The sequence below is a fragment of the Pseudobutyrivibrio ruminis DSM 9787 genome (assembly GCF_900218035.1).
Lineage (GTDB): Bacteria > Bacillota > Clostridia > Lachnospirales > Lachnospiraceae > Pseudobutyrivibrio > Pseudobutyrivibrio ruminis.
This window is the reverse complement of sequence record NZ_OBMR01000002.1, coordinates 173014-230684: the sequence shown is the minus strand read 5'-3', so window position 1 is coordinate 230684 and position 57671 is coordinate 173014. Positions and strand designations below refer to the sequence as shown.

Annotated in this window: 54 protein-coding genes and 1 other RNA gene (2 of these 55 only partly in view); 47 read left to right on the top strand and 8 right to left on the bottom strand. The window is 37.8% G+C overall.

Features of this window, described 5'->3' with window-relative positions:
• The 3 genes from aroC to yajC form a co-directional block, all read left to right on the top strand.
• A protein-coding gene (gene aroC / locus CRN97_RS01140) for a chorismate synthase (RefSeq protein WP_097075536.1) crosses the window boundary here: on the top strand, positions 1-622 show its 3' portion. The gene continues 473 nt to the left of window position 1, outside the view; 622 of the gene's 1095 nt are visible here — the last part of the coding sequence; the start codon falls outside the window, past its left edge; its stop codon occupies positions 620-622.
• On the top strand, positions 619-1755 hold the full coding sequence (tgt, locus tag CRN97_RS01135) for a tRNA guanosine(34) transglycosylase Tgt (RefSeq protein ID WP_097075535.1): 1137 nt from the start codon (positions 619-621) through the stop codon (positions 1753-1755). Before aroC ends, tgt begins: the two co-directional genes overlap by 4 nt.
• A 110-nt stretch (positions 1756-1865) precedes the next feature.
• A complete protein-coding gene (gene yajC / locus CRN97_RS01130; protein ID WP_097075534.1) occupies positions 1866-2222 on the top strand; it encodes a preprotein translocase subunit YajC in 357 nt (118 codons plus the stop codon).
• A 46-nt stretch (positions 2223-2268) separates the two neighbouring features.
• Here the strand turns inward: yajC and CRN97_RS01125 are convergent, their stop codons facing one another.
• Positions 2269-3123 (bottom strand): putative ABC transporter permease, encoded by an 855-nt coding sequence (locus CRN97_RS01125; protein WP_090393878.1) that lies wholly within the window; start codon positions 3121-3123, stop codon positions 2269-2271.
• 167 nt (positions 3124-3290) lie between these two features.
• On the opposite strand from CRN97_RS01125, the gene secG reads away from it, so the two are divergent.
• The 6 genes from secG (at position 3291) to CRN97_RS01095 (ending at position 8474) form a co-directional block, all read left to right on the top strand.
• Positions 3291-3533 (top strand): preprotein translocase subunit SecG, encoded by a 243-nt coding sequence (gene secG, locus CRN97_RS01120; RefSeq protein WP_097075533.1) that lies wholly within the window; start codon positions 3291-3293, stop codon positions 3531-3533.
• A 54-nt stretch (positions 3534-3587) separates the two neighbouring features.
• Entirely contained in the window at positions 3588-5843 is a 2256-nt protein-coding gene (gene rnr / locus CRN97_RS01115) for a ribonuclease R (RefSeq protein WP_097075532.1), read from the top strand.
• 15 nt (positions 5844-5858) lie between these two features.
• The gene (gene smpB, locus CRN97_RS01110; protein ID WP_044934689.1) at positions 5859-6326 is read left to right on the top strand and encodes an SsrA-binding protein SmpB; all 468 of its coding nucleotides are present in this window, start codon (positions 5859-5861) and stop codon (positions 6324-6326) included.
• Positions 6326-6868, top strand: coding sequence for a Maf family protein (locus CRN97_RS01105; RefSeq protein WP_097075531.1), 543 nt, complete (start codon positions 6326-6328; stop codon positions 6866-6868). The genes smpB and CRN97_RS01105 overlap by 1 nt, the downstream gene beginning before the upstream one ends.
• A 7-nt stretch (positions 6869-6875) precedes the next feature.
• Positions 6876-7217: a transfer-messenger RNA gene (ssrA, locus tag CRN97_RS01100) on the top strand.
• A 123-nt stretch (positions 7218-7340) separates the two neighbouring features.
• Positions 7341-8474 carry a D-alanyl-D-alanine carboxypeptidase family protein gene (locus CRN97_RS01095; RefSeq protein ID WP_097075530.1) on the top strand — a complete coding sequence of 378 codons (1134 nt, stop codon included), beginning with the start codon at positions 7341-7343 and terminating at the stop codon, positions 8472-8474.
• A gap of 11 nt (positions 8475-8485) precedes the next feature.
• Here CRN97_RS01095 and CRN97_RS01090 read toward each other — a convergent pair whose 3' ends face one another.
• Positions 8486-9133, bottom strand: a complete 648-nt coding sequence (locus tag CRN97_RS01090) for an HAD family hydrolase (protein ID WP_097075529.1) — start codon at positions 9131-9133, stop codon at positions 8486-8488.
• A gap of 130 nt (positions 9134-9263) precedes the next feature.
• On the opposite strand from CRN97_RS01090, the gene CRN97_RS01085 reads away from it, so the two are divergent.
• On the top strand, positions 9264-9785 hold the full coding sequence (locus CRN97_RS01085; RefSeq protein ID WP_097075528.1) for a GNAT family N-acetyltransferase: 522 nt from the start codon (positions 9264-9266) through the stop codon (positions 9783-9785).
• 8 nt (positions 9786-9793) lie between these two features.
• Complete coding sequence (locus CRN97_RS01080) at positions 9794-10792, top strand: glycoside hydrolase family 25 protein (protein WP_179670635.1); 999 nt, start codon at positions 9794-9796, stop codon at positions 10790-10792.
• Here CRN97_RS01080 and CRN97_RS01075 read toward each other — a convergent pair.
• A complete protein-coding gene (locus CRN97_RS01075) occupies positions 10781-11869 on the bottom strand; it encodes a pyridoxal phosphate-dependent aminotransferase (protein ID WP_044934680.1) in 1089 nt (362 codons plus the stop codon). The genes CRN97_RS01080 and CRN97_RS01075 overlap by 12 nt on opposite strands.
• Positions 11870-12032: 163 nt before the next feature.
• On the opposite strand from CRN97_RS01075, the gene CRN97_RS01070 reads away from it, so the two are divergent.
• Genes CRN97_RS01070 through CRN97_RS01055 form a run of 4 tightly spaced genes read left to right on the top strand, consistent with a single transcriptional unit; the run spans position 12033 to position 18867 of the window.
• A complete protein-coding gene (locus tag CRN97_RS01070) occupies positions 12033-15542 on the top strand; it encodes a DUF5717 family protein (RefSeq protein WP_097075526.1) in 3510 nt (1169 codons plus the stop codon).
• Positions 15543-15560: 18 nt separating this feature from the next.
• Positions 15561-16796 carry a DUF5716 family protein gene (locus CRN97_RS01065; protein ID WP_097075525.1) on the top strand — a complete coding sequence of 412 codons (1236 nt, stop codon included), beginning with the start codon at positions 15561-15563 and terminating at the stop codon, positions 16794-16796.
• A 7-nt stretch (positions 16797-16803) separates the two neighbouring features.
• On the top strand, positions 16804-17634 hold the full coding sequence (locus CRN97_RS01060) for a hypothetical protein (protein ID WP_074788987.1): 831 nt from the start codon (positions 16804-16806) through the stop codon (positions 17632-17634).
• A 24-nt stretch (positions 17635-17658) separates the two neighbouring features.
• Positions 17659-18867 (top strand): hypothetical protein, encoded by a 1209-nt coding sequence (locus tag CRN97_RS01055; RefSeq protein ID WP_097075524.1) that lies wholly within the window; start codon positions 17659-17661, stop codon positions 18865-18867.
• A 2-nt stretch (positions 18868-18869) separates the two neighbouring features.
• Here the strand turns inward: CRN97_RS01055 and CRN97_RS01050 are convergent, their stop codons facing one another.
• Positions 18870-19952: an endonuclease/exonuclease/phosphatase family protein gene (locus tag CRN97_RS01050; protein WP_097075523.1), complete on the bottom strand. Its 1083-nt coding sequence runs from the start codon at positions 19950-19952 to the stop codon at positions 18870-18872.
• Between the two features lie 106 nt (positions 19953-20058).
• Between CRN97_RS01050 and CRN97_RS01045 the strand changes: the two genes are divergently transcribed.
• From CRN97_RS01045 to CRN97_RS01000, 10 genes are all read left to right on the top strand, one after another.
• A complete protein-coding gene (locus CRN97_RS01045; RefSeq protein WP_097075522.1) occupies positions 20059-21294 on the top strand; it encodes an MFS transporter in 1236 nt (411 codons plus the stop codon).
• Positions 21295-21361: 67 nt separating this feature from the next.
• On the top strand, positions 21362-21976 hold the full coding sequence (locus CRN97_RS01040; protein WP_090478744.1) for a hypothetical protein: 615 nt from the start codon (positions 21362-21364) through the stop codon (positions 21974-21976).
• A 28-nt stretch (positions 21977-22004) separates the two neighbouring features.
• The gene (locus CRN97_RS01035) at positions 22005-22694 is read left to right on the top strand and encodes a response regulator transcription factor (protein WP_033154202.1); all 690 of its coding nucleotides are present in this window, start codon (positions 22005-22007) and stop codon (positions 22692-22694) included.
• Positions 22672-24183: a sensor histidine kinase gene (locus tag CRN97_RS01030; RefSeq protein WP_143483223.1), complete on the top strand. Its 1512-nt coding sequence runs from the start codon at positions 22672-22674 to the stop codon at positions 24181-24183. Before CRN97_RS01035 ends, CRN97_RS01030 begins: the two co-directional genes overlap by 23 nt.
• Before the next feature lie 84 nt (positions 24184-24267).
• Entirely contained in the window at positions 24268-25026 is a 759-nt protein-coding gene (locus CRN97_RS01025; protein WP_097075521.1) for a hypothetical protein, read from the top strand.
• 34 nt (positions 25027-25060) lie between these two features.
• Positions 25061-25984 (top strand): chemotaxis protein, encoded by a 924-nt coding sequence (locus CRN97_RS01020; protein ID WP_074788980.1) that lies wholly within the window; start codon positions 25061-25063, stop codon positions 25982-25984.
• Between the two features lie 64 nt (positions 25985-26048).
• Positions 26049-27968, top strand: coding sequence for a hypothetical protein (locus CRN97_RS01015; RefSeq protein WP_097075520.1), 1920 nt, complete (start codon positions 26049-26051; stop codon positions 27966-27968).
• Positions 27965-28570, top strand: coding sequence for an imidazole glycerol phosphate synthase subunit HisH (hisH, locus tag CRN97_RS01010; RefSeq protein WP_097075519.1), 606 nt, complete (start codon positions 27965-27967; stop codon positions 28568-28570). The genes CRN97_RS01015 and hisH overlap by 4 nt, the downstream gene beginning before the upstream one ends.
• Before the next feature lie 39 nt (positions 28571-28609).
• A complete protein-coding gene (gene hisF, locus CRN97_RS01005) occupies positions 28610-29368 on the top strand; it encodes an imidazole glycerol phosphate synthase subunit HisF (RefSeq protein WP_033154196.1) in 759 nt (252 codons plus the stop codon).
• Between the two features lie 128 nt (positions 29369-29496).
• Positions 29497-30273, top strand: a complete 777-nt coding sequence (locus tag CRN97_RS01000; protein WP_097075518.1) for a hypothetical protein — start codon at positions 29497-29499, stop codon at positions 30271-30273.
• A gap of 44 nt (positions 30274-30317) precedes the next feature.
• Here CRN97_RS01000 and CRN97_RS00995 read toward each other — a convergent pair whose 3' ends face one another.
• Positions 30318-31811 (bottom strand): diguanylate cyclase domain-containing protein, encoded by a 1494-nt coding sequence (locus tag CRN97_RS00995; RefSeq protein WP_097075517.1) that lies wholly within the window; start codon positions 31809-31811, stop codon positions 30318-30320.
• A 149-nt stretch (positions 31812-31960) separates the two neighbouring features.
• Between CRN97_RS00995 and CRN97_RS00990 the strand changes: the two genes are divergently transcribed.
• From CRN97_RS00990 to CRN97_RS00920, 15 genes are all read left to right on the top strand, one after another.
• Complete coding sequence (locus tag CRN97_RS00990; protein ID WP_097075516.1) at positions 31961-32674, top strand: IMP cyclohydrolase; 714 nt, start codon at positions 31961-31963, stop codon at positions 32672-32674.
• Between the two features lie 24 nt (positions 32675-32698).
• A complete protein-coding gene (locus tag CRN97_RS00985; protein WP_074788973.1) occupies positions 32699-33877 on the top strand; it encodes a phosphoribosylaminoimidazolecarboxamide formyltransferase in 1179 nt (392 codons plus the stop codon).
• A gap of 157 nt (positions 33878-34034) precedes the next feature.
• Positions 34035-34505 carry a ribosome maturation factor RimP gene (locus CRN97_RS00980; RefSeq protein WP_074788972.1) on the top strand — a complete coding sequence of 157 codons (471 nt, stop codon included), beginning with the start codon at positions 34035-34037 and terminating at the stop codon, positions 34503-34505.
• Between the two features lie 18 nt (positions 34506-34523).
• Complete coding sequence (gene nusA / locus CRN97_RS00975; RefSeq protein ID WP_074788971.1) at positions 34524-35705, top strand: transcription termination factor NusA; 1182 nt, start codon at positions 34524-34526, stop codon at positions 35703-35705.
• The gene (gene rnpM / locus CRN97_RS00970) at positions 35705-35971 is read left to right on the top strand and encodes an RNase P modulator RnpM (protein ID WP_097075515.1); all 267 of its coding nucleotides are present in this window, start codon (positions 35705-35707) and stop codon (positions 35969-35971) included. Before nusA ends, rnpM begins: the two co-directional genes overlap by 1 nt.
• A complete protein-coding gene (locus CRN97_RS00965; protein WP_102048062.1) occupies positions 35961-36266 on the top strand; it encodes a L7Ae/L30e/S12e/Gadd45 family ribosomal protein in 306 nt (101 codons plus the stop codon). Before rnpM ends, CRN97_RS00965 begins: the two co-directional genes overlap by 11 nt.
• Before the next feature lie 15 nt (positions 36267-36281).
• Positions 36282-38909, top strand: a complete 2628-nt coding sequence (infB, locus tag CRN97_RS00960; protein WP_097075514.1) for a translation initiation factor IF-2 — start codon at positions 36282-36284, stop codon at positions 38907-38909.
• Positions 38909-39295, top strand: coding sequence for a 30S ribosome-binding factor RbfA (rbfA, locus tag CRN97_RS00955; RefSeq protein WP_033154189.1), 387 nt, complete (start codon positions 38909-38911; stop codon positions 39293-39295). Before infB ends, rbfA begins: the two co-directional genes overlap by 1 nt.
• A gap of 25 nt (positions 39296-39320) precedes the next feature.
• Complete coding sequence (locus CRN97_RS00950; RefSeq protein ID WP_097075513.1) at positions 39321-40298, top strand: DHH family phosphoesterase; 978 nt, start codon at positions 39321-39323, stop codon at positions 40296-40298.
• Positions 40299-41213: a tRNA pseudouridine(55) synthase TruB gene (gene truB / locus CRN97_RS00945; RefSeq protein WP_097075512.1), complete on the top strand. Its 915-nt coding sequence runs from the start codon at positions 40299-40301 to the stop codon at positions 41211-41213.
• A gap of 3 nt (positions 41214-41216) precedes the next feature.
• Positions 41217-42134, top strand: coding sequence for a bifunctional riboflavin kinase/FAD synthetase (locus tag CRN97_RS00940; RefSeq protein ID WP_097075511.1), 918 nt, complete (start codon positions 41217-41219; stop codon positions 42132-42134).
• A gap of 92 nt (positions 42135-42226) precedes the next feature.
• Entirely contained in the window at positions 42227-43300 is a 1074-nt protein-coding gene (locus tag CRN97_RS00935) for a C40 family peptidase (protein ID WP_097075510.1), read from the top strand.
• A gap of 108 nt (positions 43301-43408) precedes the next feature.
• Positions 43409-43918 (top strand): SEC-C metal-binding domain-containing protein, encoded by a 510-nt coding sequence (locus tag CRN97_RS00930; protein ID WP_033154184.1) that lies wholly within the window; start codon positions 43409-43411, stop codon positions 43916-43918.
• Between the two features lie 190 nt (positions 43919-44108).
• Positions 44109-45767: a methyl-accepting chemotaxis protein gene (locus tag CRN97_RS00925; RefSeq protein WP_097075509.1), complete on the top strand. Its 1659-nt coding sequence runs from the start codon at positions 44109-44111 to the stop codon at positions 45765-45767.
• Between the two features lie 91 nt (positions 45768-45858).
• On the top strand, positions 45859-46638 hold the full coding sequence (locus CRN97_RS00920) for a ZIP family metal transporter (protein ID WP_097075508.1): 780 nt from the start codon (positions 45859-45861) through the stop codon (positions 46636-46638).
• Between the two features lie 25 nt (positions 46639-46663).
• Here the strand turns inward: CRN97_RS00920 and aroA are convergent, their stop codons facing one another.
• A complete protein-coding gene (gene aroA / locus CRN97_RS00915) occupies positions 46664-47938 on the bottom strand; it encodes a 3-phosphoshikimate 1-carboxyvinyltransferase (RefSeq protein WP_097075507.1) in 1275 nt (424 codons plus the stop codon).
• Positions 47938-49038, bottom strand: a complete 1101-nt coding sequence (locus tag CRN97_RS00910; protein ID WP_044934603.1) for a prephenate dehydrogenase — start codon at positions 49036-49038, stop codon at positions 47938-47940. Before CRN97_RS00910 ends, aroA begins: the two co-directional genes overlap by 1 nt.
• Before the next feature lie 172 nt (positions 49039-49210).
• On the opposite strand from CRN97_RS00910, the gene CRN97_RS00905 reads away from it, so the two are divergent.
• Positions 49211-51307: an elongation factor G gene (locus tag CRN97_RS00905; protein WP_044934600.1), complete on the top strand. Its 2097-nt coding sequence runs from the start codon at positions 49211-49213 to the stop codon at positions 51305-51307.
• Between the two features lie 136 nt (positions 51308-51443).
• Positions 51444-51710: a zinc-ribbon domain-containing protein gene (locus CRN97_RS00900; protein ID WP_049960262.1), complete on the top strand. Its 267-nt coding sequence runs from the start codon at positions 51444-51446 to the stop codon at positions 51708-51710.
• Here the strand turns inward: CRN97_RS00900 and CRN97_RS00895 are convergent.
• Positions 51704-52672, bottom strand: a complete 969-nt coding sequence (locus CRN97_RS00895; protein ID WP_097075506.1) for a tRNA dihydrouridine synthase — start codon at positions 52670-52672, stop codon at positions 51704-51706. The two genes, CRN97_RS00900 and CRN97_RS00895, sit on opposite strands and share 7 nt — an antisense overlap.
• 120 nt (positions 52673-52792) lie before the next feature.
• Between CRN97_RS00895 and CRN97_RS00890 the strand changes: the two genes are divergently transcribed.
• The 5 genes from CRN97_RS00890 to leuS all read left to right on the top strand — a co-directional run.
• Complete coding sequence (locus tag CRN97_RS00890; RefSeq protein WP_097075505.1) at positions 52793-53512, top strand: DUF3592 domain-containing protein; 720 nt, start codon at positions 52793-52795, stop codon at positions 53510-53512.
• Positions 53513-53533: 21 nt separating this feature from the next.
• Complete coding sequence (locus CRN97_RS00885) at positions 53534-54766, top strand: hypothetical protein (RefSeq protein ID WP_097075504.1); 1233 nt, start codon at positions 53534-53536, stop codon at positions 54764-54766.
• Entirely contained in the window at positions 54753-55568 is an 816-nt protein-coding gene (locus CRN97_RS00880) for an endo alpha-1,4 polygalactosaminidase (protein WP_097075503.1), read from the top strand. The genes CRN97_RS00885 and CRN97_RS00880 overlap by 14 nt, the downstream gene beginning before the upstream one ends.
• A 110-nt stretch (positions 55569-55678) precedes the next feature.
• The gene (locus CRN97_RS00875; RefSeq protein ID WP_097075502.1) at positions 55679-56878 is read left to right on the top strand and encodes a helix-turn-helix domain-containing protein; all 1200 of its coding nucleotides are present in this window, start codon (positions 55679-55681) and stop codon (positions 56876-56878) included.
• Positions 56879-56966: 88 nt separating this feature from the next.
• Positions 56967-57671 carry the start of a leucine--tRNA ligase gene (gene leuS, locus CRN97_RS00870; protein WP_097075501.1) on the top strand. 1701 nt of this gene lie beyond the right edge of the window, so only the first 705 of its 2406 coding nucleotides appear in the window; it begins with the start codon at positions 56967-56969; its stop codon lies off the right edge, out of view.

Here is a 57671-nt window from a genome sequence, read left to right as displayed (position 1 = left end):
TATTGGCGACATTAAAATCTATGATTTTGATTTATCTGAAAGAGACAACAATCCGCTTTGCATGCCAGATGCAGTGGCTGCTAAAAAGGCAGAAGAATACCTGGAAGCTTGTATGCTTAACAAGGATAGCGCTGGTGGAGTAATCGAATGTCTTATTACTGGTGTTCCAGCAGGCATAGGAGATCCTGTTTTTGAAAAGCTTGATGCTAAATTAGCTCAGGCTCTTGTATCTGTTGGCTCTGTAAAAGGCGTTGAAATTGGTGATGGCTTTGCTGCTTCAAAGACTCTAGGCAGCATTAATAATGACAATTTCAGAATGGATAACGGGGTTGTGACAAAGGTCACTAATCATAGTGGTGGTATCCTGGGCGGCATCTCAGATGGAGATGATATTATTGTCCGATGCGCTATTAAGCCAACTCCATCTATTGCTCAAGTGCAGGCTACTGTTAATGAAAAACATGAGGATGTAGATATTGAAATCCATGGTAGACATGATCCTGTGATTGTTCCTCGTGCTGTAGTTGTGGTAGAGGCTATGTGTGCTATTACAATTTGTGATGCGTTGCTTTCACATATGACAGATAGAGTAGATTATATTAAGGAGTTTTATAAGAATTGAAATACGAATTGTTAAAAACAGAAGGTCGAGCTAAAAGAGGTCGATTCCATACTGCTCACGGTGTTATCGAAACACCTGTATTCATGAATGTTGGCACAGTTGCTGCAATCAAGGGCGCTGTATCTACAGACGATTTAAGAGATATCAAATGCCAGGTGGAGCTTTCAAACACCTATCATTTGCATGTTCGTACAGGAGATAAGCTTATTAAGGAGCTTGGTGGTCTTCATAAGTTTATGGCATGGGATAGACCAATCCTTACAGATTCAGGCGGATTCCAGGTGTTCTCACTTGCTGGTATTCGTAAAATCAAAGAAGAAGGTGTAACCTTTAATTCCCACATAGATGGCCGCAAGATCTTTATGGGTCCAGAAGAATCAATGCAGATTCAGTCAAACCTTGGTTCTACAATTGCTATGGCCTTTGATGAGTGCCCACCAGCACTTGCAGAACGTAAATACGTAGAAGATTCTGTGGCTCGTACTACACGATGGCTTCATCGTTGTAAGGAAGAGATGGCTCGTCTTAATTCATTGCCAGATACAATTAATAAAGAGCAGTTGCTCTTTGGTATTAATCAGGGAGCAATCTATAATGACATCAGAATCGAGCACGCCAAGGCTATTTCAGAGCTTGATTTACCTGGATATGCAGTAGGTGGTCTTGCTGTTGGCGAGAGTCATGAACAGATGTATGATGTTCTTGATCATGTAGTACCATATCTACCTCAGAATAAGCCTACATACTTAATGGGCGTTGGTACACCTGCTAATATTCTGGAAGCAGTTGACAGAGGTGTAGATTTCTTTGATTGCGTATATCCTAGCCGTAATGGACGTCATGGTCATGTATATACAAATCATGGCAAGCTTAATCTTTTCAATCAGAAGTTTGAAAAGGATATGAGACCTATCGAAGAAGGCTGTGGTTGTCCAGCATGTAAGACTTACTCAAGAGCTTATATTCGTCATTTGCTTAAAGCAAAGGAAATGCTTGGAATGAGACTTTGCGTTCTTCACAATTTATACTTCTATAACACAATGATGGAAGAGATTAGAAACGCTTTAGATGCAGGAGAATTTGCTACTTACAAGAAAAACAAGCTTGCCTCAATGGAAGCAGGAGAACAGTAAATCTTAAAATTATATTAAATGGCATAATTTTCTTGCGATTATAGTATTCTTTATGTAAAATAAATTTCAGTGACTGGTCCATAGGGCCAACGATTAGGAGGAATAGTTTAATGAACAGTTCAGTTTTATTAACTGCAGCTAATAGCTCAATCAGCTTGATTATTTGGGTAGTAGTTCTTTTTGTATTCATGTACTTTTTCATGATTCGTCCACAGCAGAAGGAGCAGAAGGAAAAGACAGCTATGATGTCTACACTTGCTGTAGGTGATACAGTTCTTACTACAAGCGGTTTTTATGGTGTTGTTATTGCAATTCCTGATGACACAACTGTTATCGTAGAGTTCGGAAGCAACAAGAACTGCCGTATTCCAATGCAGAAGGTAGCTATCGCTCAGATTGAAAAGCCTGAGGATGCTGTTAAGGCTACAAAGGAAGACGAGAAAGATAAAAAAGAAAAGACTAAATAATTTATTTAGACTAAAAAAGCCACCCATATGGGTGGCTTTATTTTTGTTATTTTTTTCTATGACGTAAGTATTCGGAACCTTTGTTTAATAGTGATTTTGTGGATGCTACTGGATGGGTGAATTTTGCAATGTGCCTAAACTGACCACGCTGAGTTTCTGTAGCGTTCATAATCCATTGTTTAACAGCTTCACTGGATAACTGTTCTTTTATTTCTTCTAGCTTTTCTGCCGTCATTTCACGTTTTACAAAAGCGGCTTCTTTGCGTTCATTTGCTTTTTCTATTCTAGCAAGCTTTGCATCGGCAAGGTTTGTTGTAAGTGCTTCAACTTTTTCAGCCATTTGATTATTAATCTGATCGTTAATACGTTCAAATTCCTTGGCAAAAGTGGTAAGAGCGGAAACTGTTAATGCCATGTCCATTCCAAATAGGAACATAAAAATCAATGCAAGTAACTCTATGACAATCTGAGGAATGATGACAATAAGGCTTACGATTGGTGGCACTATAAATTGGGTTACGATTATTCCTGCGATTCCGAAACAGCATGTAAAAATAAGGCAAACTCGTCCATTTATATTTAGTGGTAAATCACTGTAATCCCACCATCTTGCGTGAAATCTTTTTTCTAAGATATATGATGTACCATATTCTAGAAAGAAAGAGCCGACGGCACATCCTAAGAATATTGTTAAATATGAAGGACTCTTACTATGTACGAAAGGCAAATCTACAAAAATAATCTGGGCTAGTGTAGCACCGACTCCGTAAAGTGGGATACAAGGACCATATAAAAAGCCTCGATTTTCCCAAGCTTTTTCGTGTATAGTGCAATAACACGTCTCGTAAATCCAGCCGATAAAACTATAAATAATAAATAATACAAAATACCTACTTAACATAACTTATTCTCCTTTGCGTTAAGTAATAGTATAGTTGTTTTGGGGACAAAATAAAAGGACACAGATTTGCTGAATTTGCTTGAAATCAAATATACCCTATGATATACTTCAAATGTTGCGAAAGGTCGCAATTTTAGTTTTTAAATATTAGCTATTCGGGAGGCATTATGCAAACATTAAAGATAGTTCTTATATTTTTATTAATTGCTATTTGTGTGGCACTTACAATTATCATTCTTTTCCAGGAAGGAAAGCAGAACGGACTTGGTTCTTTATCAGGTCAGCAGTTCGATTCATACTGGAGCCGTAATAAGGGACGTTCGCGTGAAGGCTTATTAGTTAAGCTTACAACAGTTTGCGTTATCTTATTCTTCGTGCTTTCAGCAGTATTGAATATTGGTAGCTTTTAAGAAAGATTTTATTTTGCCACCCTTTAAGGGTGGCATTTGTTGTTTAGGAGGTTTATGAGAGAGTTCGATAAACAAAAGCATTTTCTGATGGATGTATTTAAAAGTCAGGCCTATGTTCCAATGAAAAAGAAGGAGCTTGAAATTCTTCTTGATGTTGAGAAGGATAAAAGAAGCGAGTTTGCGCAGGTTCTGCAAGAGCTTGTTGACGAGGGACAGGTAGAAATTACAAAGCGTGGCAAATATCAGATTGCTGAAAACAGACCTAAATTCATAAAGCTAAAAGATCATAAATCAAAGAAACCTTCAAAAGCAGAAGTAGCTGCTAAGAAGCAGTCTCTTAATCAGGTTGCAAAGAATGCTAATCGTCCAAAGAATGAGAATCTGGAGCCTGATATTATTGGCAGATTTATATCTCATAAAGATGGATATGGTTTTATTGAGGTTGAGGGAAGCGACGAAGACTATTTTGTTAGCAGAGATAACACAGCTTTTGCTATGCAGGATGATACAGTAGCAGCTGTTCTTACCTTTGGTGCTCCTGGTAAACGCCAGGAAGCTCGTGTTATTCGTATTATTGCTCACGGTTTTTCAGATGTTGTGGGCACTTATGAAAAAAGCAATGGATTTGGCTTTGTAGTTGCTGATAGCAACAAATTAGATAGAGATATTTTCATTCCTGCTGGCAAGGATATGGGAGCTGTTACAGGTCATAAGGTAGTTTGCCACATTGATGACTATGGCGATGATTCCCATAAGCCAGAGGGGGTCATTACTGAAATCATTGGTCATAAGAATGATCCTGGAGTAGATATTTTATCTATTGTTAGAGGTTTTGGTATCGATCCTGAGTTTCCAGATAAGGTTTTAAAGCAGGCTACTAATGTTGCTAAGCCTGTTTCTGAAGCTGATAGAGCTGGACGAAATGACATTAGAGATTTGACAGTCATCACAATTGACGGTGAGGATACTAAGGATATCGATGATGGTGTTTCCCTTGAAATGGATGGGGAAAATTTCGTTCTTGGAGTTCATATTGCTGATGTTACAAATTATGTGCAGGAATCATCAGCACTTGATGTGGAAGCGCTTAAGCGAGGAACTTCAGTTTATCTTGCTGATAGAGTTATTCCAATGCTTCCACATACCCTTTCAAATGGCATGTGTTCTTTGAATGAGGGAGAGGATAGATTGGCCCTTTCTTGCATCATGACATTCAATCCAAAGGGTGAGCTTATTGATCACAATATTTGCGAATCTGTAATCAACAGCAATCATCGTATGACATATACTGATGTATTTGCTATTATGACTGGTGATGAGGTTAAACGTAGCGAATATGCTGATGTTACTGAGATGATTGATCAAATGTATAAGCTATCCCAGATTCTTCGCGCAAAGCGTAAGAAGAGAGGAGCTATAGATTTTGATTTCCCAGAGACTCATATAGTAATCGATGAGTCAGGAAAGGTTGTAGGTCTGGCACCATATGAGCGCAATGATGCTCACAAACTAATAGAAGATTTTATGTTGGCTGCAAATGAAACTGTTGCAGAGCACTTTAATCTCATGGAATCTCCATTTGTATATCGTGTTCATGGAGCTCCAGACCCAGAGAAAATCCAGTCATTAAGTCGTTTCTTAGGTGCTTGTGGTTATACACTTAAAGGAAATAAGGACAGCATTCATCCAAAGGAAATCCAAAAGATGTTAGAATCTTTGGCTGGTCATGAGGACGAGGCTGTCATTACAAAGATGACTCTCAGAAGTATGCAACAGGCAAGATACGACACAGAGTGCAAGGGACATTTTGGTTTGGCTGCACAGTATTATTGTCACTTTACATCACCAATTCGTAGATATCCTGATTTACAGATTCATCGTATTATAAAGGATCATTTACGAGGAAGGATGAACGATAGAAAGGTTTCTCATTATGAATCACTTCTTCCACAGGTAGCTCTTGAGACAAGCAAGCTTGAGCGTAGAGCTGAGGAATGTGAGAGAGAAGTTGATAAACTGAAAATGGTTCAGTTTATGAAGAATTTTATTGGCCAGGAATTTACTGGAAATATTTCTTCAGTCACAGGATGGGGAATGTACGTTGAGCTTGAAAATACAGTTGAAGGTCTGGTTCACGTATCTACATTGTATGATGATCATTATGATTTTATCGAAGAGAATCTTACACTTGTTGGCGAGCGAACAGGGCGTACCTTTAAATTAGGTCAGCCTGTTACAGTAATACTGGATTCTGTAGATGAGCAAGCTCGTACTATCGATTTTATCCTTACCGAATTTCAGCGTTTTTAATTGGAGCTAAAGATTATGAATAAAGAAGGCAGAAAACTAATTGCAAATAATAAAAAAGCATATCATGAGTACTTTCTCGAGGAAGAGTACGAGGCAGGAATAGAGCTTCACGGAACTGAGGTCAAGTCTATGCGACTTGGTCAATGTTCCATAAAGGAGGCTTTTGTGCGTATTGATAATGGCGAGATGTTTATTTATCAGATGCACGTAAATCCATATGAAAAGGGCAACATTTTCAATAGAGACCCACTTCGTCCTCGTAAGCTTTTGCTTCACAAGTCAGAGATTAATCGCTTGCTTAGCAAAATCAAGGAAAATGGTTATACTATCGTTCCTATTGAGGTTTATCTTAATAATGGCCTTGTAAAGGTAAAGGTTGCCTTGGCTAAAGGTAAGAAGCTATACGATAAGCGTGCTGATATTCAGAAGAAGGATATGAAGCGCGAAGCAGAAAGAGACTTTAAGATAAGGAATTTAGGCTAATGAAGATTATACTTGCATCAAACTCACCACGAAGAAAAGAACTTTTACAGCAGGTCGGTATCGATTTTGAAGTGCAGGCTGCCAATGTAGAAGAAGTTACAGACAAAACTAAGCCAGATGAAGTCGTTATGGACTTAAGTCTGCTTAAGGCAAAGGCTATCGCTGACAAGAATCCTGGCAGGGTTGTTCTGGCTGCAGATACAGTTGTTGCCTACGATGGCAAGATACTTGGAAAGCCCAAAGATGAAAAAGATGCATTTTTAATGCTTTCGCGCTTGTCAGGAAATACTCATCAGGTGTATACTGGAGTGGCTATCGTTGACGAGACAGGAAATATCAATACATTCGCAGAATGTACTGAAGTTGTTATGTATGAGAACAGTCCTGAATTGATTGAAAAATACATCGCTACAGGTGAGCCAATGGATAAGGCTGGTGCCTATGGCATTCAGGGCAAAGGTGCTGTTTTAGTTAAGGAGATTAAAGGTGATTACAATAACGTTGTTGGTTTACCTTTGGCTAAAGTTTATAGGTCACTGTAAACTGTAAGGGCTAGTAATGGTTTCGACAGGGGTCATGCAGCGGAAGAAGCGAGTCCCACGGTAATGGGTTAAATGGCCAAACTTAAAATTAAACGCTGAAGATAATTTAGCATACGCTGCCTAGTTGCGGCAGTCTGACCTAGGGCACCTACACCTTAGGATCCAGACTTCGACTCTGTAGGAAACGACGCTATCAAAGCTTTGCGATAGTGGGCGTATCATGAAGCTACTAAAGCACATATCTTGTTTGTAAGAGCTGTGTGGAGGGAATGTAAAATTACAAACTACACTCGTAGAAGGGCCGGGAATTGGCTTTTGGACACGGGTTCGACTCCCGTCTAGTCCACTTTTCTAAGTCTCATTTCACATTGTGAAATGGGACTTTCGTTATATTTAACAGAAATTCCGTTCTGAATTGTCTGTGTTCCTATAGGATGTTAAAATTAAATCATAAAGGGTGGAGAATAATATTATGGCGAAATCTACACGACACATGACAAACGAGGAGCGTAGAGCTTATCGTAAAAGAAGAAAACTTATACGAAGAATCCAGGTTTATTCTGAGCTTGGAGCAATTTCTTTAGCCATCGTTATTATCGGTGGTCTAATTGTTTCCCATATAAAAGGTACTGATGATACTATGCGAGTTGCTGCAGAGGAAAGTGTTACTGAATCGGCATCTGATGCATCTGAAGAAAAGTCTACTGGGCTTAAGGTAAGTACAGGTGCTTCAGAAAATCCTAATCAGGAAGCAGAGGCAGAGACTGAATCAGAAGAAACAAGTAGTTCTTCTGGCGTATACTCGGCATCAGAAACAGGTTCAACTATTTCTATTGGCGGAGATGTAGTCAGTGAATATGCTATTTTAATTAACAACGATACGAAGGAAATAGTAGGTACTAGAAATTCCTATGAAAAGATTGTTCCAGCATCTATGACAAAGGTTATGACTGTACTTGTGGCAGCAAACAATCTTACGGAAGAGCAGCTAAATGAAACAGTTACCATGTCCCACGAGGCTATTGATTATTCATATGCAGGTGGTGGTTCTACTTCTGGTTTTGTTGAGGATGAAGAGGTTACTGTAAAGGATTTGTTCTATGGAACGATTCTTCCTTCAGGTGGCGATGCTGCGGCTCAGCTGGCTATGTATGTAGCAGGAGATGTAGATAGCTTTGTTACTATGATGAATGAAGAGGTTTCGGCATTAGGACTTACTGGCACTCATTTTACAAACCCTGTAGGATTCCATAGTGATGATCATTATAGTACACCATATGATATGTCTATTATTATGATGGCGGCATTGGACAATGAGTTATGCAAAGAGGTTCTTACCACTAAGGTTTATAATTCTACGGCTACAAATGTTAATCCTGAGGGAATTACAATATCGAATTGGTTCTTGCGTAGAATTGAGGATAAGGATATTGGAGGCACCATTGAGGGCGCCAAGACAGGATATGTAGATGAATCTGGAAACTGTGCTGTTAGCTCAATGATAGCTGATGATGGAACTGAATACATATGCTGTACAGCAAAGTCTTCAAGCTCTTGGAGATGCATTTATGATCACGTAGATATATATAAGGCCTACACTCAGTAGGCCTTTTCTTTTTATAGATATTCTTTGATTTTGTTGATTGAATCGATAAATGCGACAGGTGAGAATTCCTTTAAATCTTCCATATCGCGGAATCCATATGTACATAAGATATAATCGAGCCCTGAGTTAATAGCAGTGGCAGCATCTACATCAGAATCACCAACATATAAAACTGACGATTTATCTTTTATATCTAATGCTTCAAGAGCTAGATTGATAGGCTCTGGATCAGGCTTTCTTTTGTGATTTCCATCATCACCAATGACAATATTAATATATGGCTTAAAGAAATCATCTAGTAATGAGTTGCTGGCTGTTTGCCCCTTGTTGGTAACGATTGCCATTTTGATACCCATTTCAGATAGTTCTTTAGTAGTTTCTAGGATGCCGTCATATGGCTTTGTTTTGATGCGATTGTGATTGTTGTAGAAATCTACAAAGTCAGCGAAAAACTGGTCGAATTTATCGTAATTTTCGCCATCAGGTAATGCTCTTACAACCAACATTCTGAGTCCGTTTCCAACGAATCGTCTGACATTTTCAATTGGGTGAGTTGGCAATCCATATTCTGTAAGTGTATGATTAATGGAATCAGTTAAATCCTCAAGTGTGTACAAAAGTGTACCATCTAAGTCAAATAGTATTGTGTCGTACTTCATAGTATTAACCTTTTCTTTCTATTTTCTTCTAATTGTTATATAGCTATTATAGGTATTTGTAAAGGAAAAATATTGAATTATTAGTATGCCTTTGTTATGATTTTTTTACCGGCTAATTTAGGAGGACATGATGGAATTATATATTAGAGAGGCTGAAATTGCCGATGCCGCTGCCATTTGCGACATCTACGGGTACTATGTTGAAAATACTTTTGTTACTTTTACAGAGGTAAATGGCTCGGTTGAAGACTACGAACAGTCTATTATCGAAACAAAAAAGGATTATCCTTACATTGTTGCTTGTGATTCCGAAGGCAAGGTGATTGGTATGGCTTATGGCGGCAGGGTTCGTCATCATGATGCATATAAATATTCAGTGGAGACTACTATATATACGGCACCAGATGTTCCTAAGCAATCTGGAATAGGAAAGGCCTTATATGGTGAGCTTCAGAAGCGTCTTTCTGATATGGGATATAAATTTATGTACGGAGTTATTACAGATGACAATGAGCCTAGCATCAAGTTCCACCAGGCTTTGGGATTTGAAGAGGTAGGTCATTTTACAGATATTGGTTACAAATTCGGAGAATGGAAAGGGATTGTGTGGTATAGAAAGCAAATCGGAGATTTGAACGACATGCCTCACTAATAATGGTTATGAAAAGAGCGCTTAGATATATATTGGTATCTACATTATCAATATTTTTTACTTTAATTGCAGTCGGCATTATTTACATAGTTGCTGATACACATAGCAGAATACAGGTTCAGGAAGGGGAAACTTACTCTAGTGAGCAGGTTGAGGAGCTTGTAGATGAGGCAAAGGCTGAGGGCCAGAAAAGTGTTCTTGATTCTATCAAAGAATCATTAGAAGAGGGGAACACAATCATTTCGGTTTTGAAGTCTCTTTACCCAGAATATATTGTTGTTGCAGCAAATTCCAAATATAATTTTGTTCCAGTTAATGATTCGCTTCCTAAGAATTCTTTTGATATCAATAATCTTCAAGAGGATGAAAATGGCATTTATTCATATGTAGTGGACGGACAGGTTGTTTCTAGAAAAGGAATAGATGTTTCTTCTCATCAGGGTGATATCGATTGGGAGGCAGTTGCTGCCGATGGAGTTGAGTTTGTATTTGTCAGAGCTGTTTACAGAGGATATGGCACAGGCAAAATCGTCGTAGATGAGAAATGTATCGAAAACATCGAAGGAGCTCAAGCAGCAGGACTTGATGTTGGCGTTTATGTATTTTCACAGGCGATTTCACAGGCTGAGGTTTTAGAAGAGGCATCCACTGTACTTAATCTTTTAGATGGATATACACTTCAGCTTCCAATTGTATTTGACGTTGAAAAGGTAAGCGATAGCGAGGCTAGAACAAATAGCCTTACAGTAGAAGATAGAACAGCACTTACGATTACATTTTTAGAGGCTGTCCAGAATGCAGGATATGATTCTATGATTTATCATAATACTGAAATGGGAGCGATGCTTCTAGATTTTACTCAGCTTACTGATTACAAGAAATGGTTTGCTGGTTATAACAAAGAGTTTTACTGGCCATATGAGTTTGACATATGGCAGTACTCTGAAACTGGTAGTGTAAATGGAATAAATGGAAATGTCGATTTAGATATTTGGCTAGCCCAATAAAAGGCTAGCCAATTTTGTATTATCTTCTGGATTCATAAAGCAAATTCTAATGTATTTTTCGCCAAGATAAGGGAATGTGGAACAATCTCTGATCATGAGACCCTGACGAATACATCTGTCAAATAAATCCCCACTTGTAATGCCGTCTTCTAATATTTTTAAGAGCATAAAATTGCCCTGTGGCTTATATGGCTTGAAACGGCTACTTTCATCAAAAAGCTTGAACAAGCGGTCTCTTTCTGATTTTATTAAATCTCTTGTTTCTTGAATGTAATCCTCATCAGTAAACATTAGAGTGCCGGCTATTACGGCGATTGAATTAATTGACCATGGATCTTTACGCTGGTTCATAATCTGCATTAAATCAGAATTAGAACAAATAGCATAGCCTAATCGAAGACCAGGGGCTGCAAAGAACTTGGAAGTTCCTCTCAGTATTGCGATGTTTGTATAGGTTCTGGTAAGGCTGACTGCAGATATTTCTTTTACATTTTCTGCGAATTCCACGTATGTTTCATCTACCATTACAAAAATATCGCTTTCCTTGCAGGCATCAAGAATAAGACGCATGTCATGGACGTTAATTGCAGTACCTGTAGGGTTGTTTGGATTGCAAATAATAAGCATATCGATATCTTCTGATAGCTTGCTTATAAAATGAGCTGGATCAAGTACGAAATCATTTTCTTCACGAAGAGGATAGTAGATAGTCTTGCCTCCGCATAAAGCGATTTCGCGTTCGTATTCTGAGTATGTTGGTCCCAAAATAAGAGCCTTTTTAGGCTGCTGAATCTGGATGAAAAGGGAAATCAGCTCTGTTGAACCATTTCCTACAATTATGTTTTCAACCTCTGTAGAGCAGTAGTTTGCAATGCACTGACGAAGCTGTACATAATCTCTGTCAGGGTATGTTGTAATGCAATCGATTTGCTCCTTGATTCCTTCTCTTAATTTAGGAGAAATCCCAAGTGGATTAACATTAGCAGAGAAGCTAATGATGTTTTCTTTTTTTATTCCGTAGATTTGTTCAATTTTTTCTAAATCACTTCCATGGAAGTGGTCTTTGTGTTTAATCATGCCTATCACCTCGTTTTTTATATAGTAGCACCACGTTTAACAAATATCCATCTTTTTGTTTCTATTTCGTTTGAAAACACAACATGTTGTGCTATAATTTGAAAAGAATATGCTAGGATTAGTGGGTGTATACCTAATCCTTGGAATGTAGAGGAAGAATGTTTTGAGAAAAAGAATCTATCGAATATCAGAGGATAAATTCGATGACTTAAAACCAAATATAGAATTCGAAAGAGAACAGATAGAAGAGACATGCTATGTGGGCGATACATTTACTGGCAGTTTCTTCTTTAAGAGTCTTAACAATGTTAAAATCAGGGGCGTAGTCTATTGTACAAATCCATACGTGCAACTTAGCGACCCTTGGTTTGACAAGGAAAACGTTCGTATCGAATATAAAGTGGACGATTTCAATTACAAATCAGGAGAGGCTCTTTCAGGTGAGTTCATTATTGTAGCGGTAGGAATTGAAAAGCACATTCCTTTTACCATTACATACGCTACTCGACCTTTAATCACTTCTGTTGGGGAAATTCATGATTTAAAGGCTTTTGCAGAGCTTGCTCAAAATCATTTCAGTGAAGCTGTTTCTGTGTTCTATTCAGACCGATTCGCTGAGTTCATTTCTGATTTAGATAAACGCACCAGATTATTATATCGTGGCTTCAAAGCAGCTCCGATTGCTGCTGTTAATGTAGACGAATTCCTTGTTTCTACAGGACTAAAGCCAAAGATGTCCTTTGATGTGCAGGAGAGATGTGACAAATACTACGAGGTTAATGAAAACATTCGTGGTGAAATAGAAATTGTTCGTTCTACATGGGGCTACATCGATGTAAAAGTTTCATGCGATGCTGATTTTGTGTCAGTTGAAAAAGAACATATTACATCTGACTTTTTCCTTGGCTCTATCTTCAATATGAATTATTACATTCACAAAGATAGAATGCACGAAGGTCTTAATTATGCAAAGATTTCATTTGATTACAGAGGCATTCATAAGGAAATCACTATTATCGCATCATCTTTAAAAGAGGATGCCACTTTAGATTCTGAAAAGCATAAGAAGGATATGCAGATTCTTAAGGCATGTCGTCTCTACGAAGACTTTAGACTTCGCAAAATCACTACAGGCCAGTGGTGTCAGGAGACACTTTCTGTATTAGATTCCATTTCAGAAGAGGATGAAGAAGACAATTTTACTCTTTTGATGAGAGCGTTGGTTTATGTTACAAACAACCAAAAGCAAGAAGCTCTTTGGATTATTCAAGATTTGAAGCGAACTATCGAAGATAAAAGCAGCACACAGTGGGCTTTTCTTCTGTATATTTGCACCCTCATCGAAAGGGAAGAATCATACGTAGATAGGCTTACTGGCAACATAGAGTCTATTTATCTTGAGCATTCTGATGATGTTAGGCTTTTCTGGTTTTTGATGTTCCTGAGAAAGGAATACATAAAGAATCCTACTGCTAAGCTCAGGGATATTTCAGACTGGGTATCAAGAGGATTTGATTCGCCTCTTCTTTACATTGAGGCTTACTATATTTTTGTCCAGGATCCATATTTAATATCATCCTTCGATGAACTTACAATCAAAGTCCTTAATTGGGCGAGAAAGAAAAATGCAATTTCTAAAGATATTGCCATTCAGATGATTCATGTTATTGAATCTGAGAGGACCTACAATCCTAAAGCGCTTCCTATTATCGAAGCCTGCTATGAAATCTATCCTGATTTACAGTTTTTGCTAGCCATTGTTACCTATCTTTTAAAGGCAAACTACATCGAAGAAAAATTCTTCAAGTGGTTTAAAATGGCCATCGAAGCAAACTTGCATGTATCAGGAATTTTTGAGGCATACATGGAAGCTATGCCTACCTATTCTGTAGATAGGTTCCCACAGCTTCTTACAATGTTCTTTAAATACAACAACGATCTTTCTTATGAAAAGAAAGCGCTTCTTTATGCCAATATTATTTTGCACAGGGCAGAAGACAGTGATACCTATGATCATTATGAATCAGCTATAGAAACCTTTGCACTTGAGCAGCTGAAGCTTGGTCGTTTGGATGACAATCTTGCTGTATGTTATCAGCGTCTCATGGAGCTTGGTATTTTTGACAAAGAGGTTGCAAAGCTTGTTTCAGAGCTGGCATTCAAAAAGAAGCTGGCCGTTATCAATCCGGATATACGTAGAATTTTCTTATATCAGGATGAGTTCAAAACACCTGTGATTGCTAATGTTTCAGATCATAAAGCTTATGTTAACTACATAGGCAGCGAAGGTGTTTTCTTCCTTGAGGATAATGATGGTTATCTGTTTGTAGATGATGAAGCATACTTTAAGGAAGACGTTATAGATGCTACTGCATATTTCAATACCCTTAAGGAATTGGCGCCACAGAGCATGGCTTTCGTTCTTATGGATTTAAACAATCTGGAAGATTCAGAAAGCATCAAAATGTTACTGGATTCTAAGCAGATTTCTTTGGATTATTTGCGTAGCATGTATCCAAAGATTATCAAGGTACTTCGTAAAAACGAAGAGGATGCTTTGATAGAGCGTCATTTTATGCATGAGGCAGATCTGAAATCTCTTAGAGCAGAGGTGATTGCCGATGTTCTTGAAGTATTTGTTAGCCGTAGCAAATACGAGGAAGCCTACTACATGCTTCAGCACACAAACGGTTCTCAGCTAAGGCCGGAGGTTGCCACAAAGCTGTGTCAGTTTATGATAAATCAGGATTCTGAAAAAACAGATGATTTCCTTATCCTGATGACTGCTCATTTGTTACAAAAGGGATTTGTACATGGAGATATGATTAAGTATCTCATCAAATTCTATGTTGGCCCAACAGACGTCATGATGCTGATTTACAACAACGCTTATGAGCGTGGTGAAGATGTTGTGGAATTCTCTGAAAGAATTCTTACACAGGTTCTGTATAGGGATTTCCTTTGCGATGGCATAATGGAAGTTTTTGATTCATATGTTGCTAGAAAGAACAACAAAATGATTGTCGAGGCTTTCCTTACATACGAAGCACATAGTTATTTGTCTGAGCACCAGGAAGTGCCAGGAGAGATTTTCTCACATATTTACAATAGATATAAAAAGGGCCTTACAGTTAACGAAAGTATGCGAATAGCTCTTCTTAAGTATCTTTGTCTACAGAAAGACCTGGATGAAGATGATATGAGCATGCTGGATATGCTTTTGGCAGATGCTATTTTGCGTAACCAGTATTTTGGATTCTTTGTTAATTGCAATGAGAAACTAAAAATTAAATATCACTTGTATGACAAGCATTTCATAGAAATTGCTACTGATAAAAGAAAATCTGTCGTTATCACATACTCTATCAACGGTCAGGAGCCTCTTGAGGAGGATATGATTGAAATGTACGACGGATTGTACGTAAAGCAGTTTATCCTGTTTTATGGTGACGAGCTTAGATACGAAATTTATTGTGATGAGCTTTCAGAAAATCCTTTAAAGAGCGACACAATAGTTATGAGTGAAGAGCCTGATGTTAAGAATGGACGATTCGCTCTAATGAATAGTATCAGCCGGCACAACCTATATGAGGAAGCAGGAGAGCTTGCTGCTGACCTTAAGACTTATCAGGGTTTGGATGCTGTTACAAGAGATTTATTTACTATTATTTAATGGTGAAAGAGGATTTATATGGGAAATTCTGAGGGGGCTTATCTTGGCATAGATATTAGTGCCAGAAGCACAGTTCTTAGTATTTATAAATCAAATATGGATGAGCCGGCTACAGTCAGCACGATTCTTGGTGAGGAAAATTATTCCATCCCTACAGTACTTGCTAAGCGATACGGTATGGGACAATGGTTTTTTGGCGATGATGCTATTAGCAAAAGCCGCACAAAGGAGGCTATGCTTGTAGACGATTTATATATTTTGGCTCTCAAGAATGAGGAAGTTTTTGTTGATGGAGAAAGCTTTCAGGCCAGAGAGCTTATGGTTATATATTTTAATAAGCTTTTTGCTATTCCAGGTCCTATGGCTGCCATGGGGGATATAGAAAAGCTTGTTGTTTGCGTAGACCAGGTAAATCTTGAGGTCATGGAATTGATGAATTATATCATCTCCAGATTATCCATAGATTCCAATAGGCTTATGCTTATTGACCGCAACGAATGCTTTTACTTTTATGCATTATCACAGAGGCCGGAGTTGTTTTTATATAGCGTAGCCCTTTTTGATTACAGCGGTTCAAACATGATTTCGTGTGTGTTGAATCGTAATCAAAGCACTCGTCCTCAGATGATTACACTTGATGTAGTCAATCATGGAGATATTACCGACAATCGAGATGAAAAGTTTGATGAGATAATAGCAGATACTTTTGGAAGTACGTTGTTTTCATCAGTTTATCTTGTTGGTGACGGCTTTGATGGCGAGTGGATGAAGGTCAGCCTTGCTAGACTTTGCAAGGGCCGTAAGGTATTCATGGGAAAGAACCTTTATTCAAAGGGCGCATGTTATGCAGGCTACACCAAGGATGGCAAACGCGACTGGCCTTTCATTTACATTGGCGACAACGATTTAAAGCTTAATCTTTCAATAAAAATTTTAGAAAATAATGTTATGAAATTTTTCACCCTTATCGATGCTGGCCAAAGCTGGTACGATGCAAAGGGAGAGTGTGAAGTAATTCTGGATGGTGAGCCAGAGCTTGAATTCTATATTCAAAGGCCAGAATCAAGGGAAGCTCACACAGAGGTTCTTGAATTAACAGATATGCCAAAAAGAGAAAACAGAACTACTCGTCTTCGAATAGAAGCAAGTCCTATTTCTGATGTGGCTGTATCTATCGTAATTACGGATTTAGGATTCGGAGAAATTTCTCCATCCTCTGGCAAAAGCTGGGAACACACTATTTCAATTAAGTAGGTAGTTTATGAGTACATTGATTTATTGCAAAAATTCAATAGCAGCTACACCTTATTACATAGAAGAAGTGTCTTTAAATGTATATTCACTTGAGGAACTTAGCTATTACATGCTAAATAATGTTTATTTGCTTTCTACTAAGCTGATGAACACGGAACTTTGTAATTGGATTGGAAGAGAGCTTAAGTTTCCTAAGCTTGCTAGCGAGCTTCAGTCAATGGTGCAAAACAATTCGCCGTTACATATTTTTGTAGGTCATATTTTAAGTGCCAATGGATACGCTTCCAACAAAGAGATTAAGGATGCCCTTTCGATTATTTCAACCTTTGAAAACAAATCGGAGGCCGAAAGACGTAAGCTTAGAGCTGATAGACTAATGCTTGGCAACAAGCTTGTAGATGCCATCTATGAATACGAGACTCTACTTGCTGAGGATGTTGCAAAGACAATGCCTCGCACCGTTGAAGGAGATGTTTATCACAATTTAGGATGTGCTTTTGCAAAGCTTTTCTTTTTTGATGAGGCCAGCAAATGTTTTGATGAGGGATACAAACGCAATCAAAAGAAGCAGACACTTTATTGCCTTTTATACGCAGCTCGCTGTGGCAAGGATAAGCTTGGATTTGAGGAATATGTTTCCAAATATCAGGTTCCTAGAAGTGATGTAGAGGAAGTTTTGCAGATTGTTTCCAGGTCCACAATAAAAGAAGATATTGTTGGTTTTGATAGCGCTATAAATGATTTGCTTTATGGTGAGTCATCTCAAGTGTCAAAGGAAACAATCCAAAATGTTATCAATAATTGGAAAGAAGAATATATAAAAATCTGCAGGATTTAATTAATATCCTAAAGGGAGAAATGTATGGGATTTTTTTCAAGTAGAAAAAAGAAAAAAGAACTTAGAGCAGCTAAAATTGATGATGCTTTTAACAGAGTTTATTCCCAAATCGAAGGAATCGATAGTTGGGAAGATCCAAAGAAGCTTGAACATTATATTTTGGATTCCTGCGAGCAGATTATTGCATCCACTAAGGCTATGGAACGCCAAAAGATGGAGTATCGCATTGTTACTCGTTATCTTAATGATATAAAGGCTATTGAGAATCTGCCAAAGGAAAAAGCAAAGGAGCTTCGTAATACTGCGTCACGTATATGCGAATTGGAAAACAATCTTGTTAATGCAAGATCAATCCAGAGAAACATTACAGATGAACAATACGAAGTGATTTCTGATGATGAGGCTGATATGCCTGAAATCATTAATCGATTTGCATCAGACGAAATATATCAGGCAAAGCTTAAGCGAAATCTTGCTTATCTTGAAGGTGAAAAAAGTCGATGGGAAATCGAAAGAGAAGAGCTTCAGGGGCAGATTAAACTCTTTAGAAAGATGGCCGTTGCCATTCTTGCATCGTTTATGACGCTGCTTATTTTATTGCTTGCTATGTACAATGCAGCTCAGGCAGATATTTCTATCTGGGTGTTTATAGTTTTATTTATCTGCGCTGTTAGCGGATTTATTGTTTTTGTTCGTCAGAATACAATTGCCAGAGAAAACAAAGTTGCTATTGTTCATTTGAATCAGGCTATTAGCATGCTCAACGTAGAAAGAATGAAATACGTTAATGTTACCAATTCAGTTGAGTATTCAAAAGATAGATATTTTGTCAAAACTTCGGCCGAGCTTCAATACGTTTGGGAGCAGTATCAAGATAAGCTTAGAGACCAGCAAAGATATATTCAAAACAATGAGGACCTTGAGTTTTACAATTCTAAATTGGAGAGACTTTTAGGTGAGATTGGACTTGCTGATGATAAGATCTGGCTGAATCAGGTAAATGCCCTTGTTGATAGACAGGATATGTCAGAATGCAGACATAGACTTGTTATGCGAAGAAAGAAGATTAGGGATAGATTAGATGATCATCGTAGGATTGTTCAAGAAGAAAGAGATGAAATAGATAGGCTCATGATTAACCATGAGCACTATCTACCTGAGATTCAGGAAATCATCAAATCAGTTGATAAGCTCTGTGGCACAAGCTCAAGCAGTGCCAGAAAGAATGCTTAATATTATTCTAAAATGAAGTCCATATAGACTGGATTGTGGTCTGAATACGCAAAGCCTGTATCTAATACATTTGAGTATTCAACCTTAACATTTGAAGAAACAATGAAACCATCGATTGTTAATACGAAGGAATCCTCGGTGTATGGTGTGTCGGCGTTTCTACATGATGGAACAGGATTTGCTTCATCAAGTGGTCCTACTATACTAAAGTCATCAGATAATAAATCTTCTGGGAATGGCTGAGCCCAATTTGCTGAACTTGTTGTTCCGAAGTATGCAGAGGAATCGCCAAGCATATCTTTGTTCATATCACCACCGGCAATAACGTAATTGCCTGCCTCAACCTCAGCGGTCATATCTTCGTTGAGCATGACAACCTGGTTTTCAGCAGTTGATGGATCTGTAGTGTATGCAGACAAATGAACATTGTATAAAACAAGCTGCTTGCCATTATCAAGATTAATATAGTTTTTGCAATAGCATCTATCCAGGTCGATGAACTTTGATAAGCCTTCTTCAATTGGAAGCGAGCGACGGATAGAGCTTGTTATTGTGGCTGGTGAAACGGTTAAGAGTCCAGCTTTTGATTTTCCGTGAGGTTGTGTAAATGGATACATTAAAAATGGACTATCATAATTTTGTGCGAAAGTGTAGTTTACATCACTTATATCAGCATCAGCTAAATCTGAAATGATAAGTTCTTTCTGATCTACGTGATAACTTCTTGTAGAATCGATATCTACTTCTTGGAACAACATTAAATCTGGGTCTAATGACATAACGCTATCTACTGAGCCATTGATGTTATCGTACACAGCTTCTTTTGAGTAGGCCCATGACTCTGTGCCGCCATCCATGAAGAATGAATAGTCTGCAGAGTATGCACCAAATCCAAGATTTGCAGATGTTATTCGATAGGTTTCTCCGATTGAAAGAGTATCTGTAGATGCTGAACCTTCGATTTCGAGTTCTAGATTATCGTCTAAACGATAATACGAAGCGAATACATAAACTACATATCCGACAAATAAAAGAACGATGATTAGTAGAATAATTAGAATGGTTTTTAAAACTTTTTTTGCCATATATTCTTTCCTTTCAGACGTTTAAAAATTCATTAATAATATATCATAAAAGCTTGTTAGAATTCTAAAATTCATAATATATTAAAATAATTTTAAGGAGTTAGACATGATTTTTCAAATTAAAGAGTCAAGAGAGTACAGACTGAATTTATACTACATAATAGCTCAGGGTCTATACTGGATGATGGTATGCTGTACAATCAGCATGGGCTCAGCTTATTTATCTAACAGAGGTTATTCTACAGTTGGGATAGGTGCTTTATTTGCTATCGCCTTTTTAGTAGCTACAGTGTTACAACAGGTTGTTTCATATCTGACAGATAAAGCTGCTAGCTTTGATGTGGTAGATGTTTTAGCGTTGCTTGGTGCTATTGTTACCTTGGATTTATTCTTTGCTATAGGAACAAACGCTAAGGGCTTTGGAACTAGCTTCACATTCTTTATTGGAGCTATGGTTGCCACAGTAATACAGCCATTTTTGAATGCACTTAATTTCCATATTGAAAAATACAATGTGAAAATGAACTTTGGAGTTGCCAGAGCAAGCGGGTCTTTCTTCTTTTTTATAATGAGTTTGCTTGTTGGAAATTTTATGACTCTTACATCTGAAAGGGCAGTAACTATTCTTGGATTTATTGTTTCTGCAGCTTTTGTTGTTGCAATCATTCTTATATATAGAGAATTAAAGAATTCGGGAATTGAAATTAATGAAGATTATGATCCGTTTTCCGAAGAATCAAAATCAGATAGTTTAAGTTTAGAATCAGTAAAGAAGTTTATTAGTAAATATGAGATGTTTTTCGTATTTTTAATTGGTGTTGTTTGCTTTTATTTTGGACATGTTTTGATAAACAATTTCTTATATCAAATCACCGTCAATGTTGGAGGGAACGAGGCAAGCAACGGAGGGCTCCTAGCACTACAGGCAATCGTAGAGCTTCCTGCTATGATTTTCTTTAATCAGCTTAAGGATAAATTTGGCACCAAAAAGCTTCTTAGTGTTTCTGCGGTATTTTATTTTGTTAAAATTCTTGTTACAACCTTGGCAACATCTGTTGGATTTTTATATTTCAGTATGTTGTTCCAAGCTTTGGCTTTTGCAATTTTCATTCCAGCATCTGTCCATTTTGTAGATGAAATCATGAATAAGCAGGATGCTGTTAAAGGACAGGCTTTTGTAACTATAGCTATGACATTTAGTAATTTACTTTCAAGCTTACTTGGTGGTGTATTAATTAGAATTATTGGTGTAACACCTGCTTTATGGTTTGGTACAATTGTCACTTTTGCAGGAGTGGTAATAGCTATATTTGGATTAGCAAAAATCTGCGAAAATAATTAAATAAAAGATAGATTTTTTTGGTACAAATTGCTAAAATAATTATATACAATTATTTTAAAGGATTAATATGGCTAAGTATAATATTGGTGGATACATTTTCGATGATGAGAATAAAGCAAAAAAAGCCGCCAAAGAGCTTAAGGCAGTTGAGTATATCTTGGGGCAGATTAAAGACAGCGATGAGAATGCTGTGCTCACTGTATATAAAAAGCTTTTGAATCAGCGAATGTTTTCCACTGAAATCGGTATGAGTTTTCTAGCTCAGCTTAGGCAGAATCTTTTAGATTCAGAGGTTTTTACGCCAGAGGATATTCCTCCTGTTTATTCTTTAGAAGAACCCCCTAAAGACGTGACACCAGAAGAAAAAACAGAAGATACAAATTCATCTTCTGATGAAAAAGTATCTAAAGCTAAGAAGGAAAAAGCCGATAAAAAAGTTGTGGCTAAAGTCACAAATGATTCCTCAGAAATCAAAAGACTAAAAGCTATCAACAAAGTCCTATTAATTTTTTGCATTGCATTGTTGCTTTGCGTTTTGGGAATGTTTTATGTGAGTACCACAATAAACAGCCCGACCATACTCGATTACGAAGAAAAGCTAATCGACAAGTATTCTTCTTGGGAGCAGGATCTTACCGAAAGAGAAGAAGCTATCAGGGAGAAGGAACAGGAACAACAATAATATTATTTCAAGGATTGGGGTTGGTGTTATGTCTAAAAACAAAATTCTTGTGGCTGATGATGAAAGCCGAATGAGAAAACTTATCAAGGATTATTTGGTAAGAGAGGATTACGAGGTCATAGAGGCCGAAAATGGTGAACAGGCTCTCGACATGTTCTATATGGACAGCGAGATATCACTTATCATTTTGGATGTTATGATGCCAAAAGTTGATGGGTTTGCCGTTTTGAAAGAAATCAGAGAGACTTCTTCTATACCTGTTCTTATGCTTACAGCTAAGGGCGAGGAAAATGATGTTCTTAATGGTTTTGAGCTTGGTGCTGATGAGTATATTAACAAGCCATTTTCTCCAAAGATTCTTATGGCCAGAGTTAATGCAGTTCTTAGAAGAAGCACAGATGATTCAATCGGCAAGAAGGTTGTTGAAGCTGGTGGCATTCAGCTGGATGTTGATGCGCATGTAGCAACTAACGATGGTACTCCTGTAGAGCTTTCTGTTAAGGAATTCGAGTTGCTTTATTACTTCATCAATAATGAAGGAATTGCTCTTTCAAGAGAAAAGATTCTCAATCATGTTTGGGACTATGATTACTTTGGAGATGCTAGAACAATCGATACTCACGTTAAAAAGCTTCGTAGTAAGTTAGACGATAAGGGAAACTACATCAAGACTATTTGGGGCATGGGGTATAAATTTGAAGTCGACGCAAAGGTCTAATAAAATTAATCGCCAAATTGTAGGATTGATAGTTGCAATCATACTTGGTTCACTTGTTATTGTTAGTATTCTATCATCCTGCTTTTTAGGCGATTATTATGTTTTAACAAAGAGACAGGATATGGTAGAGCTTTACGATATCATGTCTAATAAATGCAATGAGGGTGTTTTATACGGACAAGATTATGAAGCAGAAATAGCAGCCTTATTTGATAGGTTTTCTGTAAATTGCGTTGTTACAGGCGCTAGCGGAGAGCCTTTAATTTCGTCTAATACTAATTCTGAGATTTTATTGAATCAACTCAATTATTCAATGTTTTCAAACGATGAATCTGTAGATGTCATTAACAAGAATGATAATTACGAGATTTTTAAGCAGGCTTTTCCAGGTTCAGAGGATGATTATCTTGTTCTATTAGGATTGCTCCCTGATGGTAGTATCGTTTTTATTAGAGCTACTTTATCTGCAATGGAGCATACCAGTTCAATCACAAACAAGTTTTTCCTATATATGGTTCTGGTTGCGATTCTTATGACTACAGTATTTAGTCATTTTGCGATTGCAAAGTTTACTCAGCCATTATTTAACATAATTGATATAACGAAGCGTATTTCAAACTTCGATTTCGAAGCAAAGTACACGCCTCAGGTTATATATAATGAGATGGATGATTTGGGCGAGCATGTTAATGAAATGTCTACTACATTAAAACGTGCAATTAGCCAGCTTCGTACTGCTAATGAAAGCCTAAAACACGATCTTGAAGTTCGTGAAGAAAATGAAAATATGCGAAAGGAATTCGTATCAAATGTTTCGCACGAGCTTAAAACACCAATTGCCCTTATCCAAGGCTATGCCGAGGGTCTGCAGGAGGGCATTATGGAGGATGAGAACAGCCGTCAGATTTATCTTGATATCATCATTGATGAAGCAAACAAGATGAACCGTTTGGTTAGAGAAATGCTCATTCTTAATCAGCTTGAAGCTGGTCAGATGAATATGGATATGGTTGATTTTGATGTGACAGAGATGATTGATAGTGTCGTTGATAGCAATAAAATCAATTTCGAAGCACAGAATATTACATATTCATTTATCAACAAAGAACCTTGCGTGGTTCATGCAGACGAATTCTTAGTGGAGCAGGTTATTACTAACTTTATTAGTAATGCAATTCACTATGTATTAAATGAAAACATCATTAATGTAAGATATGATTTTGTTAAAAAAGGCAAAGTTCGAATTAGTGTATTCAATTCCGGAAATAACATTGCCAAGAAGGACATCAAGCACATTTGGGAGAAGTTTTACAAAGCTGATAAGGCTAGAAGCCGTGAATATGGCGGCAGTGGTATCGGCTTGTCAGTTGTTAAAGCTACAATGGATTTGATGCATGAAAAATTTGGTGTTGAAAACTTGCCAAATGGAGTTGAATTTTGGTTTGAGTTAACTTTGACAAAAGACACAAAAATCAAACAAAATTCATAGAATTTTCTGATTTTTTGTGTTGAACAATACACATATTAATGCTAACATACCATTAATGATTAGTTTATTCTTCTAGGAGATAGCATGAAAATTAAAAGATTTTTCCTTTTGATTTCGGTTATGTGTTTTTCTCTGCTTTTCACCGCTTGTGGTGAACCTTTGTATACTATGACAGAGGAAGAAGAGGCGGTAATCACAGCTTATGCCTCGAAAACTGTTTCAAAATTCAATAAAAATCAGACAACAGGAATTGCAAATGCTCGTGTAAAGCCTGGCGAGCTGGATGATGAATATGCACCGGATGAAACTGATTCAGAGGAAACAGAAGAGGCAATTGACGAGGAAAATACAGAAGTCGAATATGATCCAGAAACTGGAGAACCTATAGTTACAGATGAGACTGAAGAAGGCACTGCCGAGGAAGGTTCTGAGGATGCAGGATATTCTATGACTGATGCAATTGAAATACCAGGTGTAGAATTTACTTGCGCTGAATTTGATGTAGCTGCCGATTACAAAACAAATAATTTTGTACTTTCACAGGTTTCTGGCAAAAAATACGTAGTTCTTTCTATTGAAGCTAAAAATACATCAGATTCATCTGTTGATTTCTCAAAATATACAGGAAGAACATACAATTTATCATTGAACGGTGGAGCAAAAGAGAGTACTCAGTACACACCATTGTCAAATGATTTAGCTAACTATGATGGCATACTGGCAGCTGGAGAGTCCAAATCATTTATTTTGGTCTTTCTTTTCAGCGATTCGTCAGTAGAAAATATATCCTCACTTGAATTATTTATTACAAGTGATGGCACAACAAGAGGGACAACCATATAAATCATATAATTGATTTAAATGAGAGGAGATTTGCATGGATACTAATATTTTATTAGAGTCGGGCACTAACGAGCTCGAAGTACTTGAATTTAAGGTTGGCAAGAATTTCTATGGAATTAACGTTGCCAAGATTAGGGAGATTTTGTTATATCAACCAGTAACACCTCTACCTAACGCGCATCCTTCTATAGAAGGTATCTTCATGCCAAGAGATATTATGATTTCTGTCATTTCTCTTCGCAAGTGCTTAAATATTACAGATGAAGCTGATACAGACGGCTTATTCATCATTACAAACTTCAACAGTTTGAATACAGCTTTCCACGTTGATGAGGTTCTTGGAATCCATCGTGTTTCTTGGGAAGACATCATCAAGCCTGATGCAACTATCAGTTCAGATGAATCTGGTGTTTCAACAGGTGTTATTAAGTTAGAAGACAGACTCGTTGTTATTCTTGACTTCGAGAAGATTGTTACAGATATCAATCCTGAGACTGGTCTTAAGGTTTCAGAAATGGATGATTACGAGACAAAAGATCGTAGTAAATCACCTATTTTACTTTGTGAGGATTCACCTCTTCTTTCAAAGCTTATTGTTGAGTGCTTGAAGAAGGCTGGTTACACTAACCTTATCGTTAATATGAACGGTCAGGAAGGTTGGGACAAGCTTGTTGAGTTCCACAAGAGAGGTACAGTTCTTAATGACGTACATCTTATTATCACTGATATCGAGATGCCTCTTATGGATGGTCACAGACTTTGCAAGCTCGTTAAAGAGAATGATGTAATGAAGAACATTCCACTTATTATTTTCTCATCACTTATTAACGACGAGATTAGACGTAAGGGCGAAAGCCTTGGTGCCGATGCTCAGCTTACAAAGCCTGAAATTGGTAAGCTTATTTCAGTTGTTGATGAGCTTGTTGCTAAATACGAAGTCGCTCGTAAAGGCAATTAAAATTTTTAAAACTGAGGGGTGTGCTTTGCATACCCCTTAATTAAATTTAAGGGAGGACATGTAGATGTCTCAGTCAGAGGACTACTTAGATGGACTACTGAATTCAATAAATAAGGCTAAGACTGATGCTATGCAGGTCCAGGAGAATGCTATGAAGAAGCAACAGCAGGTTGTTGAGAGCCGCAAGGCTGTTGCTCCTGATGAGGATTTTCTTACTGCAACAGGAATTGATTCTTCTCAGGCACAGACTAAGACTTCCCATCCATACCTCAGAAAGGTTCTTTCCGAGGAGGATTTTTTGCGCCAATTTGAAGAAGAATTGGATACTGACGATGTAGATTTATTTATTAGTAATTTTGAACAGGAAATCGACGAAGAAGAGCGCATTTTCCAGGAAACAGGTGAATTGCCGGATTCTGAAGGTGTTGTAAATTCTCTTCTTAATAATATTAAAAGTGTTGTCAATAAGGCACAGGATGAACTGGATGAACCAGAACCAGTTGCCCAAGACGAAGGCGAATCTGCAATGGATTCTCAGGAAGAAATGGCTTCAGAAGAAATTGAGTCGTTAGAGCCTGATACAGAAGAAGCTGAGGATGATTCTGATGAGCTTAGCTTAAAGGATATTCTTGAAGATGATGAACCTCAGATTGATTTAGCAGCAGATGATTCACCTATAGAGATACCAGATGATGGAGAAATAGATTTATCCAACTTTATTGAAGAGCCTGAGGATGCTCCTTTAGATGAGGAAAGTCCTGCAGATTCTGATGATTCAGATGATTTTGGTTTATCATTAGATGATATTATTGAGGATTCAGGAGACGACGAACCACTTGATGATTCGCTCAAAGAATTTCTTCCTGATGAGATGGATGCTTTAGATGAAGCTCAGTACGGTGATGGAGACGAGCCTGATTTATCAGGAGATGGCGATTTGGATCTCGAAAACCTTCTTGAAGGTGATGATGAGGACCTTCTTGATATTCAATCACTTTTAAGTGGTGATGAAGAAGGTGCTGGAGAAGCTGCAGACATTGATGAATCTGCCGAGGAAGCTGAGCCGGAAGAAGAGGAAGAAGAAGGCAAAGGCAAAGGTAAAAAGAAAAAGAAGAAAAAAGCTAAAAAGGAAAAAGGAGAAAAGGGCGGGAAAGAACCTAATCCTATTATCCAAAAGATTTTACTTATTCTTTTTGGACCTCCTGACGAGGATGAGCTTGCAGAGGAAGCAGCAAAGAATACCACTGTTGAGATTACCTATGATGAAGATGGAAATCCAATAGTTCCAGAGCCTGAGGAAGATCCAAAGGAAAAGAAAAAACGACTTAAAGAAGAAAAGAAAGCTGCAAAAGAAGCGGCCAAAAAAGAGAAGGAAGCTGCCAAGAAAGAAAAGGCTAAGGAGAAGAAACCAAAGGAACCAAAGCCTAAAAAAGAAAAGAAACCAAAGGAACCTGATAATTCTCCTAAAATTCCTATTTCCATTATTGCTACATTTTTGGTATTATCTATATCAATAATTGGTGTAGTAATGGTTGGGATGACCTTTACAGGTCTTAAGCGTCATATGGCACAGGCTAATGAATTGTTCGAAGCGGGCGATTATATAGCAGCATATGAAAAGCTTAATGGTTTTGATTTATCTGATGAGGATGTTGCCTTACTCAGAAATCAAGCAAGAACTCTTGCTGATTTGCAGCTTTGTCAGCAGCAATACGAAGCATTCATTCAGTATGAGCAGTATAATTATGCGCTAGATTCCTTGATTATTGGTATTGGAAGATACGAAAAATATAAGGATGATGCTGCAGAATATGGTATTGCCGACCAATATGATGCATATGGCGCTACTTTAATTTCTGAACTGTCCGAGACTTTCGGATTATCGGAAGAGGAAGCCTTAGCTATATATAATCAGCCAAACCGTCATTACTATACAATAGAACTTAGAAAGGTGCTGAGAGGCTTAGGTTTACCAGATTTATGATTGCAATACTAGATTACGATGCAGGAAATATTAAAAGTGTAGAAAAAGCATTTAAAATCCTTGGTAAGGAAACTGTCCTTACCAGGGATTTTAGTGTAATTAAAAAAGCCGACCATGTGGTGTTACCGGGGGTCGGCTCTTTTGCTGATGCTATGAACCATCTTAAAAAATACGAACTTGATAAAGCTATTAAAGAATATGTTGCCAGCGGCAAGCCATTTCTTGGTATTTGTCTGGGCCTACAGCTTTTATTCGAATCAAGTGAGGAATCACCAGGGGTTGAGGGACTTCATTTACTTAATGGAGAGGTTGTACGTATTCCTGATGGACCAGGCTTAAAGGTTCCACATATTGGATGGAATTCTTTGGATTATCCAAACCAGGGACGTTTGTTTAATGGTATAGATGAGGGTTCGTTTGTATACTTTGTTCATTCGTATTATTTGAAAGCAAAGGATGACTCTATTGTTACAGCTACAACAGATTATGGTTGTCATATTCATGCTTCTGTTGAGAAAGACAATATATTTGCTTGTCAGTTCCATCCAGAAAAGTCATCATCTGTAGGACTTCAGATTTTGAAGAACTTTGCAGAGATTTAATGATTTGACAGTTGTTGGTTTCAATATAGGAGATTTGTTATGTTTACTAAGAGAATTATTCCTTGCTTAGATGTAAAGGATGGAAGGGTCGTTAAGGGTGTTAATTTCGTTGATTTAAGAGATGCTGGGGACCCTGTAGAAATCGCAGCAGCTTACGATAAAGCAGGAGCGGATGAAGTAGTATTTCTTGATATTACAGCTTCATCTGATGGTAGAAATACAGTTGTGGATATGGTTCGTCGAGTTGCGGAACAGGTATTTATTCCTTTTACTGTTGGCGGTGGTATTCGTACTGTAGATGATTTCAAAGCTCTTTTACGTGAGGGAGCAGATAAAATCTCTGTCAATTCTGCTGCAATTGACAATCCTCGTCTTATTTCAGATGCTGCTGATAAATTTGGCAGCCAATGCGTCGTTGTTGCAATTGATGCAAAGAAGCGTCTTGATGGAGGCTTTAACATTTATAAGCACGGCGGTAGATTAGATTGCGGCATAGATGCAGTAGAATGGGCTATTAAGTGCGAAAAGCTTGGAGCGGGCGAGATTCTTCTTACTTCTATGGATTGTGATGGTACAAAAGCAGGATTTGATTTGGAACTCACTAAGGCTGTTTCTGATGCTGTAAATATTCCTGTCATTGCTTCAGGTGGCGCTGGCAATATGGAGCACTTTAAGGATGCTCTTACAATTGGTGGTGCTGACGCGGCTCTTGCGGCATCTTTATTCCATTATAAGGAACTGGAAATCGTTGATTTAAAGAAATATCTTAGGAATCAAGGGGTTTCTGTAAGATTATAAAAAGATGGGATATGTTTTAACAAAAGTTTCACATGTCCCTGTTATTATGTTAGTAAGTATAAATGTAAGCAAGAGACAAAACAGTAGAACAAGGATGTTCATGTTTTATTTTCAAAGGAGTGATGTTTATGTCTTTAACTATTAATTCATTCGGAAACAATTCTATATATTCATTGTTTGGAGGTAACAATTCTTCGGGCATTAATTCAATGTTTGGAGGATTAGAAGGCTCTCTAACAAGCTTATCTCAGATTAAATCAGGTTCATATGGAAAGCTGGTTAAGTCATATTATTCAAAGTATGATAATGATGGAAACCTAAAGTCTGACACATCTAAAAAGTCAAAGATTGCAGACTCTAATTTGAGTGAGATTAGAAATGATTCATCAGATTTAAGCAAAGCTACAGATAAGCTTTTAGCTAAAGGCAAGAATTCAATCTGGAACGAAGTTGAATCTACTGATGAAGAAGGCAATGTAACAAAGGATTACGATAAAGATCAGATTTACAATGCCATTAAAGGCTTTGCAGATGCATATAATGAGCTTGTAGATAGTGGCCAGAAGTCAGAGAGTACTGGAATTCTTTCTCAGGTTGCAGCGATGGTAACAACTTCAGCTAAGACAGCCCAGACTCTTGGAAAGGCTGGAATTACCATAGATAATAAGAATCATCTTAATGTTGATGAAGATTTTCTGAAGAATAAAGCAAATATGACTTATGTAAAGGATTTGTTTAGTGGAACTGGAAGCTATGCATACCAGGTTGCTACAAAGTCTTCAATGACTAATTCATATGCAAGCAATGAACTTGCAAGTATTACAGGTCGTAAATCATATACCAATAGCGGAGATTATTCGTTATCTGCAGATGATATGATTAGCAAATTTAATACAACTACATAACATAAAATAAAAGCTGGTCCTTAAGGGCCAGCTTTTTTATGTCTTTATTTTCGGCGGTCAATGCCATTTTCTTTGTAATATCTATTTTTGTCTTCGTACATATGCTTGTCTGCTTTATGCTCCAGATCCTCTATAGATGCATCTTGTGAATCTGCATAAGCCGCATATCCTACTGAAAGTGATAGCTTATCTACCAATAAGCCTCGCCACTGGGCCGCTTTCGCTTTTATATTGTTTACTATCTGTTCAGGATTGTCAGTGTGTAGTATTGCTAAAAATTCATCGCCGCCGGTTCTGTAGGTCTTACCAAAGGAGCCGATAGTTGATTGCAAGCAATCTGCGGCGCCCTTTATTAATTCGTCGCCAGCTGCATGTCCGATTGTATCATTTGCTTTCTTTAGGCCATTAACATCCACTGAGAAGATAACAAAGTCTTCAGGCATGCCTTCTTTTTTATATACTTCTACGTCATCGTCATAGCAACGTCTGTTGAACAGCCTTGTAAGCTCATCAGTTAAGGAAATGTTTATCAGATGCTCCTCACGGCGTTTTTCTTCATCGATATTTCGCGTAGTGAAAATAACGATATTAGGTATTCCATCTGGAGTTTCATCAACGGCAATATACTGAGCTCTAAACCAACCATATGTAGCATTGATGAAATCGTTAGATAAAATCTTTTTATGTGTTAGTCTGGCTCGTACTGTGGTGATATCAGTGAACTTCCAAAAGTCATCTAATTGTTCAGGCACAACAAATTTTTTAATAGATTGAGTCATTCTTGTGTGATTTTGATGTGGCATTTCTATTTTATGTTCTACTTTATTTTCATCACGCAAAGACATTTCAGTTGAATTAATAAAGTTTATCAGATTAACATTGTTATAAATTTCAGCCATTGAGCGGAGAGTTTTCATTTGCTCATTCATGTCTTTTTCATGATTTCTTATTTCTAAAAACTTCTCCATCAGCTGCTTCATATAGTTTATAGATACTTCGAGTATTACGTATCCAACAATAAACAGAAGTATTGCTTCTACGGTGTATCCAGTCATGATGCCTCTGAATTCATCTTTTGGACTTATGTTTCCAACTTTTCTAGCTGCATAGTAAGGAGCAGTTTCATATGCGGCAAGTGTCATCATCATATAGTTAAATAATGACGTAAACAAATAAATAGTTTTGTTTACATATAATATGCTTAATAAAGGTACCAAAAACCAGGTAAGCTTTATTGCGAAATGAGAATAATTCAAGAAATATAAAAAAATATCTAGTGAAACTAATGCAAAGATTGCTGTATTTTTAGAATCTGGAAATTTGTACATAGCAAAACGGTGTATTACAGCAAGCAGTAGAATGATTCCAGATAAAAATAGACAGTCGAAATAATCTATGCTATGAATTATGCCCAGTGCAATAGGGATGGCCATAAGTGGACCTATAGATATTCCAATCCATATACATGTGTTTATATAACCGTTTATCTTTCTATAATTCTTTTTTGAAAAATCTTCATAACTTGTTATGTTCTTCATTATATGCTCCTCATAATCGTGTATATAAAGCTTAATCCATTTGTTTGAAAAAGTTGTGAATATAAATGGAAATAACAAACAAAATATGGTGGACTTTGAGATGTTGTTCGGTTATAATTTTTGCGGAAAATGTATTAAAGGAGGAACCCATGGTAGTAAAATCTTTAGCAAGAGAATTATCAGAAACCACGTATCCAGGCAGAGGCATTGTCATTGGCCGTTCAGAAGACGGAACCAAGGCTGTCTCTGCTTATTTTATTATGGGGCGTTCTGAGAATTCCAGAAACAGAGTATTCGTAGAGGACGGTGAGGGCATCCGCACACAGGCTTTCGATCCTTCAAAGCTTACAGACCCTTCACTTATTATCTATGCACCAGTTCGAGTACTTGGAAATGATACCATTGTTACAAACGGAGACCAGACAGACACTATTTACGACGAAATGAAGAAGGGCAAGACATTTGAACAAGCACTTCGCCTTCGTGAGTTCGAGCCAGATGGCCCTAATTTCACTCCTCGTATTTCAGGTCTTATTCACATCGAAAATGGTGAATTCAATTATTTAATGTCAATTCTTAAATCAAACATGGGCGATAGCGATTCATGTAACAGATACACTTTTGATTATTCAAATCCTAAGGCTGGTTCAGGCCGATTTATTCACACATATATGAATGATGGCAATCCACTTCCTTCATATGAGGGAGAGCCAACTCCAATTGAAATAAAGGGAAGCATCGATGAGTTTACAGCACTTATTTGGGAGAACCTTAATCAAGATAACAAGGTTTCACTTTTTGTACGCTACATCGATATCGCTAGTGGTGCCGTAGAAACTCGTATCATAAACAAGAATAAATAATTTTGTATTTTGGAGGATTTTGTAATGAAAGAATTGGAATTAAAGTATGGTTGTAACCCTAATCAGAAGCCTTCGCGAATCTATATGGAAGATGGGGATCTTCCAATTGAGGTCCTTTCTGGTAAGCCTGGTTATATTAATTTTTTAGATGCTTTTAATGGTTGGCAGTTAGTTTCTGAGCTTAAAAAGGCTACTGGTCTTGCAGCTGCTACATCATTCAAGCATGTTTCACCAGCAGGCGCTGCTGTGGGTCTTCCTCTTTCAGACGTAGAGCGCAAGATTTACTGGTGTGATGATTTAGATATGGAATTTACTCCACTTGCAAATGCATATGCTAGAGCAAGAGGTGCAGACAGAATGTCTTCATTTGGTGATTTCATTTCACTTTCTGATGTATGCGATGTTGCTACAGCAAAGCTTATTAAGCGAGAGGTTTCTGATGGTGTCATTGCACCTGGTTTCGAGCCAGAAGCACTTGAAATTCTTAAAGCTAAGAAAAACGGTAACTATGCAGTAATCAAAATTGATCCAAACTACGTTCCAAAGCAGCTTGAGCGTAAGGAAGTATTTGGTATTACATTTGAGCAGGGAAGAAATGAGCTTGTTATCGACGACAACTTCTTTGCAAATATTGTTACAGACAATAAGGAACTTACAGAGCAGGCTAAGATTGATCTTGCCATTGCAATGATTACTCTTAAGTACACACAGTCTAATTCTGTTTGCTACGTAAAGGATGGCCAGGCAATTGGCATTGGTGCTGGCCAGCAGTCACGTATTCACTGTACCCGTCTTGCAGGACAGAAGGCTGATAATTGGTGGCTTCGTCAGTCTCCAAAGGTTCTTAACCTTGATTTTGTTGATGGAATCAAGAGAGCTGATAGAGACAATGCAATCGACCTTTACATTGGAGATGAATTCGAGGATGTAATCGGAGATGATGTATGGCAAAAGACTTTCAAGACAAGACCAAGCGAGTTTACAAGAGCAGAAAAGCGTGCATGGCTTGATAAGATGTCTGATGTAGCACTTGGAAGTGATGCATTCTTCCCATTTGGCGATAATATTGAGCGTGCCCATAAGTCAGGTGTTAAGTATGTAGCTCAACCAGGCGGCTCTGTTCGTGATGACAATGTTATCGAGACATGTAACAAGTACGGAATGGTTATGTCATTTACTGGACTTCGTCTATTCCATCACTAATTTACAGCTATTTGCCTAAAAAGCTTGAAAAATCAAATAATTCTGCTATAATATACAGTGTTATTGAAGAGAGCGACTGAAAGAGAGAGCGTTTTTGCTCTCTCTTTTACTATGTTTGTTCACTTTTAACATGCACAACTGAATAAGGAGGACATTTATGTCAAAACACACCGATTACGAAAAACGTACGGAAGAATTGATAACTCCTATTCTTGATGAGATGGGCTTTGAGCTCTATGACGTTGAATACGTTAAAGAGGGCGCAGATTATTATCTTAGAGCCTACATCGACAAGGAAGGTGGTATCACAATTGATGATTGCGTAGATGTAAGTCGTCGCATGAACGATTTACTTGACGCAGAGCCACAGATTGGTGGAGACGAAGGATATATCTTCGAAGTTAGTTCACCAGGTCTTGGCAGAGTTTTAAAGAAAGATAAGCATTTTGAAAAAGCCATTGGACTTGATGTTGATATTAAGACATACAAGCCAGTTAATGGTGCTAAGGAATTTACTGGAACACTTAAGGCCTTCGATAAGGATACTTTTACAATCGAATTTGAAGATGGTACAGAGGTGTTTAATAGATCAGACGTTGCACAAATCAAATTATCAATAGATTTCTAGTAGAAATAGGAGGAAATAATGGCAGCTAATACAAATGATTTTTGGGATGCTCTTACAGATCTCGCAAAAGAGAAAAATATCAGCATGGATGTGTTAATCGAGACAATCGAGAATTCACTTCTTATTGCATGTAAGAACAATTATGGAAAGGCAGATAATGCTACAGTTGAAATCGACAGAGAGACTGGCGCTTATCATGTATTTCTTGCAAAGACAGTAGTTGATGAGGTTATGGATCCTGTTGAGGAGATTTCACTTGCTGATGCTCAGAACATCAATGGTAAGCATCAGATTGGTGATGTTCTTCACATCGAGGTTAAGTCAAAGGACTTTGGCCGTATCGCAGCTACAGCAGCTAAGAACACAATCACACAGAAAATCCGTGAGGAAGAACGCAAGGTTCTTTATGAGGAGTACTATGAGCTTCAGCACAAGGTTGTTACAGGTGTTGTTACTCGTTTCTCAGGAAGCAATATCCATGTTAACCTTGGTAAGCTTGAGGGATTCCTTGCAGAGTCTGAGCAGGTTAAGGGCGAGTTCTACAAGCCACAGGACCGTATCAAGGTTTATATCGTAGAAGTTAAGACATCAAACAAGGGACCACGTATTCTTGTATCTCGTACACATCCTGAGCTTGTTAAGAAGCTTTTCGAAGAGGAAGTTTCAGAGGTTCGCGATGGTATCGTAGAAATCAAGTCAATCTCTCGTGAGGCTGGTAGCCGTACAAAGATTGCTGTTTGGTCAAACGACGAGGATGTAGATCCAGTTGGAGCATGCGTAGGTCAGAACGGTGCACGTGTAAACGCAATCGTTAATGAGCTTCGTGGCGAGAAAATCGATATCGTAGAGTGGGATGAGAACCCTGCATACCTTATTGAAAATGCACTTTCACCAGCAAAGGTTGTTGCAGTTGTTGCTGACGCTGATGAAAAGAGTGCTCGCGTAGTTGTTCCTGATTATCAGCTTTCACTTGCTATTGGTAAGGAAGGACAGAACGCACGTCTTGCTGCTCGTCTTACAGGCTTCAAGATTGATATCAAGAGCGAAACACAGGCTAAGGAAGCTGGTGATTTCCTTGATTACGAAGAAGATTACGATGATGACGACGAGTACTATGATGAGGATGAGTACTATGACGAGGACGAGTACGCTGAGGACGCTGAAGTAGAGTCTGACGCTGCAGAGTCTGAGGAAGAGTAATGGAAGTCAAAGAACTACCTCTTAGAAAATGTGTTTCATGCGGACAGATGCTTCCAAAGAATCAGTTGTTTCGATTGGTTAAAACCCCTGAAGGCGTCCAGCTTGATACAAGCTATAAGGCGCAGGGCCGCGGAGCATATATCTGCAAAAAGAAATCCTGCCTAGATAATGCGTTAAAGAAAAAATCTTTAAACAGATCTCTTAGACAGGCAGTCAATGAAGAGGTATTTAATATTTTATATACGGAGTTAGAAAATGACAGATAAAGCACTTAATATGATTAGCATAGCAATGAAAGCTGGCGCTCTTGTTAGTGGTGAATTCGCTTGCGAGCAAGCCATAAAAGAAGGCAGTGGTTTTCTTTGTATAGTTGCTGGTGATGCTTCAGATAACACTAAAAAATCATTTTCAAATTCGTGCGAGTTCTATGATGTTAAATACATAGAATACGGAACTAAAGAATCTTTAGGTCATGCAATTGGAAAAGAATATCGGGCATCAATCGTAGTGTGCGATGAAAATCTATCCTTAAGCATCCTTGATAAGATAGATAAAGCTTGATGAGGAGGATATTAGATGGCAAAAATTAAAGTACATGAATTAGCCAAAGAGCTCGGAAAAGAAAGCAAAGATATTATTGCTTTTCTTGGCTCTAATGGAATAGAAGCAAAAGCAATGAGTGGTGTGGAGGACGATATGGCTGATAAAATTCGTAAGAATTTCTCAAAGTCCGAAGCTCCAAAGGCTAAGAAGCCACGTCCTGTAGACAAAGACGGAAATCCTGTAAAGAAGAAAAAGAACGTTTTCGTTGTTACTCGCGGTAGCGATGACAGAAGACGTCGTAGCTCTGACAATTCTTCTAGAGGCGAGAGAAATGATAATCGTGATAACAATCGCGAGAAGCAGGCTCAGCAGCCTAGAGGACCAATCAGACCACGTTCATTTGCTGATGGAGTTCGTCCATCTCAGCGTGCATCTGCACAGTCTAATGATACAGAGTTTGTATCAAAGAAGAAGCCAGCTGAGGGACAGGAAAACACACGTCCAGCAAAGAAGCAGGATAGAAATGAGCGCCCAGAGCGTTCAGAGCGTCCAGAGCGTAACGATAGAAGAGACAGAAACGATAATCGTAATGACAATCGCAATGATAGACGCGACAACAACAGACCTGGAAACAGAAACGATAGAAATAACGATCGTAACAATGATCGCAACAACGACAGACCATCAGCAGGAAGAAACAGTCGTCCATCACAGCAGGCATCTGCTCCTGATATGGCACCTTCTTCAAACTCAAAGGGCGGTCGTCGCGATGATAAGAAAAAGAAGAACAACGATAGAGACAACAACTTAGGCGGCAAGAAGCAGGAGCGTTTCATCAATCTTGAAAAGAATGGTGGAAAGAAGAAAAAGAACAATGCTCCTAAGGCTCCAGAGCGTAACATGGACGAAGTTCTTACAATCACAATTCCTGAAAGAATTACTATCAAGGATCTTGCTGACAAGATGAAGGTTCAGGCATCTGCAGTTGTTAAGACTCTTTTCATGAAGGGTACAATGGTTACAGTTAACCAGGAAGTTGATTTCGAAAAGGCAGAGGAAATTGCTCTCGAATTCAACTGTATCTGTGAAGAAGAGGAAAAGGTAGATGTTATCGCAGAGCTTCTTAAGGAAGAGGAAGAAGATACATCAAGCTTCCCATCACGTCCACCTGTTGTTTGTGTAATGGGTCACGTAGATCACGGTAAAACATCACTTCTTGATGCAATTCGTGATACAAAGGTTACAGACCGTGAGGCTGGTGGTATCACACAGCACATCGGTGCTTATACAGTATCTATTAATGGACAGGATATCACATTCCTTGATACACCAGGTCACGAGGCATTTACTGCTATGCGTATGCGTGGTGCTAACTCAACAGATATCGCTATCCTTGTAGTTGCTGCTGATGATGGTGTTATGCCACAGACAGTAGAAGCTATTAACCATGCAAAGGCTGCTGGAATCGAAATCATTGTTGCAATCAACAAGATTGATAAGCCTAATGCAAATATTGATAGAGTTAAGCAGGAGCTTTCAGAGTATCAGCTTATCCCAGAGGATTGGGGTGGAAGCACAGTATTCTGTCCAGTTTCAGCTCACACAAAGGAAGGTATCGACAACCTTCTTGAAATGATTCTTCTTACAGCAGAAGTACTTGAGCTTAAGGCAAACCCAAATCGTAAGGCTCGTGGTCTTGTTATCGAAGCTCAGCTTGATAAGGGACGTGGTGCAGTTGCAACTGTACTTGTTCAGAAGGGTACACTTCACGTTGGTGATCCTGTTGCCTGCGGTAGCTGTCATGGTAAGGTTCGTGCAATGCTTGATGATACAGGTGCTCGCGTAAAGAGCGCAGGTCCATCTGTTCCTGTAGAGATTCTTGGTCTTTCTGAGGTTCCAAATGCAGGCGAGGTATTAATGGCATTTGATTCTGAAAAGGAAGCACATGCATTTGCAGATACATTCGTTGCAGAGCACAAGAACAAGCTTGTTGAGCAGACTAAGTCTAAGATGTCTCTTGACGCACTCTTTAGCGAGATTGAGTCAGGAAATCTTAAGGAACTTGATATCATTGTTAAGGCCGACGTTCAGGGTTCTGTTGAGGCTGTTAAGCAGTCACTTGAGAAGCTTTCAAACGAAGAGGTTGTTGTTAAGACAATCCACGGTGGTGTTGGTACAATCAACGAGTCCGATGTAGTTCTTGCATCTGCTTCAAATGCAATCATCATTGGATTTAATGTACGTATCGATCCTCAGGCAAAGGCTACTGCTGATAGAGAAGGCGTAGATCTTCGCCTTTACAAGGTTATTTACGATGCTATCAACGATGTAGAGTCTGCTATGAAGGGTATGCTTGATCCTATTTACGAGGAGAAAGTTATCGGTCATGCTGAAGTTCGTCAGATCTTTAAGGCTTCTGGCGTTGGTAACATTGCTGGTTCATATGTTACAGATGGTTACTTCCAGAGAGACTGTATGGTCCGCGTAACTCGTGAGGGTGAGCTTATTCACGAAGGTAAGCTTGGTTCTCTTAAGAGATTTAAGGATGACGTTAAGGAAGTTAAGTCAAACTTTGAGTGTGGTCTCGTAATTGAAGACTTCAACGATGTTCAGGAGATGGATATTATCGAGGCTTACATCATGGTAGAGGTACCTAGATAATGAGAAAAAATTCAGTTAAAAATACACGTATAAATGAAGAAGTTATGCGTGAGCTTAGCAATATTATTCGTCTTGAGGTAAAGGATCCTCGCATTTCACCAGTTACATCTGTTGTATCTGTTGAGGTTGCTCCTGACCTTAAGACATGCAAGGCTTATATTTCAGTTCTTGGGGATGATGAAGCAGCTAGAAAGACTCTCGAGGGTCTTAAAAGCTCTGCTGGATTCATCCGCAGAGAGCTTGCTCACAGAGTAAATCTTAGAAACACACCTGAGATTACATTTGTTAGTGATCAGTCTATTGCATATGCTGCAAAGATGAGCAAGCTTATTGATGAAGTCAATGCTCCTCTTCATGAAAGAGAGCAGAACGGCGAAGAAAACTAAAATACATTAAATTGGAGACGGGAATATGATAGATAATTTACATGAGCTTTTGACAAATGCGAAGACAGTAGGTATTAGCGGACACATCAGACCTGACGGAGATTGCGTAGGTTCATGCCTTGCTATGTACAACTATATTGTTACTTATTATCCATATGTGGAAGCTCATGTTTATCTTGATCCCATCCCAAACACTTTCAAATTTTTAAAGAACGCTGATAAGATTCAGGATATACATACTGTTTCAGAGGACACTGTTTTCGATTTATATATAGCTCTTGATTGTTCAGAGGGCTCAAGACTTGGAGATGCTTTTAATTTCTTTGAGAAGGCGAAGCATACAGTATGTATCGATCATCATTTCAGCAATAATGGATTTTCGGAATTTAGCTACATTATTCCAGATGACAGTTCTACATGCGAATTAGTCTACAACCAAATTGGCAAGGAGAAAATCACAAAGGACATTGCAGAATGCCTTTATTTAGGAATTATCCATGATACAGGTGTTTTTCAATATTCTTGTACTACAGAGGCTACTATGGCCGCTGCAGGTTTCCTTATGACTAAGGGCATAGATTATCCTAAGATTTGCACAGATACTTATTTTGCTAAGACTATGGTACAAAATCGTATGCTTGGGAAAGCTTTACTGGGATGCAAAACATATCTTGATGGCAAGGTAATTGCAGCTGTTATTACAGCTGAGGATATGGCAGAATTTGGTGCTGAGAGCAAGCATTTAGAGGGCATTGTTCAACAGCTTCGTGATACAACAGGCGTTGAAGTTGCTGTATTTTTATATGAGCTTGCCGATGGAGATTTCAAGGGCAGCACTAGAGCAACTGGAGATGTAGATTTAACAGTTATAACAGGTGTTTACGGAGGCGGTGGTCACAAGAAGGCTGCTGGTTTTTCAGTAGATACCGACAAACCATGGGATGTTATCGATAATATCGTTTCTATGGTTGAAAAACAGCTTAAAGAGTTAGGATTATATTAAATGAATAGTGGCATAATCAATGTCTATAAAGAAGCCGGGTATACTTCATTTGATGTGGTTGCCAGGCTTCGTGGTATATTAAAAATAAAAAAAATCGGGCATACAGGCACTCTTGATCCAGATGCGACTGGTGTGCTTCCGGTTTGTGTTGGCAAAGCTACTAAGCTTTGCGATATGCTTACAGATAAAGATAAGGTTTACGAGTGTGTCATGCAGCTTGGTATTGAGACTGATACTTACGACATGAGTGGTCGTATTCTAAATCGCAAATCTGTAGATGTGACAGAGGAACAGGTTAAAAATGCCTTGGATTCCTTTGTTGGTGATATCATGCAGGTTCCACCTATGTATTCTGCATTAAAGGTTAATGGCAAAAAGCTTTATGAGCTTGCTAGAGCTGGCAAGGAAGTAGAACGAAAGCCTCGTCCAGTAAAGGTTTTCAGCATAGATGTTATATCTATGGAATTGCCATTAGTTACAATACGAGTTCATTGTGGTAAGGGCACCTATATCAGATCTATCTGTCATGATGTAGGAGAGGTATTGGGCTGTGGCTGTGCCATGAAATCACTTGTTCGTACAAAGGTGAGCATGTTTGATATTAGTGATGCTCACACTTTGGATGAAATCGAGCGAATTGTAAAGGCTGGCAATGTAGACGGCATTATGATGCCTATAGATCATGCCTTTGAGGGAATGGGTACAGTATTTGTTGTTCCGACTGAGGATGCTATTAAGCATGCGATAAATGGGGCACCAATTCCGGATACTCATGTATTTGCGGAAGCTGTAAGCTCATTTGAAGAGGATAATAAATATAGGATTTACTTGCCTGATAATAGGTTTTTGGGAGTATATAACTACAAGGATTCTATTTTTACACTGGAGAAGTTCTTTCTTGAAGGAACAGAATAAACTATGGAATATTTACATTCATTATTTGACGCTAAAATTACAACTCCTACGGCAATTACCGTAGGTAAGTTTGATGGCATTCATAAGGGTCATCATCTTTTAACTTCTGATATTATCAGCAAATCAAAGGATGGATTAAGCTCATGTCTTGTGACATTTACAAATACTCCAAGAGCTATTGTTTCAGATGACAAAACACCTTCTCTTATTACTAATAAAGAGAGAGTATTCATGCTAGAAAATAACGGCCTGGATTATTTGGTTGAATGCCCATTTGATTCAAAGCTTATGGAAACTGCGCCAGAATGCTTTATAAAGCTATTAGTCGACAATCTCAATATGAAATATATGGTTGTTGGCGCAGATTTCACTTTTGGTTACAAAGGTGCTGGTAATGTAGAACTTCTTAAAAAGCTTTCTAAGGATTTTGACTTTGAACTAAAAGTCTATGACAAAATTCAAAAGAATAATCGAGATATCAGTAGTACATATATCCGAGAGGAGCTTAAGGAAGGACATATTGATATAGTTAATGATATGCTGGGGTATGACTATTTCGTCTGGGGAGAGGTTGTTCATGGTGCTCATTTAGGCACTAAAATCGGCATTCCTACAATCAATATCATGCCTGAAAAGATAAAGCTGGTGCCTAAATTTGGTGTTTATGCAACCTCCATTGATTTCGATGGAAGAATATATCACGGGGTTACCAATGTTGGAACAAAACCATCTGTTCAAGATGAAAAAATAGTAGGAATTGAAACACATATTCTTGATTATAACGGAGATTTATATGGTAAATATGTGAGAGTTGCGTTCCATACATTTATCCGACCAGAGCAGAAATTTGGCTCAGTAGAAGAGCTAAAAGAACAAATGAATAAGGATAAAGCAACTGCAAAAGCATATTTCAATAGATAATTATTGCAAAAATGTTACAAAATATTGACATTTATCTCAATGGTTGCTATAATTTGCGTGTTGCGTTAAAAGTTTTTTACTTTGGAGGTACTATGAAAAAGCGCATTATTTCGGCTTTCTCATTAGTTTGTGCCACGGCACTTATTTTTGATTATTGTATTGATACAAAAAATAATATAGATGTTGCTTCTGACACTGATGCTTCTAGCACAGCTATTGCTGGCGTTATGACAGCCGGTGCGGTTGATTTGGCTTCACTAGAGTCGCTTTCTGTTACAGATTCAGATGCTGTTGCTACAGCGAAATCATTGGGTGACATTTATGGTTACAATAATATTGGTATTTGTAATGTATCAGAAGGAAACTTAAACATTCGTGAAACTGCTGATACAGAAGGAAAGCTCGTTGGTAAGTTTCCAGCAAATGCTGCCTGTGAAATCGTCAGCACAGAGGGCGATTGGAGTTATATCAAGTCAGGAGAGGTAGAAGGATATGTTTCATCTGAATTCCTACTTACTGGTGATGAAGCTTGGGAAAAGGCTGCAGAGCTTGCAGAATACGTTGCTACATCAAATACTGGCGGTCTTCGTGTTCGTGTTGAGCCTAACACTGATTGTGAGATAATCTATCAGCTTGCTGATGGTGAAGAAGTAGCCATCCTTGATAATACTCAGGATGATGATTGGATTAAGGTAGACGTAGACGGAGATGAGGGCTATGTATCAGCAGAATATGTTGATGTAGATTTATCTCTTAAGACTGCCATGACACTTACAGAAGCTAGATACGGCGCGGGTGTTTCTGATGTTCGTACAGCTATTTGTGACTATGCACTTCAGTTTGTAGGTAATAGATATGTTTGGGGTGGTACATCCCTTACAAATGGTGTTGATTGTTCTGGATTTACAATGCAGATTATGGCTCAGTATGGTGTTTATCTTTCACATTCTTCTAGAGCTCAGGCTAATGAAGGAACTACAATTTCTACATCTGAATTAAAGCCAGGTGATTTGATTTTCTATGGTAAGGGAAGCTACATTAACCACGTAGCCATTTACATTGGTGGTGGACAGATTGTTCATGCTTCTAACAAGCGTGATGGAATCAAGATTTCCAACTATACATACCGTACACCTGTCAAATGTGTTCGTGTAATTTATGATTAATACCAAAGGCTAGATACAGCATAGTATCTAGCCTTTTATTATTGCGTATGGTATAATTTAAGGCGTGGCTAGCCACGGATTAGATTACAAATTGGAGAGGAATATAATATGAGTTTACTAGAAAATTGGCAGAAGGTTGCCTACAATCAGAATCAGTCTCAGGCTGATTTACAGAGATTTTGGCAGAATTATTTTCTTTTAGAGAAAGGCATTTACGAGCAGTTACTTGACGATCCTGATACAGAAGTAAAGGGTACTGTTAAGGAGCTTGCTGAGAAATATAAAATTGATGTTATGCCTATGGTTGGTTTCTTAGATGGCATCAATGAATCCCTCGTTACACCAAACCCTATCGAGACAATGGAAGAGGATACAGTAGTTTCTCTTAAGTTCGATAAGGAAAAGCTTTTCAAGAACATGATTGATGCAAAGGCTGATTGGCTTTATGGCCTTCCACAGTGGGAGCAGATCTTTGATGAGGACAAGAGAAAGGCTCTTACAAAGGAAGCTAAGAACATGCACACAATCATCCGTTCAGAGAAAAAGGTTGGACGTAATGATCCATGTCCATGTGGTTCAGGAAAGAAATATAAGCACTGCTGCATGAACAAGAAATAATTCACGAAATTTAGCACATCCGTAATTGGATGTGCTTTTTTTATTTTTTAAATGTCGCGCATTTGTCAGAATTAACAGAATATACACAGAATATACTCACATTTTAGATATAATCCAATTAGTCGGTTTACTCGCTGTGGAAAGTAATACTGTTCAATCGACCAGAAGGGAGAAAACACGGAGGTCGAATATGGATAAGAAAAGCAAAAGGGCGTCGTTGAGGATTATGCTAATTGGCTTGGTTGTAGTATCACTAGCTTGTGTTGGTACGGCTGCTACTATTGTTGGGTGTGCCAACTTAAGACGTGGTATGGAATACGAGGTCGAAACTGGTGTAATGGCTACTTGTACTTCATATGCGCAGGTCCTTGACTACACTTATGATGGCGTTGAAGTAGATGAATCTTCTACGTTAGAAGAAGAGATGTCTGCTGAAACAGGTTATGATTACACGTTCTTCCTTGGAGACACTAGAGTACGTTCAAGTATTCCAGGAGTTGTTGGTACAAAGGCAGGGGACGCTGTTATTGCTACAGTTTTAAAAGGCAACCAAAGCTATCAAGCTCAGAATGTAATGATTGATAACGAACCATACTATGTTGCATATCAGCCATTAGTTGATGAGTCAGGTAATGTATATGGTATGGCATTCGTTGGTTTGAAAAAGATAGAAATTACCCATTATATTAGCAAGCGAGTTGCATGGACTGTTACCTTAGCACTTGCAATTGTTATTTTATTCACTGTACTTGCAATTATATATACTATAAAAATCATAGAAGCTATTGATGAAAATGTTAAGGCTGTTCGTCAGATGGCAACTGGTGATTTAGAGATTGTTCTTAGTGATAAAGTTAAGAATAGAAGCGATGAGTTAGGGGAAATGTCATCGGCTTTATTTGATATGGCTGCCAGAATCAGATCTGTTATCGGAAACGCAAGAATATCTTCTGATGAAGTGGATGAATCTGCTAGCTATTTATCTAATACAGTAAAGACTATTACAGATACTACAGAAAGCGTTAGTATAGCTGTTGGTCAGGTCGCAACAGGGGCTGAAAACCAGGCTCAATCATTGCAGGACGCAGTGGAATCTGTAAATAGTATTAATGATGCAGTAGAAATGATTACAGCCAATGCAGTGGAGATGCAAAGTCTTGCTGATTCAATGCAGGAGAATTCAAAGGCCAGCCAGGATAAGCTTACAGAGCTTAGAATGACTACCAGGGAAAGTATTACTGCAATTGATGGTATTGTAGAACTCATCGGTAACACAAACACAGCGGTAACAACAATTAGCGAAGCCGTATCTATCATTGATGCAATCGCAGCCCAGACAAACTTGCTTTCATTAAATGCAAGTATCGAGGCTGCTCGAGCTGGTGAGGCTGGTAAAGGCTTTGCCGTCGTTGCTGATGAAATAAGACAATTAGCTGATCAATCTGCTGAGGCAGCTCAAAATATCCAAGAGGCTATGAAGGGACTTTCATCTGATTCTAATAAGACAATGGAAGAGGCTGGACAGGTTCAGGAGACTATGACCACACAGCGCCATACTATTCATAGAACAATTGAGCAGGTTGACAACTTGATTGAAGATATCAATAAATCTATTACATTGACTAAAGATATCGTAGCTAGCGTACATAAAACAGAAGAAGCAAGTAATCTGATTTCAGATACTATTTCTTCACTTTCTTCGATTTCAGAAGAGAATGCAGCAAGCTCAGAAGAAACGAGAGCTTCTATGACAGAATTAGCAGATACAATGGAGGCTCTTACCACTAAAGCAGCCAGCTTAAATAAGGTTGCACATACTCTTGAGGAAGAAATGGCATTCTTCCAATAAAATTTCTCAACAACATTATTTTTTGATAAGATTCCCCTCCCTTATGTTAATCTATTTATAGTTTGATTAGGGAGGGGCTTTTGGTGCTACTATGAATATAAATTTAATACTTGGAATTTTAATACCATTCGTTGGAACAAGCCTTGGTGCTGGAATGGTATTTATACTAAAAGATGAGATTTCTGATAGATTGCAAAAGATTCTTACAGGCTTTGCAGCTGGAGTAATGGTTGCTGCTTCATTTTGGAGTTTACTTTCCCCAGCGCTTGAGAGTAGTGAGTATCTAGGCAAGCTATCTTTTTTACCTGCCGCTATAGGTTTTCTTATTGGTACAGGGTTTTTGCTTTTCCTGGATTGCGTTACACCTCATATGCATATGGATAAGCAGGATGAAGGTCCGCGTAGTAGATTGCAAAGGACCACAAAATTAATATTGGCAGTAACTCTTCATAATATTCCAGAAGGCATGGCTGTTGGTGTTGTTTTTGCAGGTGTTAAATCAGGCCAAGTAGGAATTACAGCAACTGGAGCTTTGGCGCTTGCTATAGGTATAGCAATACAGAACTTTCCTGAAGGAGCAATTGTATCGATGCCTCTTTTATCTGAAGGTATGCCTAAGCATAAAACATTTATATGGGGTGTTTTGTCAGGTATAGTGGAACCTATTGCTGCACTTATTACAATTATAGCGGCAGGATTAGTTGTTCCGTTAATGCCATATTTCCTTTCATTTGCTGCTGGTGCAATGATGTACGTTGTAGTGGAGGAATTGATTCCTGAAATGTCTGAAGGGAAACACTCTAATTTAGGAACTATTGCTTTTTCTATAGGTTTTGTTCTGATGATGGTTCTTGATGTTGCTCTTGGTTGATGATTAAAAATAAGCACTATCGCATTTACGATAGTGCTTTTAATGTTTCAAAGAAATCTGGATATGAGATTACACAGCATCCTTCATCATCAAATGAGGTCTCACCATCGGCAACAAGGCCTGCGATAGCGAAAGACATTGCAATACGATGATCTTTGTATGTGCTAATCAATGCTCCATGGAAAGGATTCCCTCCAACAATTATCATTCCATCCTCTGTTGGTGTGATGTCACAACCCATATTTTTAAGATTTTCGGTGACTGTAGCAATACGGTCACTTTCTTTTACTTTAAGCTCAGCTGCATCCTTTATAACAGTGGTGCCTTTTGCACATGCTGCCATAACAGCAATAACAGGAAGTTCATCAATAAGAGTAGGTATTATTTCACCTGATACTTCGCAACCATGTAAATCGCTTGAACTTACATGAATATCAGCAACTGGTTCTCCTGAAACTATGCGCTCATTTAATAATTCAATGTTTCCACCCATATTCTTTGCAACCTGAATAATGCCTGCTCGGGTTGGATTCGTATTTACGTTTTTGATAAGTAAATCTGCATTAGGGCAAATTAAACCTGCAACAATGAAATAAGCTGCAGAGGAGATATCCCCAGGAACAGTAATCTTTTGGCCAATTAATCTTGGTCCTCCAACTATTGATGCTGTCAATCCTTCTGATTTGATATCGGCACCGAATCCCTTTAACATCAATTCTGTGTGATTTCGAGAGATAACTGGCTCAGTTACTGATGTAACACCATCTGCATACAATCCAGCCAAAAGCACGCAGGATTTAACCTGGGCGCTGGCAACAGGTGAGTCATAGTGAATTGCATGTAGAGGAGCGCCTCCTATTTCTAGAGGAGCACAACCATTATCTTTAATTGATTTGATATGAGCACCCATACTTGTGAGCGGGGTTATGATACGTCCCATAGGCCGCTTCTGTATAGATTCATCACCATTTAAAGAACTAATAAATCTCTGGCCTGCAAGAATTCCTGAAATCAATCTGGTGGTAGTTCCACTGTTTCCTACATCAAGCATTTTTGAAGGTGAGGATAGTCCTTTTAGACCCTTTCCATGAATAATTACATAATCATGTTCTTGAGTGATATCAATGCCCATAGCCTTAAAGCAACTTATTGTGCTACGGCAGTCTGCACCATCCAAGAATCCTGTAAGCTCAGTAATTCCTTCGGAAATAGCTCCAAACATTACACCGCGGTGGCTAATAGACTTGTCACCTGGAACTGTTATTTCACCTTTTAAGCTTTTTACTTTTGTAATAGCCATTAATTTGTCCTCTGTCTAGTATAGTAATTGTTGTGAGTAAGAACTGTGCGGGCCTTATCTAAAGCATCCTGGGTGTAGAATTCGATTCGAAGTACACCAGGCTCAAACTCACGGTTATGAATGATATCTATATTTTTAACACTTATTTCTGCATTGGCAAGCAATTGAAGTACTCCTACAAGTGTACCAGGTTTATCGTCAATATCACAGTACAGTTCGAAGAAGCGTGAGTGTGCACTATCTGGAATTGTTATAGAATCACGATAATCCTTTGCTTTTGTCCAAAGATTTATTATCTCATCAGGATCAGATGAAGATATCGCATTTTCGAATTGGCTCAACTCATCTTTGAAATCGCCTATCAGTTTAAGCACTGCATCCTTGTTACTTAGAAAAATGTGCTGCCACATTGTAGGTGAACCGGATGCGATTCTTGTAATATCTTTAAAACCGCCTGCTGCAATGGTTTTGCATATTTTACGGTCATCGTCAGTATCGTTTACAAGATTTACAAGAGCTGCTGCAACTACATGAGGTAGATGGGATACAGTAGCGGTAGCCTCGTCATGCTCCTCAGGAGTAAGCTGGATTGGAATAGCTCCAAGGCTTTTTATATAATCTGCAAATTGAGAGTATGTATCTGCATTCATTTCTGAATCAGCTGTAAGGATATAATAAGCGTTTTCTAAAAGTGAAGCAGAAGAGTGCTCGAGACCTGTTAATTCAGAACCTGTCATTGGATGTCCACCAATAAATTGATTGGTCATCTCAAGCTCTCTGGCAACTGCAGTAATATCCCCTTTTACTGAGCCTACATCTGTGATGATACAATCTGGCTTAACTACGTCTTTAAGTTTTCTTAAATAGTCACAATTAACTTTAACAGGAGAGCAAAGAAAAATAATATCACACTGACCAAACTGGTGAATCTTAAGCAATCCGTTATTATCTATAAGTCGTTCTTCAAATGCTGTTTCAATAGTTGATTCTCTTGAAGCTGTTGCAAGAATTCTAGTGTTTGGATATGTTTTCAATATCGCTTTTGCGATACTACCTCCAATTAAACCTAGCCCAACAAATCCTATTGTTTTACTTTTCATAATTACCCTCACCTCTAATTCACTTTCACACTTTAAAGCGATTATTTTCTTTTATAATATCACATTTACTCATTGTAAATAGTCTGAATATTAAATATAATAATTATAAGTTTTATAAACAACATGGCGCGGCGGGGTTAAGGCGTCAAATAACTATTGGGAGGTACGGCACATGAAGGTTTTTACTACGGACAAGATTAGAAATGTTGTGTTACTTGGTCACAGCGGGGCGGGCAAAACCAGTCTCATCGAATCAATGGCTTTTCTAGCTGGTCAAATCAGCAAGCCGGGCACTATCGAGGCTGGTAATACCATTAGTGACTATGACAAATTGGAACAAAAAAACAAGTTTTCTATCTACACATCTTTAGCACCTATCGTATGGGGCGATACCAAGATTAATTTCCTAGATACACCAGGATTCATTGATTTCGTTGGAGAAGTTGAGGAAGCTGTTAGTGCAGCTGACGCAGCTATTATTGTTATATCTGGAAAAAGTGGAATTGAAGTTGGTACAAAAAAGGCCTGGGAGATGTGCGATAAGTTTAATCTTCCTAGAATGGTATTTGTAACTGACATGGATATAGATGATGCCAGCTATAGAGAAATCGTTGAAGAACTTCAAGGCTTGTATGGCAAAAAGATTGCTCCTTTCCATTTACCAATTCGCGAAAATGGAGAGTTCGTTGGCTATGTAAATGTTATACAGCAAATCGGAAAGCGCTGGAAGGCAGATGGCACTGTAGAACATTGCGATGTACCTGATTATAGCAAGGAATACTTAGAGAAATATCGTGAGGCTTTGATGGAATCTGTTGCCGAGACATCAGAGGAATTCATGGACAGATATTTTGGCGGCGAAGAATTTTCAGAGGATGAAATTCGTCAGGCTCTTCGTGCAAATGTAGGCACAGGCGACATTGTTCCTGTTATGATGGGCTCAAATCTTACAAATCGCGGACAGTACACAATGCTTACAGACGTTGTAAAATATCTTCCTAGTCCAGAGGATCGCAAGGTTTCTGGAATTAACGCAAATACGAATGAGGTTTACGAAGCAAATTATGATTTTGCTAAGCCAAAGAGTGCATACGTATTCAAGACTATCGTAGATCCATTTGTTGGAAAGTATTCATTGATTAAAGTTAATTCCGGCGTTCTTAAAACTGATGATTTGCTTTACAACAAGCATAAGGAAACAGAAGAGAAAATCGGCAAACTTTACATTTTAACAGGTAGTAAGGCAGAGGAAGTACCTGAGCTACATGCTGGTGATATCGGTGCTTTATCTAAGCTTTCAAAGGTTGCTACAACTGATTCTCTTTCTACAAAGGCTAATCCAATCCTTTACATCAGAACACCTTTATCTACACCTTATACATACAAGAGATATAAGGCAAAAAATAAGGGTGATGAAGATAAGATCGCTCAGGCCCTTGCAAAGCTTTGCGCCGAAGATTTAACTTTAAAAGTAGTTAACGATGGCGAAAATAGTCAGTCACTTATCTATGGTATTGGCGACAGACATATCGACATGCTTGTTCAAAAGCTCAATGAAAAGTATAAAGTTGATATTGAACTGAGCCAGCCAAAGATTGCATTTAAAGAGACAATCAGAGGTAAAGCTGATGTTGAATACAAGTATAAGAAGCAAACTGGTGGACATGGTCAGTATGGACACGTAAAGATGACTTTCGAACCTTCAGGAAATATGGAAGAACATTATAACTTTACAGAATCAGTTGTAGGTGGCGCTGTTCCTAAGAATTATTTTCCTGCTGTAGAAAAAGGCTTGCAGGAAGCAGTGCTTGCTGGTCCACTTGCAGCATATCCAGTAGTTGGAATTCATGCTAATCTTTACGATGGAAGCTATCATCCAGTTGATTCTTCTGAAATGGCATTCAAAGTTGCCGCAAAAGGTGCTTTCAAGGATGGTATTATGAAGGCTAATCCTATCCTGTTGGAGCCAATTGAAACTCTTAAGGTTATAGTTCCTGATGCTTACACAGGTGACGTTATGGGCGACTTGAACAAACGCCGTGGCCGTGTACTTGGAATGAATCCTACAGAAACAGCTGGCAAGACAGAAGTACTTGCTGAGGTTCCTATGGCAGAGCTTTATGGATACGACACAACACTTCGTTCTATGACTGGTGGATATGGAACATTCTCTTATGAATTAGCTCGTTACGAGCAGGTTCCATCAGATGTTCAAGCAAAAGAAGTTGAGCGTCGTGCTAACAAGATTAAGGATGTTGATGAGGAGTAAATAACAGATAAAAGTAAACTAAGGGGCTACCGAAAGGTAGCCTCTTTTTTAGTAGTAAATTGCAACTTTAGTATTGACTTTACTTATAGTAAGTATTAATATACTACCTAGATAAACAATTCAAAGGAGAAAAGTTATGTTAATTTTATTTGGTACAAGAAGAATGAATAAAGAGATGGGAGTAGACAATCGTCAGTTGTACAAATGTCCACATTGCAACAATGTTTCCCATTACAAGATTGTAAGAAATAGGCTGTATTTTACATTATTCTTTGTTCCGGTTCTTCCATTGTCGTCAACATATTATGAGGTTTGTCCTATCTGCGAAAGAGGTGGAATTATAACAAAAGCTATAGCTAAAGAAGCAATTGTAGCTCCAGAAGCTATAGCAGTTAATCAGTAATTATTTAACAGAAGAGCAACGTAATCTTTGTATTCCTGGATTTTGTTTGCTTTTCTGATTTTTTTGATTGCCTTTTCACAATCAGTGTAATTTGATTGCCAGAAAGACCAGAACTCTTTCATGCGGTGTAATACAGGCTTTTCGCCTGAAAGGATTTCGATATATTGATTTAGTAATTCATCATGAAACTTTTTAAACTTTTCTAAATCAATTACATGTCTATCATCGTGATTATTATAGTTTGACGCTAATTCTGGGTTTGAAATCAAACCGCGGCCAAGCATTATCGCATTTACGTTAGGATATTTTTCCTCTATTAGCTTTATATCATTTACGGAGGTTAAATCTCCATTGTATACAATAGGGTGTTTGGAATTTGCCATTGCATAATCAAAGAATTCCATTTTAATTGGCTCTCTATAATAATCTGATTGAATTCTTGGATGGATAGTCAATTCTGAAATAGGATACTTATTATAAATACCAAGTATTTCATAGAATTCTTCTGGTTCTACTTTGCCAAGGCGAGTTTTAATTGAAATATTTGGTACCTTAGCATTTTTGATTGCACATTCTGTTTCGAGTTTATTGAAAACGCTATCCAGCATCATATCCAATTCCTCAGGGTAATACAAAAGTCCTGAACCTTTTTTCTTGGCAACGACAGTACCGCTTGGACAACCAAGGTTAAAATTGATTTCTTTAAAGCCTAAAGCTGCTATTTCAGCAGCTGCCCATAAAAAATGATCTTCGTTATTGGTTAATAATTGAGGAACGGTGATATTGACATCATTTTTATCAGGATCTATATCTTTGAATTCTCTTGTTGTAAATTTAAAAGTAGAATTAGGAGATATGAATGGGGTGTAAACCTTATCTACGCCGCCATAATATTTGCAAAAAGTATTTCTATAAATGCTGTCTGTTACGCCCTCAAGTGGAGCTAAATATAATTTCTTCATATGGGTATTTTATTAGGCACATGTAGGAATTGCAATAGAATAAAATTTTTATATAACAATACTTGAATTCTTTTAAGTATTATACGAAAATATATTTTGTTTTACGGGAGGAATATATTTATGAATAAGTTTATGACAAAGTATTTTATGGCCATCTTTGGCGGTATATTTGCGCTAGTGGGAACGATTTTAATTATCGTTGGAATTATGACAAATGTAAAATCGTCTCAGTTTAAAGAATCCGCAGTTGAAGTGAATGGTGTAATTGACAATATCATCGTTGATGATCGTGGAGATGAAACTGATTATGATGTTTTTGTTGCATTCGAGTATGACGGAGAATATTACGAGGATGTCCACTTGGATTTCTATTCAAGCAGTATGTATGAGGGGCAAGAAATAGATTTGCTTATTGACCCTGATAACCCTACAGATGTTCATACCAGCGACGGTGATTTATTCTTCACTTTGATGTTTGTTGGCTTAGGAGGACTATTTGCCTTAATTGGTTACATTATTCTTATTGTTAGTATTCTTAACAAGAAAAAGAAGGCAGGATTGCTTGAAAGTGGCCAGCATATTTATGGTGAAATCGAATCTATGGAGCAGGATTACAGTATAACAATTAATGGTAGACATCCTTTTAGAATTTATTGCAAGTATAAAAATCCTACAGACGGTTATATTTATAAGTTTAAGAGTGATACTTTAGATTTCAATCCATGGGATTCGTATAAGACTGGAGATTCTATTGATATTTATGTGGATCCTGATAATTTCAAAAAGTATTACGTTGATGCTGTAGATAAGGCTGCAGATATAGTAAGAGATTACACCTAATACGCGGGAGGATATAATTCAATGACAGAATATGATTATAAAGTACATGAATCAGGCATCGTCATAGGCTTGGGTATTTTTGTTGAGATAGCTGCAATTGGATTAGCTATTCTGGGCCTATTTATAAGTCCTGAAAATGGACAGTCAGTATGTTTTGGAACTGCTATAATAGTAGGGCTTTTAGGCGGACTCATAATATTAGAATACTATAGACGTAGCTTATATATCGTCAGAGAAGGACAGGAATATTTATATAGACCATTTATTGGGTCATCAAAAAGCTTTCGTAGATCTGATATAGCTAGATATGAGATTCGTCCAGTGAAGTTTTCTCCACAGGATGAATGTATTGTTTTATATGATTACGAAGGTAAAAAGCTTGTAGGATTAGAGCTTAATATGGTAAATGCCAAAAGATTTGCCGAGGAGATTTCCAGTGCAGAGGAAGTAGATGCTCGCATACAAGAGGATGCTAATAAATCAGTTGGAGATTATTTCGTGGAGGATAATTGGTCCACTGACAAATCCATTACAAAAGAAGAAAAGGATTCTAGAAGAAATAAAGTAAATATTTTGCAAACTATTAATTATGTTTTAGGATTTGTTTTGTTTGCTGTGCCATGCATTTCATTGATTATCGACACTAAATTATTCTGTATGATTTATATCTTTTGTATTATTGGTGCTTGGATATACTTTATCATCTTTAGAAATTACATGGTTTTCGAGCATAAGGACAAAACTAATTACGATAAAAGCATGTATGCATCAGGAGAAGTACCTATCTGGTGCGCTGCAGTGTCTTCTTTGTTTGGCTTGTTAAAAGTATTCTTAAATATTAATCATGTAAATTATATCGTATTTACGATTGAAATTATTGGCTTTGCTGTTATTGTCACTTTACTGTTTGGCGTTCTTCCAAAAGAAAGAGAATATAAAAAATACTTTTATATTTGTGTAGCAATTCTTGGAGTATATAGTGGTTGGCTCTTATCTGATTCAATATCTGTAGTTACAGCTGAGGTTGAATCAGCGGAAGAGCTAACTATTGTCGATGCCGAAATTCATCACAATAACAGAGGCCCTGACACTCACTATTTGACAGTGGATTCTGAGTCATTCGAGGATGAAGAATTAAGTGTTACTGATGACATTTATTATCTGGCCACCGAAGGTTATGAGGATGAACTTAGATTATATATTGCAAAAGATATTTTTGGCGTAGAGGTATATTACATAGATGAAGTTCAGTAAGATTTGTATTATTTCTATTTGTTTATCAACATTATTTTGTTTTCTTGGCTGTGGCAGCATTGAGCCCTCCAATGAATATGGTGTATACATAGGGGCTAATCCTGAGGATTTAGAGGACAGAGATTTACCAGCTACAATTGTTATTGATGCTCAGTATTATTCTTCTGAAGAGATTTCAAGCTTACAAGTTGATGGTCATATCGTTTATACGTATCTTAATATAGGTTCTATAGAGAATTTTAGAGATTATTACAGTGATTATGAAGATATAACTCTAGGAACATATGAAAACTGGGAGGATGAACAGTGGGTTGATGTGTCCCAGGTAAAATGGCAGGAATTTATTTCTGCTAAAGCTGATGAGCTTATGGATAAGGGAGTAGACGGATTCTTCGTAGATAATTGTGACGTTTATTATCAGTATCCTACAGAAGAAATCTTTTCTGGTGTATCAAACATACTGGAGGATTTAAAAGATAAAGGCGGATATGTTCTTATTAACGGCGGGGATTCCTATGTAACCGAGTATTATAATCGCTATTATTCTTTGGATGCCATTCTCGATGGAGTTAATCAGGAGAGTGTATACACCTGTATAGATTGGGACAACGATTCCTTTGGTGTTAATACCGATGAAGACAGAGAGTATTTTAGTGATTACTTAAATAGGGTCTTGGATGATAATAAAGATGCATATGTACTGGAATATACAAATGATTCTGAGGTAGAAGAAGATGCGTATAACTATGCTAGCAAAATGGGTTATATCCCATATATATCACATTCACTTGAATTAAAATAAATTAGACAACCTTGTCTAATGGCTTAAAACAGGGCACTCTCGTTTTGTGTCCTGTTAATTTTTAGCTTATATTTTATACTTCAATTATCAACGAAAGGAGGAAATTCACTTTGGATCAACAGAAAATTGGCAAGTTTTTAAAACAGCTTAGAAATGAAAAACAAATGACTCAAGAAATGCTTGCCCAGGTTTTCAATGTGAGCTCAAGAACTATATCAAGATGGGAGACCGGAAGCAACTTGCCAGATATATCTTTATTGGTAGAAATTGCTGACTTCTTTGATGTAGATGTTCGCGAGATAATTGAAGGTGAAAGAAAAAGCGATATGATGAATGAAGAATTACATGATGTTGCTGAGAAAATGGCTGATTATGCAGATGCTGAAAAAACTAATCTTCTTAATTGGGTGAGAGGCTTTAGCTTGGTGGGGACCTTTTTACTTACTCTTGCAATTGCGCTTCAATGCATTAATTATGAGCCCAATTTTATGAGGGCTTTGGCTATTCTTTTTTCTTTTCTTGGCTTTGTTGGTATGGCAATAACCACTTTGTATACTAATGGCATTTTGCAGAAGCTGGCGAAGAAAAAGCATTTTGGCCTAGTTGTAAAAGTTATTGTAGGAGTTCTTGCTATATTTAGTTTGCGATTTATTCTTGTTTTTTTATTTATATATGTTCTTTGCTTTTATGAAATGTCGCAACCTTATGTACATAAAACGGGAATTGAAAACTATGATAAAGAATACATATTAGAGGAATACGGAGGAGATTTAAACAGTAGTTTATTAATATTTCCTGACGATGTATCTGATATGTTATCCTCAGACTATGAGTATTTTCTTAAAACAGGGCTTTTTGATACAGATGGCGACATAATTTTAGAGGCCACATATACAGATGAGAATTATGATAAGGAAGTAGAACGTTTATCTGAAATTAAATGTACTATCTATGACACTAACAAGGAAGATAGTGACTATCATATAAACAAGATTCTGTATGACGAGGAGTCTTATAATTATCCTGCGTATATCGCATCTGATGGTCAAAGTAGCGTATATGAGTATGCGTTACTTGATGACGATGATAATAAAATTGTTTATGTATATCTATCATATCCGGATAGCCTTATTAATGGAGGGCATCTGGTAAAATATAAAGACTATTTATTGAAAGATTTATCTTCATATGTTTTTGAGGGTAATACATTAGAGCGATTTAGCATTTATTATTACAATTTTGGTGACGACATTTGGACAGGGTATGACCCCGAGGAAGAAGGTCGTGTCACCACAGGAAAAGAGCGATAATTATTAAAAAGCTGTAGATGTTTTCATTGCAAAACTCTACAGCTTTTATTATAATTTCGGTTAGTTGTATAGATTACGAGGTGAGAAAATGAAACATAACTTTAAAGCTATTGAGAAAAAATGGCAAGCAGCTTGGGAAAAGGACGAGATTTTCAAAGCTGTTGACGGTTCTGATAAGCCAAAATTCTATGGTCTTGTAGAGTTTCCATATCCATCTGGTGCTGGTATGCACGTTGGACATATCAAGGCTTATTCTTCAGTTGAGGTAGTATCTAGAAAGCGAAGAATGCAGGGATACAATGTATTATTCCCTATCGGTTTTGATGCATTTGGTCTTCCTACAGAGAATTACGCTGTAAAGACAAACACTCATCCAAGAAAGATTACAGATGACAATATCAAGAAATTTACTACTCAGCTTAAGAGTGTAGGATTCTCTTTTGATTATAGTCGTACAATCGACACTACACAGGAGGACTACTACAAGTGGACTCAGTGGATTTTCCTTAAGATGTTCGAGAAGGGCCTTGTTTTCAGAGATAAGACTCTTGTTAACTACTGCCCACATTGTAAGGTAGTACTTTCAAACGAGGATTCACAGGGCGGTAAATGTGATATCTGTGATACAGACGTTATCCAGAAGGAAAAGGACGTTTGGTATCTTCGTATCACAGAGTACGCTGATAAGCTTCTTCAGGGACTTGATGGTCTTGATTTCCCAGAGAATATCAAGCAGCAGCAGGTTAACTGGATTGGTAAATCAAAGGGTGCTTTCGTAAACTTCACACTTGAA

Bases quoted from the DNA above. Each gene is read 5' to 3' on its own strand.
- CRN97_RS01105 (WP_097075531.1), top strand. From the start codon at position 6,326: ATGAAGATTATACTTGCATCAAACTCACCACGAAGAAAAGAACTTTTA.
- CRN97_RS00990 (WP_097075516.1), top strand. From the start codon at position 31,961: ATGGTAGTAAAATCTTTAGCAAGAGAATTATCAGAAACCACGTATCCA.
- CRN97_RS00980 (WP_074788972.1), top strand. From the start codon at position 34,035: ATGTCAAAACACACCGATTACGAAAAACGTACGGAAGAATTGATAACT.
- CRN97_RS00995 (WP_097075517.1), bottom strand. From the start codon at position 31,811: ATGAAGAACATAACAAGTTATGAAGATTTTTCAAAAAAGAATTATAGA.
- CRN97_RS00940 (WP_097075511.1), top strand. From the start codon at position 41,217: ATGGAATATTTACATTCATTATTTGACGCTAAAATTACAACTCCTACG.
- CRN97_RS00905 (WP_044934600.1), top strand. From the start codon at position 49,211: ATGAAGGTTTTTACTACGGACAAGATTAGAAATGTTGTGTTACTTGGT.
- infB (WP_097075514.1), top strand. From the start codon at position 36,282: ATGGCAAAAATTAAAGTACATGAATTAGCCAAAGAGCTCGGAAAAGAA.
- CRN97_RS00920 (WP_097075508.1), top strand. From the start codon at position 45,859: ATGAATATAAATTTAATACTTGGAATTTTAATACCATTCGTTGGAACA.
- CRN97_RS00985 (WP_074788973.1), top strand. From the start codon at position 32,699: ATGAAAGAATTGGAATTAAAGTATGGTTGTAACCCTAATCAGAAGCCT.
- hisH (WP_097075519.1), top strand. From the start codon at position 27,965: ATGATTGCAATACTAGATTACGATGCAGGAAATATTAAAAGTGTAGAA.
- CRN97_RS01065 (WP_097075525.1), top strand. From the start codon at position 15,561: ATGGGAAATTCTGAGGGGGCTTATCTTGGCATAGATATTAGTGCCAGA.
- CRN97_RS01040 (WP_090478744.1), top strand. From the start codon at position 21,362: ATGGCTAAGTATAATATTGGTGGATACATTTTCGATGATGAGAATAAA.
- smpB (WP_044934689.1), top strand. From the start codon at position 5,859: ATGAATAAAGAAGGCAGAAAACTAATTGCAAATAATAAAAAAGCATAT.
- CRN97_RS01095 (WP_097075530.1), top strand. From the start codon at position 7,341: ATGGCGAAATCTACACGACACATGACAAACGAGGAGCGTAGAGCTTAT.
- CRN97_RS01085 (WP_097075528.1), top strand. From the start codon at position 9,264: ATGGAATTATATATTAGAGAGGCTGAAATTGCCGATGCCGCTGCCATT.
- rnpM (WP_097075515.1), top strand. From the start codon at position 35,705: ATGGAAGTCAAAGAACTACCTCTTAGAAAATGTGTTTCATGCGGACAG.
- CRN97_RS00885 (WP_097075504.1), top strand. From the start codon at position 53,534: ATGACAGAATATGATTATAAAGTACATGAATCAGGCATCGTCATAGGC.
- CRN97_RS00890 (WP_097075505.1), top strand. From the start codon at position 52,793: ATGAATAAGTTTATGACAAAGTATTTTATGGCCATCTTTGGCGGTATA.
- hisF (WP_033154196.1), top strand. From the start codon at position 28,610: ATGTTTACTAAGAGAATTATTCCTTGCTTAGATGTAAAGGATGGAAGG.
- CRN97_RS01045 (WP_097075522.1), top strand. From the start codon at position 20,059: ATGATTTTTCAAATTAAAGAGTCAAGAGAGTACAGACTGAATTTATAC.
- yajC (WP_097075534.1), top strand. From the start codon at position 1,866: ATGAACAGTTCAGTTTTATTAACTGCAGCTAATAGCTCAATCAGCTTG.
- CRN97_RS00965 (WP_102048062.1), top strand. From the start codon at position 35,961: ATGACAGATAAAGCACTTAATATGATTAGCATAGCAATGAAAGCTGGC.
- CRN97_RS01000 (WP_097075518.1), top strand. From the start codon at position 29,497: ATGTCTTTAACTATTAATTCATTCGGAAACAATTCTATATATTCATTG.
- CRN97_RS01015 (WP_097075520.1), top strand. From the start codon at position 26,049: ATGTCTCAGTCAGAGGACTACTTAGATGGACTACTGAATTCAATAAAT.
- CRN97_RS01025 (WP_097075521.1), top strand. From the start codon at position 24,268: ATGAAAATTAAAAGATTTTTCCTTTTGATTTCGGTTATGTGTTTTTCT.
- CRN97_RS01080 (WP_179670635.1), top strand. From the start codon at position 9,794: ATGAAAAGAGCGCTTAGATATATATTGGTATCTACATTATCAATATTT.
- CRN97_RS01050 (WP_097075523.1), bottom strand. From the start codon at position 19,952: ATGGCAAAAAAAGTTTTAAAAACCATTCTAATTATTCTACTAATCATC.
- CRN97_RS00895 (WP_097075506.1), bottom strand. From the start codon at position 52,672: ATGAAGAAATTATATTTAGCTCCACTTGAGGGCGTAACAGACAGCATT.
- CRN97_RS00925 (WP_097075509.1), top strand. From the start codon at position 44,109: ATGGATAAGAAAAGCAAAAGGGCGTCGTTGAGGATTATGCTAATTGGC.
- CRN97_RS01075 (WP_044934680.1), bottom strand. From the start codon at position 11,869: ATGATTAAACACAAAGACCACTTCCATGGAAGTGATTTAGAAAAAATT.
- CRN97_RS00930 (WP_033154184.1), top strand. From the start codon at position 43,409: ATGAGTTTACTAGAAAATTGGCAGAAGGTTGCCTACAATCAGAATCAG.
- CRN97_RS00910 (WP_044934603.1), bottom strand. From the start codon at position 49,038: ATGAAAAGTAAAACAATAGGATTTGTTGGGCTAGGTTTAATTGGAGGT.
- CRN97_RS00880 (WP_097075503.1), top strand. From the start codon at position 54,753: ATGAAGTTCAGTAAGATTTGTATTATTTCTATTTGTTTATCAACATTA.
- CRN97_RS01060 (WP_074788987.1), top strand. From the start codon at position 16,804: ATGAGTACATTGATTTATTGCAAAAATTCAATAGCAGCTACACCTTAT.
- truB (WP_097075512.1), top strand. From the start codon at position 40,299: ATGAATAGTGGCATAATCAATGTCTATAAAGAAGCCGGGTATACTTCA.
- CRN97_RS01020 (WP_074788980.1), top strand. From the start codon at position 25,061: ATGGATACTAATATTTTATTAGAGTCGGGCACTAACGAGCTCGAAGTA.
- rbfA (WP_033154189.1), top strand. From the start codon at position 38,909: ATGAGAAAAAATTCAGTTAAAAATACACGTATAAATGAAGAAGTTATG.
- aroA (WP_097075507.1), bottom strand. From the start codon at position 47,938: ATGGCTATTACAAAAGTAAAAAGCTTAAAAGGTGAAATAACAGTTCCA.
- secG (WP_097075533.1), top strand. From the start codon at position 3,291: ATGCAAACATTAAAGATAGTTCTTATATTTTTATTAATTGCTATTTGT.
- nusA (WP_074788971.1), top strand. From the start codon at position 34,524: ATGGCAGCTAATACAAATGATTTTTGGGATGCTCTTACAGATCTCGCA.
- rnr (WP_097075532.1), top strand. From the start codon at position 3,588: ATGAGAGAGTTCGATAAACAAAAGCATTTTCTGATGGATGTATTTAAA.
- CRN97_RS01035 (WP_033154202.1), top strand. From the start codon at position 22,005: ATGTCTAAAAACAAAATTCTTGTGGCTGATGATGAAAGCCGAATGAGA.
- CRN97_RS01055 (WP_097075524.1), top strand. From the start codon at position 17,659: ATGGGATTTTTTTCAAGTAGAAAAAAGAAAAAAGAACTTAGAGCAGCT.
- CRN97_RS01090 (WP_097075529.1), bottom strand. From the start codon at position 9,133: ATGAAGTACGACACAATACTATTTGACTTAGATGGTACACTTTTGTAC.
- CRN97_RS00935 (WP_097075510.1), top strand. From the start codon at position 42,227: ATGAAAAAGCGCATTATTTCGGCTTTCTCATTAGTTTGTGCCACGGCA.
- CRN97_RS00950 (WP_097075513.1), top strand. From the start codon at position 39,321: ATGATAGATAATTTACATGAGCTTTTGACAAATGCGAAGACAGTAGGT.
- CRN97_RS01125 (WP_090393878.1), bottom strand. From the start codon at position 3,123: ATGTTAAGTAGGTATTTTGTATTATTTATTATTTATAGTTTTATCGGC.
- CRN97_RS00900 (WP_049960262.1), top strand. From the start codon at position 51,444: ATGTTAATTTTATTTGGTACAAGAAGAATGAATAAAGAGATGGGAGTA.